48 protein-coding genes, 6 tRNA genes and 3 rRNA genes (2 of these 57 running past the window's edge) are annotated in these 57,671 nt (G+C 46.0%); 19 read left to right on the plus strand and 38 right to left on the minus strand.

Annotated elements, in window-relative coordinates:
• The 3 genes from QFZ77_RS00640 to QFZ77_RS00650 all read right to left on the minus strand — a co-directional run.
• Window positions 1–23, minus strand: a 16S ribosomal RNA gene (locus QFZ77_RS00640) (it extends 1,519 nt beyond the left edge of the window).
• Window positions 24–556: 533 nt separating this feature from the next.
• Window positions 557–946, minus strand: coding sequence for a VOC family protein (locus QFZ77_RS00645; RefSeq protein WP_307434620.1), 390 nt, complete (start codon window positions 944–946; stop codon window positions 557–559).
• A gap of 69 nt (window positions 947–1,015) precedes the next feature.
• Window positions 1,016–1,237 (minus strand): hypothetical protein, encoded by a 222-nt coding sequence (locus QFZ77_RS00650; RefSeq protein ID WP_307434623.1) that lies wholly within the window; start codon window positions 1,235–1,237, stop codon window positions 1,016–1,018.
• A gap of 157 nt (window positions 1,238–1,394) precedes the next feature.
• Between QFZ77_RS00650 and QFZ77_RS00655 the strand changes: the two genes are divergently transcribed.
• The 4 genes from QFZ77_RS00655 (at window position 1,395) to QFZ77_RS00670 (ending at window position 5,263) form a co-directional block, all read left to right on the plus strand.
• Window positions 1,395–1,673: a hypothetical protein gene (locus tag QFZ77_RS00655; protein ID WP_307434626.1), complete on the plus strand. Its 279-nt coding sequence runs from the start codon at window positions 1,395–1,397 to the stop codon at window positions 1,671–1,673.
• A gap of 141 nt (window positions 1,674–1,814) precedes the next feature.
• Window positions 1,815–3,965, plus strand: coding sequence for a 5'-nucleotidase C-terminal domain-containing protein (locus QFZ77_RS00660; RefSeq protein ID WP_307434628.1), 2,151 nt, complete (start codon window positions 1,815–1,817; stop codon window positions 3,963–3,965).
• A 135-nt stretch (window positions 3,966–4,100) separates the two neighbouring features.
• Complete coding sequence (locus QFZ77_RS00665; protein WP_307434631.1) at window positions 4,101–4,430, plus strand: helix-turn-helix domain-containing protein; 330 nt, start codon at window positions 4,101–4,103, stop codon at window positions 4,428–4,430.
• On the plus strand, window positions 4,427–5,263 hold the full coding sequence (locus QFZ77_RS00670) for an IS3 family transposase (protein WP_307434634.1): 837 nt from the start codon (window positions 4,427–4,429) through the stop codon (window positions 5,261–5,263). The genes QFZ77_RS00665 and QFZ77_RS00670 overlap by 4 nt, the downstream gene beginning before the upstream one ends.
• Before the next feature lie 56 nt (window positions 5,264–5,319).
• On the opposite strand, the gene QFZ77_RS00675 is transcribed toward QFZ77_RS00670, so the two are convergent.
• The gene (locus QFZ77_RS00675; protein WP_307434637.1) at window positions 5,320–8,013 is read right to left on the minus strand and encodes a response regulator; all 2,694 of its coding nucleotides are present in this window, start codon (window positions 8,011–8,013) and stop codon (window positions 5,320–5,322) included.
• 166 nt (window positions 8,014–8,179) lie between these two features.
• Here QFZ77_RS00675 and hisC point away from each other — a divergent pair, with 166 nt between their 5' ends.
• Together hisC and mscL are read left to right on the plus strand one after the other, a co-directional pair.
• Window positions 8,180–9,295, plus strand: coding sequence for a histidinol-phosphate transaminase (hisC, locus tag QFZ77_RS00680; RefSeq protein ID WP_307434640.1), 1,116 nt, complete (start codon window positions 8,180–8,182; stop codon window positions 9,293–9,295).
• Window positions 9,296–9,417: 122 nt separating this feature from the next.
• The gene (gene mscL / locus QFZ77_RS00685; RefSeq protein WP_307434642.1) at window positions 9,418–9,888 is read left to right on the plus strand and encodes a large conductance mechanosensitive channel protein MscL; all 471 of its coding nucleotides are present in this window, start codon (window positions 9,418–9,420) and stop codon (window positions 9,886–9,888) included.
• Window positions 9,889–9,911: 23 nt separating this feature from the next.
• Here mscL and QFZ77_RS00690 read toward each other — a convergent pair whose 3' ends face one another.
• The 5 genes from QFZ77_RS00690 to QFZ77_RS00710 form a co-directional block, all read right to left on the minus strand.
• Complete coding sequence (locus QFZ77_RS00690) at window positions 9,912–10,673, minus strand: (S)-benzoin forming benzil reductase (RefSeq protein WP_307434645.1); 762 nt, start codon at window positions 10,671–10,673, stop codon at window positions 9,912–9,914.
• Window positions 10,674–11,507 carry a hypothetical protein gene (locus QFZ77_RS00695; protein WP_307434648.1) on the minus strand — a complete coding sequence of 278 codons (834 nt, stop codon included), beginning with the start codon at window positions 11,505–11,507 and terminating at the stop codon, window positions 10,674–10,676.
• Window positions 11,507–11,710, minus strand: coding sequence for a copper ion binding protein (locus QFZ77_RS00700; protein WP_307434651.1), 204 nt, complete (start codon window positions 11,708–11,710; stop codon window positions 11,507–11,509). Before QFZ77_RS00700 ends, QFZ77_RS00695 begins: the two co-directional genes overlap by 1 nt.
• A gap of 138 nt (window positions 11,711–11,848) precedes the next feature.
• Window positions 11,849–12,895, minus strand: a complete 1,047-nt coding sequence (gene add / locus QFZ77_RS00705; protein ID WP_307434654.1) for an adenosine deaminase — start codon at window positions 12,893–12,895, stop codon at window positions 11,849–11,851.
• Window positions 12,896–13,101: 206 nt separating this feature from the next.
• On the minus strand, window positions 13,102–13,785 hold the full coding sequence (locus QFZ77_RS00710; RefSeq protein WP_307434657.1) for a DNA alkylation repair protein: 684 nt from the start codon (window positions 13,783–13,785) through the stop codon (window positions 13,102–13,104).
• 123 nt (window positions 13,786–13,908) lie between these two features.
• On the opposite strand from QFZ77_RS00710, the gene QFZ77_RS00715 reads away from it, so the two are divergent.
• From QFZ77_RS00715 to QFZ77_RS00730, 4 genes are all read left to right on the plus strand, one after another.
• Window positions 13,909–14,706, plus strand: a complete 798-nt coding sequence (locus QFZ77_RS00715) for a Cof-type HAD-IIB family hydrolase (RefSeq protein WP_307434660.1) — start codon at window positions 13,909–13,911, stop codon at window positions 14,704–14,706.
• Window positions 14,707–14,856: 150 nt separating this feature from the next.
• A complete protein-coding gene (locus tag QFZ77_RS00720) occupies window positions 14,857–16,476 on the plus strand; it encodes a long-chain fatty acid--CoA ligase (protein ID WP_307434664.1) in 1,620 nt (539 codons plus the stop codon).
• Window positions 16,477–16,482: 6 nt separating this feature from the next.
• Window positions 16,483–16,941: an acyl-CoA thioesterase gene (locus tag QFZ77_RS00725; protein WP_307434667.1), complete on the plus strand. Its 459-nt coding sequence runs from the start codon at window positions 16,483–16,485 to the stop codon at window positions 16,939–16,941.
• Between the two features lie 60 nt (window positions 16,942–17,001).
• Window positions 17,002–17,853 carry an SDR family oxidoreductase gene (locus QFZ77_RS00730; protein WP_307434670.1) on the plus strand — a complete coding sequence of 284 codons (852 nt, stop codon included), beginning with the start codon at window positions 17,002–17,004 and terminating at the stop codon, window positions 17,851–17,853.
• 564 nt (window positions 17,854–18,417) lie between these two features.
• Here the strand turns inward: QFZ77_RS00730 and QFZ77_RS00735 are convergent.
• The 6 genes from QFZ77_RS00735 to QFZ77_RS00760 all read right to left on the minus strand — a co-directional run bounded on the left by QFZ77_RS00735 (window position 18,418) and on the right by QFZ77_RS00760 (window position 25,359).
• Window positions 18,418–18,612 (minus strand): hypothetical protein, encoded by a 195-nt coding sequence (locus tag QFZ77_RS00735; protein ID WP_307434673.1) that lies wholly within the window; start codon window positions 18,610–18,612, stop codon window positions 18,418–18,420.
• Between the two features lie 74 nt (window positions 18,613–18,686).
• Window positions 18,687–19,559 (minus strand): carbohydrate ABC transporter permease, encoded by an 873-nt coding sequence (locus QFZ77_RS00740; protein ID WP_307434676.1) that lies wholly within the window; start codon window positions 19,557–19,559, stop codon window positions 18,687–18,689.
• Between the two features lie 28 nt (window positions 19,560–19,587).
• On the minus strand, window positions 19,588–20,463 hold the full coding sequence (locus QFZ77_RS00745; protein ID WP_307434679.1) for a carbohydrate ABC transporter permease: 876 nt from the start codon (window positions 20,461–20,463) through the stop codon (window positions 19,588–19,590).
• A gap of 73 nt (window positions 20,464–20,536) precedes the next feature.
• Window positions 20,537–21,883, minus strand: coding sequence for an extracellular solute-binding protein (locus QFZ77_RS00750; protein ID WP_307434683.1), 1,347 nt, complete (start codon window positions 21,881–21,883; stop codon window positions 20,537–20,539).
• Between the two features lie 123 nt (window positions 21,884–22,006).
• Entirely contained in the window at window positions 22,007–23,566 is a 1,560-nt protein-coding gene (locus tag QFZ77_RS00755) for a response regulator (RefSeq protein ID WP_307434686.1), read from the minus strand.
• Complete coding sequence (locus QFZ77_RS00760) at window positions 23,563–25,359, minus strand: sensor histidine kinase (protein WP_307434690.1); 1,797 nt, start codon at window positions 25,357–25,359, stop codon at window positions 23,563–23,565. Before QFZ77_RS00760 ends, QFZ77_RS00755 begins: the two co-directional genes overlap by 4 nt.
• Before the next feature lie 163 nt (window positions 25,360–25,522).
• Between QFZ77_RS00760 and QFZ77_RS00765 the strand changes: the two genes are divergently transcribed.
• From QFZ77_RS00765 to QFZ77_RS00775, 3 genes are read left to right on the plus strand one after another with little or no spacing between them, the layout of a single operon-like run.
• Window positions 25,523–26,182 (plus strand): helix-turn-helix transcriptional regulator, encoded by a 660-nt coding sequence (locus QFZ77_RS00765; protein WP_307434693.1) that lies wholly within the window; start codon window positions 25,523–25,525, stop codon window positions 26,180–26,182.
• Entirely contained in the window at window positions 26,179–27,294 is a 1,116-nt protein-coding gene (locus tag QFZ77_RS00770) for an alanine racemase (protein ID WP_307434697.1), read from the plus strand. Before QFZ77_RS00765 ends, QFZ77_RS00770 begins: the two co-directional genes overlap by 4 nt.
• 56 nt (window positions 27,295–27,350) lie before the next feature.
• The gene (locus QFZ77_RS00775) at window positions 27,351–27,815 is read left to right on the plus strand and encodes a RidA family protein (protein WP_307434699.1); all 465 of its coding nucleotides are present in this window, start codon (window positions 27,351–27,353) and stop codon (window positions 27,813–27,815) included.
• Window positions 27,816–28,131: 316 nt separating this feature from the next.
• Here the strand turns inward: QFZ77_RS00775 and QFZ77_RS00780 are convergent, their stop codons facing one another.
• The 7 genes from QFZ77_RS00780 to QFZ77_RS00810 form a co-directional block, all read right to left on the minus strand.
• Window positions 28,132–29,862 (minus strand): methyl-accepting chemotaxis protein, encoded by a 1,731-nt coding sequence (locus QFZ77_RS00780; protein WP_307434702.1) that lies wholly within the window; start codon window positions 29,860–29,862, stop codon window positions 28,132–28,134.
• Between the two features lie 127 nt (window positions 29,863–29,989).
• On the minus strand, window positions 29,990–31,021 hold the full coding sequence (gene mglC / locus QFZ77_RS00785; RefSeq protein ID WP_307434704.1) for a galactose/methyl galactoside ABC transporter permease MglC: 1,032 nt from the start codon (window positions 31,019–31,021) through the stop codon (window positions 29,990–29,992).
• Between the two features lie 18 nt (window positions 31,022–31,039).
• Window positions 31,040–32,557, minus strand: coding sequence for a sugar ABC transporter ATP-binding protein (locus QFZ77_RS00790; protein ID WP_307434708.1), 1,518 nt, complete (start codon window positions 32,555–32,557; stop codon window positions 31,040–31,042).
• Window positions 32,558–32,701: 144 nt separating this feature from the next.
• Complete coding sequence (locus QFZ77_RS00795; RefSeq protein ID WP_307434711.1) at window positions 32,702–33,775, minus strand: galactose ABC transporter substrate-binding protein; 1,074 nt, start codon at window positions 33,773–33,775, stop codon at window positions 32,702–32,704.
• Between the two features lie 110 nt (window positions 33,776–33,885).
• Complete coding sequence (locus QFZ77_RS00800) at window positions 33,886–34,866, minus strand: substrate-binding domain-containing protein (RefSeq protein WP_307434714.1); 981 nt, start codon at window positions 34,864–34,866, stop codon at window positions 33,886–33,888.
• 12 nt (window positions 34,867–34,878) lie between these two features.
• Window positions 34,879–36,606 carry a cache domain-containing sensor histidine kinase gene (locus QFZ77_RS00805; protein WP_307449148.1) on the minus strand — a complete coding sequence of 576 codons (1,728 nt, stop codon included), beginning with the start codon at window positions 36,604–36,606 and terminating at the stop codon, window positions 34,879–34,881.
• Between the two features lie 81 nt (window positions 36,607–36,687).
• Window positions 36,688–38,346 (minus strand): response regulator, encoded by a 1,659-nt coding sequence (locus QFZ77_RS00810; RefSeq protein WP_307434718.1) that lies wholly within the window; start codon window positions 38,344–38,346, stop codon window positions 36,688–36,690.
• 250 nt (window positions 38,347–38,596) lie between these two features.
• Between QFZ77_RS00810 and QFZ77_RS00815 the strand changes: the two genes are divergently transcribed.
• From QFZ77_RS00815 to QFZ77_RS00830, 4 genes are all read left to right on the plus strand, one after another.
• On the plus strand, window positions 38,597–39,553 hold the full coding sequence (locus tag QFZ77_RS00815) for an AAA family ATPase (protein ID WP_307434721.1): 957 nt from the start codon (window positions 38,597–38,599) through the stop codon (window positions 39,551–39,553).
• A 3-nt stretch (window positions 39,554–39,556) separates the two neighbouring features.
• Window positions 39,557–40,708, plus strand: a complete 1,152-nt coding sequence (locus QFZ77_RS00820; protein WP_307434724.1) for a DUF58 domain-containing protein — start codon at window positions 39,557–39,559, stop codon at window positions 40,706–40,708.
• Window positions 40,671–42,050 (plus strand): DUF4129 domain-containing protein, encoded by a 1,380-nt coding sequence (locus QFZ77_RS00825; protein ID WP_307434727.1) that lies wholly within the window; start codon window positions 40,671–40,673, stop codon window positions 42,048–42,050. The genes QFZ77_RS00820 and QFZ77_RS00825 overlap by 38 nt, the downstream gene beginning before the upstream one ends.
• A 401-nt stretch (window positions 42,051–42,451) precedes the next feature.
• A complete protein-coding gene (locus QFZ77_RS00830; protein ID WP_156389969.1) occupies window positions 42,452–42,622 on the plus strand; it encodes a hypothetical protein in 171 nt (56 codons plus the stop codon).
• A 101-nt stretch (window positions 42,623–42,723) separates the two neighbouring features.
• Here the strand turns inward: QFZ77_RS00830 and QFZ77_RS00835 are convergent, their stop codons facing one another.
• The gene (locus QFZ77_RS00835) at window positions 42,724–42,990 is read right to left on the minus strand and encodes a zinc ribbon domain-containing protein (protein ID WP_307434733.1); all 267 of its coding nucleotides are present in this window, start codon (window positions 42,988–42,990) and stop codon (window positions 42,724–42,726) included.
• Between the two features lie 182 nt (window positions 42,991–43,172).
• Between QFZ77_RS00835 and hprK the strand changes: the two genes are divergently transcribed.
• Entirely contained in the window at window positions 43,173–44,087 is a 915-nt protein-coding gene (gene hprK, locus QFZ77_RS00840) for an HPr(Ser) kinase/phosphatase (RefSeq protein ID WP_307434736.1), read from the plus strand.
• A gap of 35 nt (window positions 44,088–44,122) precedes the next feature.
• Here hprK and QFZ77_RS00845 read toward each other — a convergent pair whose 3' ends face one another.
• Window positions 44,123–44,602: a hypothetical protein gene (locus QFZ77_RS00845; protein WP_307434740.1), complete on the minus strand. Its 480-nt coding sequence runs from the start codon at window positions 44,600–44,602 to the stop codon at window positions 44,123–44,125.
• Window positions 44,603–44,822: 220 nt separating this feature from the next.
• On the opposite strand from QFZ77_RS00845, the gene QFZ77_RS00850 reads away from it, so the two are divergent.
• The gene (locus QFZ77_RS00850) at window positions 44,823–45,833 is read left to right on the plus strand and encodes a hypothetical protein (protein WP_307434743.1); all 1,011 of its coding nucleotides are present in this window, start codon (window positions 44,823–44,825) and stop codon (window positions 45,831–45,833) included.
• Window positions 45,834–45,989: 156 nt separating this feature from the next.
• Here the strand turns inward: QFZ77_RS00850 and QFZ77_RS00855 are convergent, their stop codons facing one another.
• The 14 genes from QFZ77_RS00855 to QFZ77_RS00920 form a co-directional block, all read right to left on the minus strand.
• Window positions 45,990–47,984 (minus strand): transglycosylase domain-containing protein, encoded by a 1,995-nt coding sequence (locus QFZ77_RS00855; protein WP_307434746.1) that lies wholly within the window; start codon window positions 47,982–47,984, stop codon window positions 45,990–45,992.
• Between the two features lie 153 nt (window positions 47,985–48,137).
• A complete protein-coding gene (locus QFZ77_RS00860) occupies window positions 48,138–49,016 on the minus strand; it encodes an aldo/keto reductase (protein WP_307434749.1) in 879 nt (292 codons plus the stop codon).
• Window positions 49,017–49,166: 150 nt separating this feature from the next.
• Window positions 49,167–50,825, minus strand: coding sequence for a thiamine pyrophosphate-binding protein (locus tag QFZ77_RS00865; protein ID WP_307434753.1), 1,659 nt, complete (start codon window positions 50,823–50,825; stop codon window positions 49,167–49,169).
• Window positions 50,826–50,830: 5 nt separating this feature from the next.
• Window positions 50,831–52,624: a GAF domain-containing sensor histidine kinase gene (locus QFZ77_RS00870; protein WP_307434755.1), complete on the minus strand. Its 1,794-nt coding sequence runs from the start codon at window positions 52,622–52,624 to the stop codon at window positions 50,831–50,833.
• A gap of 27 nt (window positions 52,625–52,651) precedes the next feature.
• Complete coding sequence (locus tag QFZ77_RS00875; RefSeq protein ID WP_307434758.1) at window positions 52,652–53,599, minus strand: diguanylate cyclase; 948 nt, start codon at window positions 53,597–53,599, stop codon at window positions 52,652–52,654.
• On the minus strand, window positions 53,592–54,629 hold the full coding sequence (locus QFZ77_RS00880; protein WP_307434762.1) for an HD-GYP domain-containing protein: 1,038 nt from the start codon (window positions 54,627–54,629) through the stop codon (window positions 53,592–53,594). The genes QFZ77_RS00875 and QFZ77_RS00880 overlap by 8 nt, the downstream gene beginning before the upstream one ends.
• A 728-nt stretch (window positions 54,630–55,357) precedes the next feature.
• Window positions 55,358–55,431 (minus strand) — tRNA-Pro (locus QFZ77_RS00885).
• Window positions 55,432–55,447: 16 nt separating this feature from the next.
• Window positions 55,448–55,524 (minus strand) — tRNA-Arg (locus QFZ77_RS00890).
• Between the two features lie 8 nt (window positions 55,525–55,532).
• Window positions 55,533–55,607 (minus strand) — tRNA-Gly (locus QFZ77_RS00895).
• A gap of 43 nt (window positions 55,608–55,650) precedes the next feature.
• A tRNA-Leu gene (locus QFZ77_RS00900) sits at window positions 55,651–55,730 on the minus strand.
• A gap of 20 nt (window positions 55,731–55,750) precedes the next feature.
• Window positions 55,751–55,823: transfer RNA gene (locus tag QFZ77_RS00905), tRNA-Lys, on the minus strand.
• 7 nt (window positions 55,824–55,830) lie between these two features.
• Window positions 55,831–55,907: transfer RNA gene (locus tag QFZ77_RS00910), tRNA-Met, on the minus strand.
• Between the two features lie 50 nt (window positions 55,908–55,957).
• Window positions 55,958–56,074, minus strand: a 5S ribosomal RNA gene (gene rrf / locus QFZ77_RS00915).
• A 68-nt stretch (window positions 56,075–56,142) separates the two neighbouring features.
• Window positions 56,143–57,671, minus strand: a 23S ribosomal RNA gene (locus QFZ77_RS00920) (it continues 1,392 nt past the right edge of the window).

The raw sequence follows: 57,671 nt of genomic DNA on the forward strand, positions 1-57,671 counted from the left end.
GCCAGGATCAAACTCTCCATAATAGTAAAACTATTTGAAAGCTTAATTGCTCATTTGCGTTGCTAGCGAGATTTTGCAATCTCTTTTTTGAACGATTTCTCGTTCGTGCTTACTCACTCGTTGTTCAGTTTTCAAAGATCAATTTCTTTCGTTCACTGCCGTGTTACCGAAGCAGCGAGAAGTAATATACCACAGCTCGTTCATCAATTGCAAGCACTTTTTTTCTTGTCAATTTCTGTCGCTCTCTGTCGGAAAGCTATAATAACATAGGTTGCTGTTTGAATGCAAGTCCCATTTAATGACTCATGGTGATTTGCCGCTTCAAAGCAACGAGGAATAATGTAACACGTAGAGAAACCAATTACAACCCCTTTGGAAATGTTCCATAATTGCAATTGTTTTGAATTGTTCCTACATAAGAATCTAAACAAAAAGGATGCAGTCCTCTGCATCCATTGAAGCTCATTAGTATTCCATTCTATCTATTGAAGGGAAATTCAAGGGGGAATCTACATCATCTCTAATAAATCGCATTATCTAGCAGATTATTAACGAATCAACGCGTAGATTGAAAGAATTCGATACGCTCTCCGTCTAAACCATTAAAGAAGAAGTATCTGGAGCCATTCGGAAGGGTTGTAATCTCAGCATCCAACTGATCTACTCCCAATCCTTTGATTCTTGTAAATTCCGCTTCAATATCATCCACAGTAAAGGCCAAATGGTGAACTTTGCCCTCTTGCGGTAAACCCGCGTTATAACCCTCTATTAATTCAACTTCAGTTTCATTCATTGCTTCAAAGCCAAGAAAACCGAGTTTGATCACACCATTCGTATGTAACAAGGTACTTTTATGCTTAAGCCCAATCACATCTTCATAGAAACGAATCGACGCTTCTAAGTTCGCTACCATTACACCGACATGCTCCATCTTCAAAACCGCCATCTGTACATAACCTCCTCCATTCATCTCCTTCTATTGTAACGAAAAGAGCATGAGAGGACTAGACCGTCTTTAAGAGATACGGAGCGTTTCCATTTCGCCATCCAGCGAGAAGAGCGTTACTTCTTTATTCGTAATATTGACCAAACCAATCTCATCGAACACTTTTCTCACCTGAGCATTGGATAAATGCTTCATTATCGTTTGGGCCGCTATCTGTAAATGATCCTGATACATAGATTCAAAAAACATAAGAACTTCTTTTTCCCCGACAAGGATTTTTGCGTACATCATCCCATCAACACCCCCAATATCAATGGTTCAATTGTATAATTTGGAATCTAGGAAAGTGTCAGAACTTTATTAGGTTTATGTTAGGTTCATAGATTTCGCCTTAGATATAAAGTCAGTGTATACTAGAGTAAAGTAGATGAGGTGGGAGGGTGCAAATATGAGATTACTAAAGCTTCTTCAAATCTATGAAGTGGATGGGATTACACCCAAGCATCGATCGGAACGATTCGATTTTGATGAAATTCAAGGGCAAACATTTCGTGAAATGAACCCTACTGAGGTTGGGTGCCCAATGATCCTATCAGGCGTCCATCAATACATTCCTTTCAAAACAACTAGAGTTCAAGCAATTGATCGGGACGGATTGGATTTCAGGGTGCTGACACGCAATACCATCTATCATTTTGAAGTTTATACGGAACGCCAAGCCAAGTAACCTTTGGAAGGTTAATGGCTTTTTTTGTTCATTCATATAATAATAATTTCTTTACTTCTCAAAATCTACCATTTCCCCTTATACTAATAGATGGGTTTATTAACCGAGGTTCTATTAATTTGAAGGAGGAATTTTTAACACATGAAAAAAACATTGACCACCCGCCTTACAGCGCTCGCTCTTGTTACTGTTCTAACTAGCTCTTTCGCTAGCAGCCTAGCATTTGCCGAAACAGCAGCACCCACTTCTCCCGTTTCAATGAAATCAGATATGCGTCTTGCCATTGATAACGGCGCTATTGAGGGCTACGGAGATACCGATTACCGTGGTGCAAATGCTGCTACTCGCGCTGAAGTGGTAACAATGATTAACCGTGCTGCCAAGCTGAAAAGTGCAGATCTTGGTTCTGTCACGTTCACGGACCTTGCAAATTGGCAAAAACAAGCGGTTGCGAATGCCGTTGCAGCTAAGCTCATTAGCGGCTTTGCTGACGGTACGTTTCACCCGAATGCTGCCGTTACTCGTCAAGAGCTTGCTGAGTTGATCGTTAAAGTCGTAACTGGCGGCCAACTGCCAAAAGTGAACGAGAATGTGTTGAATTACTTCAAAGATTCCTCATCTATCGCTAAAGAATCCCGACCTTATGTCGCTTATGCCGTCATTAGCGGAATTTTCACACCTACCCTTGACGGAAACTTCAACCCTACTGCGGAAGTAACGCGTGATGAAGCAGCTAAGGCGCTTAAGCCTATTTTATTTAAAGTGGTTGATATTTTAACAACGAACGATATTCACGGTAAAATCGAAGTCGGCTTCGATAAAAAACGCAATCAAGGTCAAGGCGGTATCGAAACACTCGGCGGTATCGTGACCGATTTCCGTGCTGTAAATCCAGGCGGAACGGTCGTTGTTGATGGCGGAGACGCATGGCAAGGTACGCTGATTTCCAATACGACGAATGGTCAATCTGTGATGGACACGATGGCGCAAGTACAATATGATGCCGCGGCTATCGGAAACCACGAGTTCGACTTCGGTCGTGACGTTCTGATCGACAACATTAAGAAAGCTAAATTCCCTATTCTCGGGGCTAATATTATCGATGATAAAACGGGTAAACGCGTTGACTGGACGCAGCCCTATGTAATTGTTGAAAAAGATGGTCTGAAAATCGGTATCATCGGCTTCGCAACTCCACAAACTACAACGACAACGAAATCTACAAACATCGAAGGCCTTTCCTTTGTAAATCCAGTTCCTTTGGCTAAAGAGTTGTCTGCTGAGCTTCGCGCTAAAGGTGTTGACATCATTATGGTTACCTCCCACCTACCAGGTGAGCAAAACCAAAAGTCTGCTGAAATTATTAGTGAGCTTGCTGATCTCGCAAGAGGCACTGGGAATGGTACTCTTGATGCGATTGTTGGTGGTCACTCCCACATGCGTGTTGCCGGTATCGTAAATGGTATTCCTGTTGTTGAGGCTCAAAGCTGGCTATACGCGGTAGGGCACATTCAACTATTTGTAGACAAATCCACAAAGCAAGTCGTATCCTCGAATGCAAGCTTGCTTGAAACATATACGAACCTGACGACAGCTGACGCGAAAATTCACCAAACGGTTGAAGATTATAAAGCCAAAATTTCGGCGAAATCCGGAGAAGTTGAAGTCGTTGTTGCAGAACCGCTAAGTCGTAAATCTTTCCGCTTTGCTGTCAATGGCGGAGTTGATCGCGATGGCGCTTCCCAGTTAGGAAACAGCATCACAGATGCCATGCGTGCTTCTGAGAAATCCGACATTGCCTTCACTAATATTGGCGGCATTCGAGCAGATGTGGACAAAGGTGAGCTGACGTATGGCAAAATGTTTGAAGTGTTCCCTTTCGGCAATTACAATGTTATGGGTACGATGACTGCTGCGCAAATCAAAAAAGCACTCGAAGTAACGGACAAGTATACCAATCTTCCGGCTATTCAATTCTCAGGCTTGAAAGTAGAATGGGACAGCACGAAGCCACTCGGTGAGAAATATTCCAAGATCACCCTAGTAGATGGCACTCCTATCTACGTCGATGGCAAGTTGAATACAGATCGCACGTTCAAAGTAACAACCAATGATTTCATGGCTACTGGCAGTGGCGATGGCTTTACGGTATTTGGTGAAGTGAAGGATTGGAAAGATGGCGCCATCATGCTGGACGCTTGGGTGAATTATGCTAATTCCCTGAAAGCTGCTGGTAAAGAACTATCTGTGCAGGACGATGGTCGCGATGTGCGTTTGGATTTGAAGAAGTAAGCTATCATTAATTATTAATCCCATAAAATAAAAAGGCCTTTGACCGCATCCAAAAAGGATTGAAGTGCACCCTTTAGAATAGACATTGGAAAAACCCTAGGGTTAAACCGATGAAATTCTAGGGGGTGTTTTTTTATGGCTTTGAAAGGGCAAAAGTTTAAGCATTATCCTGAATCACTTAAGATGGAGGCAATTCGTCTTCACACGGTGGAGGGCTGGAGTCAGAGGTCCATTGCTATTCATTTGGGAGTTCAGGATAAAGATCGAATTAAGGTATGGGTGAGGAAGTATCGGGAAGTTGGAGACACCGCATTTAAGGATGGTCGGGGAGATCCAAAACGAACGGAGACCGAACAAGAGCGCGAACTCCGTAGGCTACAATTGGAGGTAGACGTGCTAAAAAAGTGGTTACAAATCTTGAATCAGGAGGTGCATACTGTAAGCACATCGTTGTCGACCAAATGAAGAACAGACAAAGCATAAAAGGATTATGCCAATACCTTGGCATCAGTCGTAGTGGATACTATAGCTATCTGAAAAGAAGCAACCATGATCCTGACGAAGATCTGAAACTGCAAATTACAGCCATATTCGAACGGCGTAACAAGACTGTCGGCTACCGACGCGTACAGGATGAGTTGTACCGCCAGCATGGCCTTGTGGTTAATCACAAGAAGGTATTGCGTTTAATGCAGGAGCTGGGCATTCAGGCTGTTATCCGCCGCAAATATGTTCACCGTACAAGTCAGCAAGCAGCCGTAGAGGATGGCCGAATCGCAGAGAATCTGTTACAACGGAATTTCAATGCAGACGCCCCCAATCTAAAATGGGTAACCGACGTAACCCAGTATCGGGTATTGGATGAAAGAATCTATCTGTCAGCCGTTAAGGATCTCTGGAATAACGAAATCATTGCCTACCATATAAGTAGGAACAACGACAATCCACTTGTTCTAGAGACCTTTAAGAAGGCATTCAAAAAACATAAAGACGTGACTGGATTGATCATTCACAGTGATCAAGGAAGCCAGTACACGTCTCATGCTTATCACGACATGCTGCCACAGGTTGGAGCCCAAATCAGCATGTCACGCCGAGGAAATTGTTATGACAACGCCTCGATAGAAAGCTTCTTCTCTCATCTTAAAGTCGAAGCACTCTATCCCTATGATATACGATCTATTGATGAGGCACAAAGGCGAATCGAGGAATTTATCCAATTTTACAATGAAGATCGTGCTCAACGAAAACTAAACAAGCTGACACCGGTTGAATACCGGCGCCAGCTTGTTGCATAGGGCTTTTTCCAATGTCCACTAAACGGGGTCTTGACCAGATAGGGTCAAAGGTCTTTCTATTTGGTCAGCCATACACGCAACAGGGATAGCAATTGGCTTAAATTAAGCGGTTTGCTAATATAATCGGAAGCTCCTGCTTGCAAGCAAATATCCCTGTCCTGTTTCATAGCCTTGGCTGTCAATGCAATAATCGGTACTTTCTCAAATCGGGTATCTTTCCTAATCATTCGCATGGCTTCGTAGCCATCCATAACGGGCATCATGATATCCATAAGTATGAGATCGATGTCCTGATCTTTCTTCATGATCTCCAAACATTCTTGTCCGTTATGAGCAACACTAACTAGTATGCCTTCTCTCTCAAAAGCATTGCTTAGAGCAAACACATTCCGAACGTCATCGTCGACGACAAGTATTTTTCTTCCACTAAAATTGTTCCTCTCTGCTGGGTCCGCGGCTTTCTTATAGGCATCCCTAAGCAGAAAGTCACTTATCATTGGGGAAGACGCAGCGGCAGCTTCTTTCTGCATGGATTCAGTTTCGTTAAAGACATGCTCCAATGAAGGAACATAAAGCGTGAAGGTACTACCTACTCCCTCTTCGCTTTGCATAATAACCCTACCACCGAGAAGTCGGGCTAATTCACGGCTTATCGATAAACCAAGGCCTGTCCCTCCATATTTACGATTCGTTGTTCCATCCGCCTGGCGAAACGGCTCAAAGATCAATTGCTGTTTCTCAGGAGATATCCCAATCCCTGTATCTTTTACGGATATGACCAGAACTTGTCTTTGTTTAGCCAATGGCAGAAATTCTCTAATCTGCTCCTCGCTACACATACTCAAATTCACCAGAACAGAGCCCTTATGTGTAAATTTAAAGGCATTCGAGAGTAAATTTTTAATAATTTGGCTTAAACGTTGTTCATCCGTATAGAAAATGTCTGGAACCTGTGAATCACGCATGATGCTGAAAGTGAGATTTTGCTGTTCGGCCACCTTTGCAAATTGACTTCGCAATATATCTGGAAGCTCTGATACATTCATTTCACCGACATGAATATCTAATTTACCAGCTTCGACTTTGGATAGATCAAGAATATCGTTAATCAGATGCAGAAGATCATTTCCTGAAGAATGAATAACACGGGCGTACTCTTGCTCTTCTTTCGTCAACGAACCCTGTTTATTTTCTTGCAGCATTTGGGAAAGGATCAACACACTGTTTAATGGGGTACGAAGTTCGTGTGACATATTCGCCAAAAATTCCGATTTATATCGAGAACTTTGCTGCAGCTGAATCGCATGTTCTTCAAAAGATGCCTTAATATTCTCTAGTTCCCGTGACCTTTCTTCGGCATAACGATTCTGTTCCTCCAACTGCTCATTCGTCATGTGCAGTTCTTCTTGTTGTGTTTGAAGTTCTTCCGTCATGATCTGATATTCTTTTAAAAGCCGCTCAACTTCAACACGCGTTTGCACACTATGTACAATTGTACCTAACACTTCGAGAATATCTTCCAGCAGCTCAAGCTGCAGCGGAGTAAATTTATCAAAGGAGGCCAGCTCCATCACAGCAATAACTTCATTGTTATGTAAAATGGGTACGATCAGAACACTTTGAGCCTTCGCCGCTCCGAGTCCAGACGATAGGATAATGTAACTATCTGGTACATTTGTTAGGTGAAACATTCGCTTCTCGATCGCACATTGACCGACTAGTCCTTCACCCAATTGGAATCGATGAACCCCAATGCCATCACTTTCCCCCATGACCGCATAAGAAGCCAACCTAATCATAGAATCCTTACCTTCATAGGAAGAACGAAGATAAAGCAGACCGTAAGAAGCATCAAACAGTTCAGCCGCTTTACTAATAAAGGTTTTCCCGAGTGTCTCCAGGTCCGAAATCCCTTGAAGCATATGAACGACTTCCGTTAATTTTCGCTGCTGCCACTCCATCTCTTCTTGATTCTCAAGCAGAACATTCGTTGCTTCCGCAAGATCTTTCACCTCATCATTCATGGTAACGTGTATACGTTTAGAACGATCTCTCTTCGATGAACTTAAATGCATAATACTTCGTGTTACTTGTTTAATCGTCCCTACGATAGATCGGGAAATTAATAATGCAGCTGCTATTGAAAATATAACAACAAGCGTTAACATGACGAATAAAGACTTGGTAAGCATCTGATTCTGTGCATCTAAGTGAGCCGCTCTTCTCTTGGTAAGTCCCATTTCAACGCTGCGAAAGCGATCCAACTGTGAGCGTATATCATCAATAATCTGCTTCCCAAGTAAAAAATTATAATCAAAATACGTTTCGTTATTAATACTATTTCTCATCGAAGATAGGGAGTTCCCTCCGCTCTGCTGAAGCCATCGCTCGATTGATGCCTTAATGGAAGAAAGATTTTGCTCCTGTATGTTATTATCTCGAGTTAGTTGACTGAGACGACTGTAGGATTCCCTCCATTTCGACTCGCCAAGTTTGTAAGGTTCTAAATAGCTGAGCACACCCGTAAGCAAATAGCCCCGCTGCCCGCTTTCCATATCCATCACATATTTTTCGATACGATTCGTTTCATTATGGACGGCAAAATCATGCTCGATGATATAATTTCTATCTTCCTGCATGGAGATCACTTGATAATTAACTAATACAAATGAAATGGTTAAACAGACAATGATGAACATATACCCAATCATAATCTTGGAACGGATACCAAATCTACTTTTCCTCATCATGCTGCCGTCCTTTCCTTAGTAGAATTCACCTCATTAAATATATTATACTATGTTCCCTAAAAAATGGGATATGGTGATTATATATCCTTTACTACTTTACCGAGTTAATGTATTATTATAGTAACGCATTAAATTAAACTAATTTAATTAAGTAGGAGTGATTATTATGAGTCCAACAATTAAACACATCCGCCCTCGCAGTGTCCTTTCACGCATGAAGCCGTACTCTCCTGGGAAACCCATTTGGGAAGTTCAAAGAGAATTAGGTATCGAAAAGGTCACTAAGCTTGCTTCTAACGAGAATCCAATAGGCCCTTCACCACTGGCATTAGCAGCCATTCAAGCTTATCTGACCGATATCCATCGCTACCCAGACGCCGACACGGTTGATCTTAGGGGGGCAATTGCAGAGAAATTACAGTTTTCTTCGGATGAAGTCCTCGTAACCAATGGGGCCGATGAACTCATTACGCTTATTTCAGAGACATTTTTGGAACCAGGGGATGAGATTATTGTTCCTTCTCCAACTTTTAGCGAATATGAATTCGGGGCTAATTTAATGGGCGCAAGTATCGTGCAAGTACCGCTTCGCGAAGATTACCGTTATGATGTTGACGATATACTCACTGCTGTAACTGAACAAACCAAGCTGCTTTACATTTGCTCACCTAACAATCCAACAGGCACTTATATGAAGAAACAGGATTTACATCGGCTTATGGAGGAGCTCCCTTCCTATGTTCTTGTTATTTTTGACGGGGCCTATAGTCACTTTGTAACGGCGGATGATTATAGTGATGGGTTGGAGCTTGTGCGTATGGGCTACCCCATCGTCGTAACACAAACCTTCTCCAAAATATACGGATTGGCTGGTATTCGTGTTGGGTATGGCATCGCGTCACCAAGTATTTTGCATAGTATCCGTCAGGTCAAAGAACCATTCAATGTGAATGCATTAGCACAAGTTGGCGCTACTGCGGCGATTAATGATGATCAGCATCTTGATGCGACACGGGAGATGAATGCTCGCGGGAGAGAGCAGTTATATGAAAGTTTGCAGGGAATGGGATTGAAATTCACACGCAGTATGAGTAATTTCCTATTGGTTGAGCTTGGACCGGACGCTAAAAACATCTATGAAAAGCTGATGAATAAAGGAATTATTATTCGTTATGGCGGAGCTTGGAACCTCCCTGATCATGTGCGGATTTCAGTTGGGACGTCTGAAGATCATACGGTACTAATCGAGGCGCTTCGCGAAATATTCATTCATCAAGCCTGATTTCATCTCCACAACTCAAAAACGCCTTGAACAGATAAACCGAAACTTACCGCCAATTGTTTGTGTGCAATCAAATATGCTACAATACTAACAATTATTGTCTCATGGGGGTAAACGAAGCGATGCTGAAGGAATTTAAAGATTTTGCTTTCAAAGGGAACATGGTTGACTTGGCTGTTGGGGTTATTATCGGGGGCGCTTTCGGTAAGGTTATTACTTCGATTGTGAATGACATTATCATGCCACCAATTGGGTTATTACTGGGCAGAGTTAACTTCAATGAGTTGTTTATTTCTTTGAATGGCAAACACTATAACACCATTGCAGAAGCTGCTGCAGACAATGGCGCCCCCGTTCTTAAGTATGGGCAATTTATTTCTACTTTTTTAGATTTTTTAATTGTTGCACTTGTTATTTTCCTCGTTATCAAACAGCTTAGCAAGTTCCGCAAGAAAGAAGAGCCGAAAGAAAAAGTGGTATCATCCAAATCTTGCCCGCACTGCTTGTCCGAAATTCCCGTACAAGCTACACGCTGTAAGTTCTGTACTTCAGAGCTGTCATCAGGTACTTCTGTGTCAGGAAGTATTCAATAGGTATTGTAAAAGCCCGAATCGAACTATATCGATTCGGGCTTTTTGGTGCGCAGATCGGCGATCTCGCCTTGCGCGAAAGCGTTTGTATTCAGTAGGTCGAGCAGCTGCTGCGCAGTAGCTTCGGGCGATTGCAGCTCGCCCTGCTCTTTGAGCTGGACGAACCTGCTCACCTGCGGGAAGTCCACTTCTTCAGCAGCGCGGATCTCCCGCTGCATATCCGTGTCAACCACACCCGGCGCGATGGAGTAGATCTCCACCGGGTGCGGTTGGTTCATCTGCTCGACGCCCACGCAGCGCGTCAGCATATCGAGCCCGGCTTTGGCGGTGCAGTAAGCACCCCAGCCGGGGTAGGGCTTCTTCCCCGCGCCCGAGGAGATGATGGCGACCCGCTTCTTAGTCGGCCACGCCTGCGTGAGCCGAATGAAGCTGTTCGTCAGCAGCGCGGGCGCGATGAGATTGACCTGCAGGCTGCGCTGCAGGTCGTCATGGTCTGCTCGGCCGATCGACGTCATCGGCTCGAGCATGCCAGCATTATTGATGAGCGTGATGGAATCCGCTTCATCCACCGTACTGAGGATTCGCTCCATGAGCGAATCCAGGCCTTGCGTGTCCGCCAAGTCGTAAGCGTGGAAGGTAAGTGTACCTTCCGCGCGCAGCGCCTCTTGGCGCAAAGCCTCACTATCGCTGCGGGAAATGCAGTGAATCGCAGCTCCCTGCTGTAGAAGCTGCTGGATGATCGCAGCGCCAAGTCCTTTTGAACCGCCTGTAATAATATACGTTTCCATTTACGGCACCTTTACGACAAACGGAACTGTTATTACTTGACCATCCCGTTGAAATTCGCCCCATATTTTATAGATACCACTCTTCGGAAATGATGTCTTGAATTTGGCTTCTGGCCCTGATGATTTCTCATCTACAGGATGTACATGCAGATACAGGTCCGCCTTCTCATCAAGAATAACGACATGCCCTACTGCACCTAAATAAGGCTGCAAATTGGTTATTGGCGCTTTTGTAGCAGCATCCTTGAAAGTATAAGTCAAATTCAGGTCCATTCCCGCCATGAGATGATCAGCCGCCAGTGATATCTCGATACCATTCACCGCTGCGGTAAGCTTGCTATCGGGCTGAAGGGCTATGGCAGGCGCAGCCTCTCCACCTGCTTTAACGACGTGACTTTTGACTATTTGTGCTTGCCCGCTAGGTTTAAAATCAGCGAAAAGCTTATAGTTACCGCCTGCAGGAAGCGCTGTACGAATCGTGAACAGTCCCTTACCTTGATAGGTCGGGTGTATGTGCTTGTAATAGGAAAGATCTTGGCTAACAAGAATCAGATGCATCTTTTTCTCATGATTTAAGTCAAAATCATCCACTGATTTCCCATCTTTATCAAGGATCTGTATCGTCATCTCAGTCTCTTGGTTGGCTTGAATGGGGTCAGTCGAAAGCTTAAATACTGCCTGAATACCTTCTTTATCCGTCGATTCACCACTGTCATGGCCAAAATGTTCTTGCTCTTTATTTTCTGAATGAGCGGAGTGCTCCGTAGTTGTCGCTTTACCACAAGCACTCAATAAGAGAGCCGCTGTGAGGAGAATTACACCTATTTTCTTCATTATTGCACCACGTTGTAGCCTTGCTCTTCGATCGCATCTTTGATCGCTTCCACGCTAAGCTTACTTTCATCAAACTGTACTTCGACTTCTTTATTAGCCAGATTCACTTTGCCTTCTGCACCCAGCTCCTTCACCGCTTTCTCAACCGAATTCACACAGTGATTGCAGGACATTCCTTCAACTTTCAAAATAATAGTAGACATTTTCAACACTCCTTATAGGTGTAGTTATTTCATTAGGGTTATTTTTAAAGTATACCCCCCCACCCTATATTGTCAAGTCTCATTAAACAAAAAAGAACCCGCTGCCTGATCGCAACGAATTCTTCTCTCATTAGGCTATTAGTTGAGCACGCCCAAACTACTCATTTCCTCTTCCATCTCTCGTCTTAACGACAGCTTATCATGTTCTTCCATAAACGCGGCATCTACGCCATTCATGATCAGCTTAACCAGCTCCGGTGTCGTAAAGCCAAAGCGGTCCGCGAGCACCCGATATTCATTGGTAATGTTCGTACCCGATACGCTGGGGTTATCCGTATTAATCGTTACGACCAGCCCTTGCTCCAAATATTCGCGAATCGGGTAGGCTTCCCAACCAGAAACGGCCTTCGTTTGGATGTTGCTGATCGGACACATTTCGAGCGGGATGCGGCGATCCTTGACCATTTCCAATATGGACCTGTTCTCCTTCAATCTAACACCGTGCCCAATACGAACTGCGCCGAGATTCGTGATGGCTTCAAACACGTTCTTCGCTCCCGCTGCTTCTCCAGCATGGATGGTGACAGGAATACCAAGTCTTCCTGACTCTGCAAAAACCTCCCGGAAACATTCCGGCGGATACGACGCCTCATCACCGGCTAAGTCGACAGCGACTAAGCCTTTCCCTACATACTTAGCAGCCGCTTCGATCACTTCTAGGTTGCTTTCGCAAGAATGATTTCTCATGCAGATCGCAATGACACCGACTCTAACACCGAAATCCCGCTGCCCCCGCTTCATTCCCTCTAACACATGATGAATCGTTTCCTCAACCGTCAAACCGTTGTTCCTATGCAGCTGCGGTGCGAAACGAACTTCCACATATCTACAGTTATGCTCAGCAGACTGTTCGACGACCTCATAGGCGACCCGTTCCAAGGCTTCAGCAGATTGTAAAAACCGTGTAGTAAAGTCAAATTTGCTTAGATATTCAATGAGACTTCCGCACTCCTCACCTACTCGCATATGTGGAATGAGTCCATCTTTATCATACACGGGAAGTTCAATACCTTGCCTACGAGCGAGATCCAGAATCGTCTCTGGCTTCACACTGCCATCCAAGTGCAAGTGAAGATCAACCTTGGGTAATCTCGCTAATAGATCGTTAGCCCACATGTTATTCATCTTCCATCTCTCCTTTTTCTTTCAATTTCGTAACGCGCTTTTAAAGAATTTTAATAACTTTACTCGAATGTCATGATTATGTCAATATACATGACGAAAATTTCGTTTTGTTAATATATGCGTAAGGTATGATGACATTGTGTGAAAATCTGGAAATAAAAAAAGATCCACTCCAGGGTCATTCATCCCCGCTGTGGATCTTCTATTCATTTCTCCTTACGATGAATCACTTTCAATGCTTCCCGTACGCTTAGCGGCGAAAGCTCCGTACTTGCAACGAAAGACTGTACCGCTGCGGCGTCTGTCTTCGAATACTCACGAAGCGCCCAGCCTATTGCTTTGCGGATGAAGAATTCCTTCGAATCGGCCATGCGCCTGATACAGCTAAACAGAAGCGGCACATCCGTCCGTTGTTTATATTTTAGTTGGAACAATATCGCCGTTCTTTGCAGCCACATATGATCCGAAGCTAACCACTTATCCACATAGGATGGAATCAACTCAGGAAACCTCTGCAAGTGAAAGCCGATTAAGTGATCAGCGATCATATCAACGGTGTCCCACCACGATTTTGTCACGACGAAATGCTCCAAGACATCGATATGCTCCCGTTCTGCATCTTTTTGCAGCCCAGTAAGGACCAATAATGCCGTGTAGGCAAACTCGCGCTCCGGCAACTCCCAGAGCTCTTTGGCAACTCTGACCCCGTCCTCACCTTTAGGGAAGCCATGTTCCTTCGTGAATTGCTTAGTCAATGCTACTCGTGCTGGATTTCGGATCCCGAGAAATGGGAAATGATTCTTCATGTAGGCTTCCATACTTGGCGCATTTGCCGTGTCGCGGTGTGCTCTTAGCCAAGCCTCCAGCTTGTCCGTATAAGGGGATGCCATCGGTCTCGTGCCTCCTTTTTAACCTATCAGCTATATGCTTTATTGTAGCAATTCCAAAGTAATTCGGGTATGCTTATAGCAGAATTTTTAATATAGACTACTTATCGGATCGGAGAGAACTACATGACTTACAAACTAGTTGCCGCTGACTTAGATGATACGCTGCTGCGTGATGATCTAACCATCTCACAAGAGACTATTGATGCTATGCACCAGGCTGTTGCCAAAGGCGTAACCGTAACGATTGCAACGGGAAGAAGCTTCCCATCAGCTGCCAAAATCGCCAACCAGATCGGACTCAATGTTCCGATTATCACGTATCAAGGCGCATTAATCAAAAATCTACTTGATGAGGAAATCCTCTACGAGCGTACAGTACCTGTTGAAAGCGCCCGCCTCCTGCTCGATTTCTGCGAAAAGCGCAATCTTCATCTACAGCTTTACCATGGGGATCAGCTTTATGCAGGTGAAGATAACGAAAAGATTAAAGCCTACGTACGTCTTTCTAAGACGCCTTATATCATTGGTGATCTGCGCCAATGGATTGACATCCCGCAGCCTAAGATGCTTATCGTCGATACGCCGGAAGTTTGCGACCAGCTGCGCGAAGAGCTGCTGCCTCTGCTGGGAGACAAGCTGCACATTACGAAGTCCAAACCACACTACTTGGAATTCATGCATAAGGAAGGTACCAAAGGACATGCGATCACTTTCCTTGCTGAGCATATCGGCTGCTCCTTAGATGACGTTATTGCTCTGGGCGATGCTTGGAATGATCGTGAAATGCTGGAAGTCGCTGGACTTGGCGTTGCCATGGACAATGCGCTGCCGCAGCTCAAGGAGCTGGCGAACTACGTGACGAAGAGCAATAACGACGACGGCGTTAGACATGTTATTGAAAAGTTTATTTTGAATACGTAAGAATACGCGAGAGTTAAACCGATTCCATCTGCATGGTTCACATGCGCCGGAGTCGGTTTTTTATTTACAATCGCTTGTTTTTCGGACATATCCTGTCCCTCCGGCTTATATATTACAATAGAATCAGACAATCCCCGGAGGTGTTTCCACATGGAAAATTTCCCATTAACGCTGCGCTCTCTCTTTGAACGTTCACAAACCTTGTTCCCCAAAAAAGAGGTTGTTTCACGTACAAGCACCGACATCCGTCGGTATACGTACGCCGATTTCGGGAGACGTGCGAAGCAGTTATCCAGCTCCCTGCAAGCACTTGGCGTGAAGCCAGGAGATCGGGTTGCGACTTTTGCCTGGAATCACCACTGGCATCTAGAGGCTTATTTCGCCATCCCCTGCATGGAGGCTGTGCTGCACACGGTCAACATCCGCCTCCCCGCTGAGCATATTGCGTATATTCTTAATCATGCGGAAGACCGTTTTCTCTTCGTCGATGAGACCTTACTCCCTATCATAGAGAAAATCCAGGATCAACTTACGACGATAGAAGGCTATATTTTGATGACGGATAAAAAGGAATTGCCGCCTACTTCTTTACATCCAATCTATTTATATGAGAACATGATAGAGGGCGGCGACCCTCAGTATACATACGCTGCGGACATAAATGAAAGCGCTCCCGCAGGCCTCTGTTATACATCTGCGACAACCGGCAATCCCAAGGGCGTGGTGTATTCTCATCGCGGGATCTACCTGCATTCCCTCTCCATTGGTCTGGCGGATACACTAGGACTCTCTGAACGCGACACCGTTCTGCCTATTGTGCCGATGTTTCACGTTAATGCTTGGGGACTTCCATTCGCGTCTGTCTGGTTCGGCAGCAAGCAAGTGCTTCCGGGACCTTCGCCGACACCTGACATCCTGCTTCGTTTGATCGCAGACGAGAAAGTGACGATTGCTGCTGGTGTTCCTACGGTATGGACGGCCGCACTTAAGGTGCAGGAATCACTGCAAGTGGATTTATCATCCCTTCGCGCAGTGGTCTGTGGAGGATCTGCTGCCCCGCGCAGTCTGATTGAAAGCTACGAGCAGCGGCTCAAGGTTCCATTCTATCATGCTTATGGGATGACAGAGACCTGTCCTCTCGTTACCGTTGCCCGCCTCAAAAGCTACCAGGAAGAGACCTCTTACGATGAACAATACGATGCGAGGGCTACTCAGGGCTTGCTTGTGCCTGGGCTTGATATGAAAATCGTTGGACCTCGGGGTGAGGTAGCTTGGGATGGTAAGGAAATGGGCGAAATCCTACTGCGCGGGCCATGGGTAGCTACGGAATACTACAAAGATGCCCGAACACAGGAATCGTTCCAGGACGGGTGGTTCTATAGCGGAGATATCGCGGTTATTGACAGTGAAGGATTTGTGAAGCTGGTGGACAGGGCCAAGGATTTGGTCAAAAGCGGCGGGGAATGGATCTCGTCTCTCGACTTAGAAAATGCATTAATGGCACATCCGAATGTGTTCGAGGCTTGTGTCATCGGTGTGCCGCATCCCAAATGGGATGAACGGCCTCTTGCTTTCGTCGTCCTGAAAGACGCTGCGTTACAAACGGATGACAATAAAGAAGATTTACTCACCTTTTTGGCAAACAAATTCACAAAGTGGTGGATTCCGGACGATGTTGTGTTCCTCAACGAAATACCTAAATCGTCGGTCGGTAAATTTATGAAACGCGAGCTTCGCGAGCAGTATCAAACCTATTTCACAGGAGACTAGATAGCAATGAACAATTTTGAATTAGAGGGCTTCCGCTTTTATACACCAACGAAAGTTCGTTTCTGTGAAACCGATGCGAACGGACACCTGAGTCACCTTTCTTCCGTCATTTACATGGAGCAAGCCCGCTGTGAGTATATGAACGGTTTGGGTTTATTTTTTGCAAATTCGGATGGTAATCTGGCTGATAAAACCTTCTTTCTCGTCAGCCAAAGCGTCGAGTACAAGTCTCAAGCGCATTTTAACGATAACCTCGATATTTATATGAAAGTGAGCCGGATCGGCACTTCATCGATTGAAACTCAGTATGCCATTGTTAAGCGGGAGAATAAACAGCTTGTGAGCTTCGCTACCAGCACTGGCGTTTATGTCGATGTTCATACACAAAAAGGCACCCCGCTTCCAGAAGATTTAGCAAGCCGGATCGAGCAATTCGAAGCTTCGTTCCTAGGGCAGCAGCAATAGAACAGCATTCACAGCATTAATTATTAGCAGCGTAAATTGATGATGGAGGGCGCGATTGGTATGTTCGATTCAACCTTGCTGAAGGATAAAGTCATTCTTATTACAGGTGGCGGTACCGGTCTGGGCCGTGCTATGGGCGAGAAATTTCTGACGTTAGGCGCAAAACTAGCGATTATCAGCCGACGCGAGGAAGTGTTAGCTAAAGCAGCAGCCGAAATGGGCAGTGAAGGCAAAGAAGTATTCTACAAAAGCTGTGACGTGCGTGACCCGCTTCAAGTTGCCGAGATGGTGGCCGCTGTGGATCAGCACTATGGCCGTATTGATGTACTGATTAATAACGCAGCCGGCAACTTCGCCAGCCCGACAGAAAATTTATCTCCGCGCGCAGTGGATGCGGTGCTGGATATCGTCCTTCACGGAACGTTCTACACCACGTTAGAAGTGGGCAAAAGATGGATCGAGCAGGGCGTCGGCGGTACGATGCTGAACATCGTCACCTCTTACGCCTCCACCGGCTCGGCCTTCGTTGTACCGTCGGCTGCGGCCAAGGCCGGCGTGCTTGCGCTGACGCGGTCGCTTGCCGTCGAGTGGGCGCGGCACGGCATCCGGCAAGTCGCCATCGCGCCGGGGCTCTTCCCGACCGACGGCGCGTGGAGCCGACTGGCTCCGACCCCCGAGCTGTCGGAGAAGCTCTTGAACCGCGTGCCGCTGCGGCGGGTCGGTGAGAAGGATGAGCTCGCGAACCTCGCGGCTTATCTGATTTCGGACTACGCCGCCTATATTAACGGCGAAGTGGTCACGATCGACGGCGGCGAATGGCTGCAGGGCGCCGGGCAGTTCAACGATCTGCTCGAGGTGACCGAGGAGCAGTGGGTTGGGCTTGCGGAGATGACGCGCAAGGGCAAGTCATGAGTGGTATGTAGGATCATTTGCTTACTCATTTGCGTAATGTTGTATTTCGTACAACATTACGCACGTTATTACACGTTTTCCGCGTGAATGTTGCAAAAAATACAACAATTCATGCCAAAAAATAGCTTTTTATCACGAAAAAGGATAAATTGTTGCACGTTATGCAACATCTTCTGCTTACCCTAGGAGAACTCAAGTAAATTCTTGTTGTACGAAGTACAACTTGCCTCCTTATTTCCCTACCTGTTTACTCTAAGCTTGTGCTACTTGACTACTAATAACCATTTATATAAGTTTTCACTTTCTACCAAGCTCTCTAATCGGGTTACTAATGGGTTTGCTCCGCTACCATCGAAAATAATATAAACAGGATACTCCACATCGATGCCGTTCTCAATCAGAGTAATGGTTGCCTTTCCAGTTATCCAACTATCATCCGAGTTCACTTAGAATACAAAAAGAGAAATAATTACAATCTTTTTTTCATTAGTATCCTCCAGTATTATTTTTATAAATTTCATAAGAAAACTAGATCGTCTTATTATAGACTCTTTTTTGCATCCTCTAGTTTCCAGAAAGGACCAAATTGCACATGGCCATTACCGCTACTTCTACAGAAAACACTTCATTTTCCTTATTTGCCTTACCGGAAATTTGAATAAAACCTTTGAAATCAAATGCAGCAATTTGTTGTACTTTTGCGATTGATTGTTGATCAAAACTTGAGGGATTGTCATAAACACAAAGAAAAATCGCCACCCTTAGGATCTTTTCGGAGTCCAAGGATGGCGATTTTATTAATTCGCACCATTAATTATTTGTTTTAAAACTCGTTATCCTTTGACTGCACCAGCCGTCATTCCCTTCATAATCTGCTCTTGGAACAATAAGAACACGATAATGGTTGGCAGTACGGCAATGGCAAGTGCAGCCATCGTCAATTCGTAATCGGTCATATACCCCGTAGCAAAAGCAGATAAACTCAGCGGAACTGTCTTAAGCGCAGGCTTGCTAATAAAGACTAGTGCGAACGCAAAATCATTCCAAAATCGTAAAAATCCTAAGATCGCTACCGTAGAGAGAGCTGGCAAGCTAAGCGGAAGCATCATCCGAAAGAAAATGCCCCAATAGCCCGTGCCGTCGATTAACGCCGCTTCTTCAATTTCTTTGGGAATCGTAATTAAATAAGCCGCAATGACGAAGATGGCTAATGGCAGTTCAAAGGCCACATAAGGTAAAATGAGTGCACCGTACGTGTTCAGAAGGCCGATTTTTTTCATAATAATAAAAAGTGGTACGAGTGTGCTATGGATCGGAATGAGCATTCCGAGTAGGAATAAGCCCATTAAAAATGGCTTTAATTTAAATTCAAACCGTGATAAAACAAAGGCTGCCAGTGCTCCAATAACTAAGGTCAGCACGAGCGAGGCCACTGTCACTACGGTAGAGTTCCAGAGCGAGAGACCCATACCCGATACTTTCCATGCTCGAACGATATTGTCCCATTTCCAAACCGTCGGCAGTAAAAAGGGCCGCGAATGAAATTCCTCATTGGACTTTAAAGCACTCATAAATAACCAAATCAACGGGTACAGCGTGACAAGTGCATACAGGGTCAAACAGATGTTGATGACAACGCGCGCCCACCCTCTTCGCTTCTTACCTCCAGCGGGAAAACCCGTCTGCATCGATACAACCTGCTCCATAGATGTCCCTCCTGAGAGAAATTATTTCCTAACGATAGTCTCGTTTCATGAGATATTGGCTGCCAACGATTAAGAACAAACTAAGAATAATAATTGCCGTAGAAATGGCACTGCCAAAACCGAAACGATACACATTGAATGTGCTGTTGTACATATAAGAAGCAAGCAGTTCCGTGGAGTGTGCCGGTCCACCGCCCGTCATGACATAGATGAGATCGAACGCCTTCAAGCTTCCGGATATGCATAGCACGACGGCTACCTTGACTGTATCCCATATCATAGGCAGTGTGACTGCAAACAACTTGCGAACCGGACCCACGCCGTCCAGCTGAGCAGCATCTTCAATCTCCGGTGAAATATTCTGTAGAGCGGCAATAAACATAATCATGTAGGGACCAATATAATTCCAGATGATCGGCACCATGAGCGCGAACATCGATACTTTCGGATCGGAGAGCCAAGATTTCTTCCAGCTTTCAAGCCCGATTCCCTCAAGTAAGAAGTTGAGAATACCGATTTGCGGGTGATAAATGTATCCCCAGATGATCCCGACAACAACCGAAGACAGCACCATGGGCATAAAGACAGAGGCTCGAATGACACGTTGAAATAGCGTACTGCGCATGAGGAGAAGCGCTAATACCATAGCAATCGGTACCTGACCGAAAACGGAAGCTGCAACGATAAGCATGTTATTTTTAAAAGCTTTCCAGAAGATTGGATCTTGGATCACTTCTGCGTAGTTGTCAAACCCGATAAATTTGGCTGCCCCGATACCTTTCCAGTCGAAAAAGCCGTAGTATGCCGACCAGAAAATCGGTACAATGACAAAAAACAGATAGAGTACTAAGGCCGGAAGCAGCCCTATGGTAATGAATCCTCTTATTCTAGCGGATACGGTCATAACTTCCCTCCTTGCTATCTTTTTTTGAAAAAAGGCTCCAGCCGGGCTTTGGCTGGAGTCCTGTGGCCGTACTTTATTTGCCGACGGCTTTCGCTTGCGCGTCTTGAATTTTTTTGGCAATATCCTCAGGCTTGCCGCCCATAAGTAGCTCTTGAAGACCATTGTTCACGACATCGGCACTAGCGGAGCTAAGCTTGCCATCGTAAACTGGCGTTTTCTTGACCGTGTTCATCATTTTGTACACTTCTGCAAACAAGGAAGATACTTTGGTTGTATCCAAATCTACTTTGTAGCTAACGAGCTGGTTGCTTTCCAAAATGGCTTTCTGTGCTTCTGGGCCAGACAAGGCATAGATCAGTTCGTAGGCTGCGGCTTTCTGAGCGCCGGTAACTTTCTTACTCATTCCAAGACCTGTTCCCACTACGCCTGAAAGAGAGCTCGGATCACCTTTGCCGTTAGGCACGGATGGCAGAACGGTAACAGCCATGTTAGCTAATGCTTCTTTGGACGTATTCGACGCTAAGTTCGGTAATGCCCAACCACCATCGATCATCATGGCCGCTTTACCTTGAGCGAACATTTGTTCCATTTGTGTGTTATCAATGCTGTTGAAGCCTTCTTGGAAAGCCCCAGCCTTACCAAGCTGTTGAAGATACATCAAGGCTTGTACGAATTCTGGATCCGTAAATTTGGCGCCATTCTGATCCACTGCTTTCAGGAACCATTCCGTACCTGTCACACGGTCTGCAAGTGAGCTGAGAATGCTGGACTGCGCAACCCATGCTGCTTTGTTACCAAGTGCGATTGGTGTAACATTATTCTTTTTGAACGTATCCACCAGCTTCATGAGATCGTCCCATGTCTTAGGCGGCTGTACATTATATTTGTTAAAGATTTCTTTGTTGTAGTAAAGGATCGAAGTAGGAGATAGAGCCATCGGTGCGCTGTAAGTTTTGCCTGAGATGGTGAAATCATCAAACGACCCTGGCATAAAACCATTCTTCCATTCCGCTTTGCTGTCCAGCAGCTCATTAATCGGCTGAATCAAGTCACCACCGACGAATTCCTTGGTCATGACACCTGGCCACATCACGAATAGATCTGGCATTTCATTAGCGGCTGCTACCGTTTTTAAACGTGGACGGTAACCATCGGGCGGGATTCCCTGTATATCTAACTCGACATTCGGGTGATCTTTCTTGAACTTCTCCATATATTCACGCATCGTTTTGGCGCGAAGATCTTCGCCTGTATAGTTGTGCCAAATCGATAATTTCACTTTCTCAGCTGGTTTGGCTGCATCTGTCGATTTGGGAGATGTGGTACCCGCAGCACCCTCTTTTGTTCCACTTGAACCACAACCGGCTAATAAAGCTAATGACATCGTTGCCGCCAGTGTAACGATCAATGACTTTTTCATTTGTTTGGACCTCCTAAAAGTTTTCGTAGATACATAAGCTCAAGCTCTCTCTATGAACTTTAGTATAGAGGACATATTCAGGAGGGGGTACGGGAGAAACTTCGGCGCAGAGGGGGACATTATTCAGTCTTTATTCCCTTGTCGAAATTCAGACGGCGTTCTTCCCGTATACTTTTTGAACTGCTGCGTAAAGTATTTGATATCTTCATAACCAACTCTTCTAGCAACATCACTGACTTTGGTCTGAGTACCCTGGAGGATATCCACGGCGCGCTTCATCCGTTCCTGAGTGACGAATTCGATATACGTACAGCCTGTCTCCCGCTTGAACACCTCGCTAAAATGATTGGGATTCACATGCACGAATCCAGCCACCTGCTGCAGCGAAATCGGCTGATGCAGATTGTCCCGGATATAGGCAATAGACTTGTGAATATAAGCGTAGCGATTCTGATCCAAGCCTTGATGAAAACGCGTCATCACGGCAGAAAGCACCTTAAAGACTTCATCTTCGGGACGCCCTTCCCCCTCATAGGTAGGCAGTGTGCTAAGAGGAACAGTCCCCTCTTGAGAAGAACTGGCCCGTTCAAGCCATCGATGACCCGCTATGATCATCGACTGCAAATAGCCCTGCACCGTAAGCGGCGTCGCTGCTGCATCTTCCAGCAGAGCTCGCACCTTCTGGTTCACCCAGTGTCTCAGCTCTGTGGCATTGCCGCTCATCAAGATCGCCGTAAGCTCCGCTTCCTCTTTCTCCGTGCAAACCGTACGACCACCGCTGCGCTCCCTGATATTTTCAACCGTAAACAGTCCTTGTGCACCGAGCAGCCCTTGGTAAGCAAAAACTTCTTTCGCCGCACGATAAGATTCCCGAAGGCCTTCGTAATCCTGCGTTACGGTTCCAAGCGCTGCAAAAGCCGAGCATTTGAGCGTTTCGGTAACGCGCTTAAGCGCCTTTGTGAGCCCAGCTGGATCGGTCATCCCGACTTCGTGACGCACTACAAGCAACAAATGGTCCTTCTTCATGAGCGTAACACACGGGAGCAGCTCGAAGAGGATATTCTCTGCGGCTCCTTGCAGAAGCTCCAAGATAGGCGTTTCCCCCCAACCGGACACAGAGATAAGGAGAACTTGCATCGCTGCAGATTCACCTGACTCCGGGTGAACAACTATACCATTCTTGCTAAACCATACTTGCAGCTGCTCTTGAGCTTCGCTATCATCGTTCAAGCCTCGACCCAGCACCCGTTCCAACAACTGATTGCGCAGTGCAGCCTGTTGAAGATTATCCTGTTTGATCGACTCCCATTTATCCATAATGTTCTGCTTCGCTTTCAGCGCAGCTTTAATAATCTCTTCTGGACGACTGGTCTTCAGCAAGTAATCAGTCACACCTTCGCGCAGTGCCTGCTGGGCATAACTGAAGTCATCGTAACCTGTAAGGATAACGATCTCCGTATCCGGCAGCATCGCTTTCACCTCGCGTGCAAGCTCGATTCCATCCATACCTGACATACCAATATCGGTCAGCACAATATGCGGCTTCTCTTCAGGAATGCGCTCTAATGCCTCTTCAGCAGAAGCGGCGGCCGGAAGAAGTTCTAGACCAAGCTCCTTCCAATCAATGACGGTACAAAGACCTGTTCGTATAATAACCTCATCGTCTACAATCAAGATTCTCATGTCGCTAGTTCTCCCGTCCCAAGAGGAATTGAAAATGAAATGCTCGTCCCCACACCCTGCATACTCTCAACAATAAGCCCAGATTCTGCTCCATAATGCAATAACAATCTTCGGTGAACATTGATGAGTCCGTAGCTAGTAACAGCTATCTTCGTTTCTTTAGCGACTTCGCTTAGCATACCTAGTTGACGATTGGCCAAAGCGAGCTGATCTTGAATCTCACGAAGCTTCGTCTCATCCATGCCTATTCCGGTATCTTCAACAACGAATTTCATTTGACTAGCCTGCCGTTCTCCGTGCACATAGACGTGACCCTTCGCTTTTTTCTTCTGGATACCATGAATAAGACTGTTCTCAATCAGAGGCTGTAGAAGCAGCTTCAGCATTGAGGTTTGCACCATCGCGGGATCGATAAAAAATTCAATCTCAAACTGGTCTGGAAAGCGAATAGCTTGTATATAGGCATAATTCTGTGCATGAGAAATTTCCTGCTGAACGGCACAAAACTCCTCGCCCTTATTCAAACTAAATCTTAAGAAATCACTGAGCGCGCCCACCATTTCAGCAATTTGACGATCCTTATTCATCAAGGCAATCCAATGTATCGAGGATAGAGTATTATACAAAAAGTGCGGATTGATCTGCGCCTGCAGAGCCATAATATCCGCTTCCTTTTTCATCGCCTCGTTCAGCTGCACTTGATCCTTCAGTCTACCTATCCGTTCACTCAGCTTATTATAACTGTGGACCAGTAGTCCGACTTCATCGACGCTTTTCACCTCATAAGTAGGAATCGTCTCGTCTGGATTCAGATCCTTCAAATATTTGGTCAGCTTCATCAAAGGCTTCGTTACCCATTGCAAGAAGTAGAGTACCATCCCCATAGCGAGCAGCAGGGCAATTACGATCGTAACAGCTGTCACTGTGAGTACGTAACCATTTTGCTTTTGATAGATCTGTGTAGGGATGAAACCAATTAATTTCCAACCTAATCGAGGAATAGGATTATACAAAACCGTATGCGGTTGTTCCCCTATTCTTACGTTCAGCACACTGCTTGCAGCCGCTAGATCCCCCATTTTCGGAAAAACTTCTCCGACGGTTCGTGCTAACCAACTCGGATCGCCACCCGAAATGATCTGATCATATTGATCTAACAAAAGAACGAATCCACTGCTTTCCCAGCCTGCACCTGTCAAATAACGCTCGATCTCTGCCTGATCGAGCGAAACGGTAAGCGTACCTAACGTCTTGAAAGTACTGACATCACGAATGGGTCTGACTAGTGAAATGACCTTCTTCGGTCCGTCCGATGTTTGAATTTCATACAGCGGAGACCACCATTTTGAAGCTGGCCTGTAAACGGATTCATATTGCTGTGAGAGAGGAAATAATCCCGAGTTGGTTATGGTCGTTGTAGAAAGAGCAGGGTTGCCGTTCTTCGGTGTAATTGTAATGTTGGAGATGTATTTTTTGGAATATGATAAATTCCATAGGGTGCCCACGATAAGTGAATAGCTGTTGACGTCCCCTTCTTCGTTATCGAGATACGTTTGAATATCCTTTTGCCCGATCAGAAACACCGACATATTCTCAACGTCTTGAATAACAAAATCAAGCTTATCTGACATTTGCTTCAGTGTGTTCATCCCCGCCTGCTTCGCCTTATCCTCCGTCACCGATGTTGCGATGCTATAGGACACGATCCCCATGGAAAGCAACGGTAATACAACTGCGAATAAAATAAGCAAAGACAGTTTACGTTTCAGGGATTTGGCAAACCAGCGTCTCATGGGTGATCCCTCCTTCGGTCTTACAGTGATCTTTTTTACATAGTACCATGAGCATCGGCAGAAAATCATACTTTTTTTTAGTTCAACAAACTTTTTGTTTGACATTAAATATGTTTGTGTTACCATTTTTCTCAGAATAACCTTACAAGGGGAGATGACAGACATGGAATCAATTCAAGATGAATTCGGGTTTTTGACTGAACTTGTGACAGGACTTGCCGCTCAATTCGGAGACAACTGTGAAGTCGTGCTGCATGACTTGACAGGTCCTTACGACAGCTCCATCGTCGCGATTGCGAATGGTCACATCACAGGACGTAAAGTCGGAGATCCCGGAACGAATCTGGGTCTGGAGCTGCTGCGGGGAAATCATGTAAACGATAACAAGTTTAACTACTTAACACAAACCAAAGATGGTCGCATTCTGCGCTCCAGTTCGATGTATATGAAAAATAAAGCAGGTACTATCATTGGCTCGCTGTGTATTAATTACGATATTACTGAGCTGATGATCGCGGAGAAAACGCTGCAGACGCTTATACGTCCTGGGGAACAAACAGAAGTAAAGGAATCGTTCGTTACAAGTGTAAGCGATCTGCTCGATGCCCTTATTCAAGAAGCACAAGAGCAAGTTGGCAAACCCGTGGCGGTCATGACCAAGGAAGATAAAATGCGCATGATTCAACTTCTGGATGCGAAAGGTGCTTTTCTTATTAAAAAAGGTGGCGAGAAGATTTGTACCTATTTGAATATCTCAAAGTATACCCTTTATAGCCACTTAGAAGAAGGCAAAAGTGCCGTGAAAGAGAGTGTGGAAGGATGATGAAAACGTTGGAGAATTTGGAGACACCTTCCCTGCTTATTGACACAGAACGCATGGATCGAAATATTCAAGCAATGGCTGATGTCATCAGCAAACATCATGTGAAGCTGCGTCCGCATGCGAAAACGCATAAGCTCCCTTCCGTCGCACTCCAACAAATTAAGGCTGGCGCTGTCGGAATCACGGTAGCAAAAGTGTCCGAAGCTGAGGTTATGGCGGCGGGTGGCGTTAACAATATTTTCATCGCTTACCCACTTGTAACCGCAAGCAAGATTGAAAGAGCGATTCGCTTAAGCGAGCAAATCGAGCTGATCGTCGGCGTCGATAGCTTAGCAGGCGCTCAACAATTAGAGCAGTGCGCTAGCCGACTTGGCCACTCGCTGCAAGTCCGGCTAGAAATCGATACCGGCTTTCGCAGAACCGGCGTACTCTACGAGCAGGCCTCAGCGCTCGCCGCGGAGATCGCCCGCATGCCGCATTTGCGGCTGACCGGCATCTACACGTTTCGCGGCTCCCTGCTTGCAGGCAAGCCAACTCTCGACGTGGCTGCAGCCGGTCAAGAAGAAGGCACCCTGATGGCGCAGCTGGCCGAGCGTCTTAGAGCGCAGGGCATCGCTATCACGGACGTTAGCGTCGGATCCACACCGACGGCCGCTTCCGCCGCTGCGGTAGAAGGCGTGACGGAGGTCCGCCCAGGCACCTACGTGTACTACGATCGGATGCAAGCCCGCTTAGGCCTTTGCGGCATCGAAGACTGCGCAGGCAGCGTACTCGTCACCGTCGTTAGCCGCCCGTCGGCGGATCTCGCGATCATCGATGGCGGCAGCAAAACATTCGCTACCGATGTGCAGCCGGGCACAGACCCGCTTCAGCTGCGGGGGTTCGGCCACATCATGAACCTAGAGGATGCGCTTCTCATTCGCTTATCAGAAGAGCATGGCATGCTTGATCTTGGGCCTCTCGCCCAGGCGACCAACATACAGGTAGGCGACAAGCTGCGTATTATTCCTAATCACATTTGCAGCACCGTCAACCTGCATAATCAGGTTTTTATGCAGCGCGGTGATGCGTATGAGCCGCTTCCGGTGCTTGCACGAGGTATGTTGGAGTAAGCAATCAGGCAGCATTACTGCCGATTTAATCACCATTCGACTTGGAGGTCAACATTATGTCTCAAATTGAACAACGTCTACAAGACCTAGGTATCACGCTTCCCGCATCCCCGGAACCGCGATTCACTTATATTCCTTGCAATCAAACAGGGAATCTCATTTATTTATCCGGTCAGGATTGCCGTATTAACGGTGAACTTATGTACGAAGGCAAACTTGGCCGCGAAGTAACGATCGAGCAAGGTCAAGCAGCAGCCCGTCAAACCATTATCAATTGCTTAGCGGTTATGAAGGGCTATCTTGGAGACTTGGATCGTGTTGTCAAAATCGTGAAAATGCTCGGTTTCGTCAATAGCGCTCCGGGCTTTGGTGATCAGCCCTATGTCATCAACGGCGCTTCTGACTTGTTAGTGGCTGTGTTCGGCGAGCAAGGCAAACATGCTCGTTCAGCGATTGGTACGAGTGATCTGCCTTTTCACACACCGGTGGAAATTGAACTTATCGTAGAAGTGCGTGATTAAGCACTATAATAAAAAGAACCTGGCCGATGGCCAGGTTCTTTTCTGCCTACGTTTGAGTATAGGGAACGAACTTCTCTTTGCTATCACTCACTCGAATAGATACCAATCCTCCATCTTCTCGTATGTAAAGATGAAATATATAGTTACAGACACGATTCCACATCCCCTCGCATCTATAACGATGAAAAATATCTTTACAGCTTGTGCAACGGAATCTTCTCGAAACCACACCCCATTCTCACGAGCTAAGAGGAACGAGGATTCGTTATTTCGCCGTTTCACGTCCTAAGAGCCTTATTGGAGTCAGCTATACTCCTCACACGCGGAATCTTCCGATTAAGGTCTGCAAATCAGCCGCCATGCTGTTCAGTACTGTCGCCGAGGAGACGATCTCCTCCATGCTTGCGTACTGACCCTCGATGTTGGAAGAAACATTTCTTGCTCCCGCAGCGGTCTGTCCGGCTACTTCATCAATCGCGCGAATCACATCCACGGCTGCGCGTGTTTTCTCGGAAATAGCGGCCGAACTTCCTGCCACTTCCTCGATCTGCCTCGCAACTTCGTCCATCGCATCGCGAATACGTTTGAAGGTATCTCGCGCTACGCCGACCACCTCAAGTCCCGTCTGCACCTCTCGGCTCCCAGCCTCGGTGGAACTGACAACCTCTCTTGTTTCATCCTGAATACTGGAAACAAGATGAGCGACTTCTTCCGCCGCTGCTCCCGTCTGCATAGATAACTTGCGGACCTCGTCGGCGACGACCGCAAAGCCTTTACCAGCGGCTCCGGCGCGTGCCGCTTCAATGGAGGCATTGAGCGCGAGCATGTTCGTCTGCCGCGCAATACCTGCAATCATCGCGTTCGCATGGACGATTTGTTCAGACCGTTGACCGAGCCTCTGTACCGATTCAGCAAGTTCCTTCATCTTTTGATAGATAGCATTCATCTGCTTTATCGCTGTCTCGACAGCCGCATTGCCCTCCCCAGCCTCTTGCTGTGCGAGGAAAGACTGATGATTAGCCGACTGCGTGACGCTTGCAATCTGAATGACGGCTGCTGACATTTCCTCCATGATAGAGACTCCCAAGTGCACACTGCGTACTTGTGCATCCGTACCCATCGAAATGTCCTGGACGGTGTATGTAATTCGTTCCGAAGACTCGCTAACTTGCTCAGAATTGCTGCTGAGCGCTTCCGATGCAGCAGCGACGTGCTGGGCACTGCTGCCTACCTGACTAATTAAGCGATGAAGATTGGCTTTCATTTGATTAAAAGCGGTAGCCAAATGTCGTAATTCATCCCTATTCTTCACGTTAATGTCATCAACCGTTAAATCGCATGCTGCGATTCGTTCGGCTGCTTGTACCATAGAACGTATGGGATTAACAATCATGCGGGACAGCAAGAGGCCGATGGCCAAGGCGAAAAGAAAGGCTGCTACACTGACCCAGATCAACGTTTGAACGGTCGATACAACCACATCATGATTGCGGGCAGAAGCTTCCTCCTGGACGTTCCTTTCCAACTCTTCAATCTTCGCGGCAGCCTGTGTCAATGTTTCCGTTGTCGGAATAGCCCACTGCATCGCTTCCGCTTTGGCTAGAGCAACATTCCCTTTGTCGGCGTATTCCGTCACTTTCTTCACTAGACGAGCAAATGTCATGTTCGAGTCTGCCATGGATTGGATAGCACTTTGCTCGTCCTCGTTCTTCGAAACCTCTCCCATCTGTGTAATGATCGAAGAAAGTGTTCCGTTCATTTCCGTCAAAAGCTTCTCTTTGTCCTTCGTTGGGTCTAAAACGTATCCGAACAGCATACTGTTCTGTATTTGCGTTTTCTCTTTAATCTCAGAAACATTTCGAAGAATAGTGACATTATCATTCAGGAGCTTGGAATAGGAGCTATCCACTTTATTCAAGTATGTATACGACATGCCGCTGGTTACTGCAACGAGTAAAGATACAATAATAAATGTGCCTACAATCTTACTTCTCAAAGAAACTGAAAATAGTCTCTTTCTCCAGCTAGTCGAATTATGATTTGCCATGAGTATGCCCTCCTAAAACGTCAGTAATCGCTTTCATTTCATACAGGATAACAGGCTGTCGTTAAATTGCGACAGCCTGTTTCACTTTATTACCTATAACCAAATGGAGCGTCATGGTGTTTAATTATTATTTCGAATTCATGTATTTACGCATATCGAAGGCAACAGCCGCTACGATAATCACACCTTTAATAATCAACTGCCAGTAAGGACTAATTCCGATAAACGTCAAACCATAGTTGATAACGCTGAAAATTAATACCCCTGCAAGAACACCAGGTACAGTCCCGATACCACCGGAAGTGGATACACCGCCGACGACGCAAGCTGCGATCGCATCTAGCTCGTACATATTCCCGTAGTTATTCGTTGCGCCACCTGTTCTTGCTGCTTCCAACACCCCTGCTAGACCATATAAAGCGCCAGCAATCGCGTAAATGTAGATGAGGTAACGGTTTACGTTAATACCTGAAACGACTGCCGCGTGAATGTTGCCGCCGATGGCGTACATATATTTCCCCAGCTTCGTTTTGTTGAACACAATCCAAACGATGATAGATACGACAATGGCAATAATGACAATGTAAGGAATGGAATAAGTAGAACCGGTTCCGATCGCGCCTGTCCCCAGCTGACTGAAATCTGGTCTCAATCCGCCAATTGGCTGTGACTGATTCGGTTTCATATCAAAGTACAAGGAGTTAGCTCCGTAGACAGCTACCATCGTACCCAAAGTTGCGATGAACGGTGGAACCTTGAATTTTGCAACAATGATCCCATTGATCAGACCTACCAATAGACCGGCTGCAATCGCAAGAAGGATCGGTACGATCAATGGCAGCTCTGGCAAATTCGGGAAAAATCTTCTTCCATACTCCTGCGTTTGCAGCATGGAAGCGGAGATAACGGCGGTCAAGCCGACGATACGTCCAGTCGAAAGGTCCGTTCCCCCTGTGATCAAGATGAATGCCGCACCCAAGGCGATAATGACGCGCGTGGATGACTGCAGTAAAATATCACGAAGGATATTTACGGATAAAAAGCGTGGATCATATATCGCGATACCGATAACTAACACGACTAACACGATGTAAATTGCATATTTGGTCACGAACCCACTAATGTCTCTGGATTTCAATGTTTCTGTCTTCGTACTCATGGTTCTTGGCCCCCTCCATTATGCCATATGCTGTGCAGCAAGGCGCATGATCTCTTCTTCAGTTGCTTTATTTCCTTCTACAATGCCTGTAAGGCGTCCTTCACACATGACCATGATTCGGTCTGACATCCCTAACAGTTCGGGCATTTCAGAAGAGATCATGATAATACTTTTCCCCTGCTTCGCAAGGTCAGCGATGATGGAGTAAATTTCGAATTTAGCACCTACGTCAATTCCCCGTGTCGGTTCATCAAGCAGAAGTACGTCCGGTTCTGTGAGCAGCCATCTGGCAAGCAGCACCTTTTGTTGGTTACCACCTGACAGGTTCTTGATCAGTGCGTGCATATTCGGCGTCTTCACCCGAAGCATTTCGATACTCCGTTCGACTTCTACTTTACGTTTAGCTTCGTTAATGAAGCCTAGTGGATTCATATATCGGCCCAAATTCGCAATCACGGTGTTCTCAAGAACGGATAATACGGGGAAAATACCCGTTACGCGACGCTCTTCCGTGAGCAAAGCGATTTTCTGCTTAATGGCATCAATCGGCGACTTGAGCTTCACTTGCTTGCCATGCATGGAAATGCTGCCGGAAGCAACTCCTCTCATCCCGAACAAAGCTTCAATCAACTCTGTCCGCTGAGCACCAACAAGACCGCCGACTCCAAGAATCTCTCCCTTACGTAGATCAAAGGATACATTCTTAAATGATCTTGGAATGACTGAAGTCAGTCCTTCGACTTTCATTAATACACCGTTCGGCACATTGCTGCGCTCAGGGAAACGCTCCTTCAGATCTCGTCCGACCATCTTCGAAATAATCATGTCGGTCGTTAACTCCGATGATGCCCACGTACCGATCTTGGTACCGTCGCGCATAATCGTCACTTCATCTGAAATTTCGAGAATTTCTTCCATTTTATGTGAAATATAGATGATCGAAACGCCACGACTTCTCAGGTCGCGAATGATGCGAAACAGCTGCTCAACTTCGTTACCCGTTAGTGAAGAAGTCGGCTCATCCATAACAATAACTTTCGAATTGAATGACACAGCCTTGGCAATTTCAATGGATTGTACCTTAGAAACAGATAACGTCCCTACCAGGGTATCCGGCTTAATATCCATCTGAAGCTGTTTGAACAAACTCTCTGTATCTTTACGCATCTTCTTGTGATCCACTAATTTCAAAGGTCCGATCCCTTTTAGCGGAAATCTGCCAAGCCAAATATTCTCCATTACGTTACGATGAGGAACCGGATGAAGCTCTTGATGGATCATAGAAATGCCGCTTGCTAAAGCATCTTTCGAACTTTGAATGGAAACGACTTCGCCATTCAATTTGATTTCTCCACCATCCGGCTTATAAATACCGAACAAGCATTTCATCAGCGTCGATTTGCCCGCACCGTTCTCTCCCATCAGCGCATGCACGCTTCCCGGGCGAACTTTGAGGGTAACGTTATCCAGCGCTTTGACGCCGGGGAATTCTTTGGAGATTTGATTCATTTCCAATAAATAGTCATGTACAGTCATGGTAACTCCCCCTACAGCTCACGATAATCCCCACAAAGTGAAGGCTTTCTTCGTTGTCTCTTTACCTTTGCATGGGTTCCCAAATAAGGAAGGCAAGAGCGCCCGCGTATGATACATCGCTGCTCTTGCCCGCTTCTATTCGGATTACTTCGCTTCGTTCATGTTAGCTTTTGTAATCTTTTTGTAGGAAATCCATACATATTTACCGTCTGTTACATCGTAGCCAGTTGTTTCTTTGCTAGGTGTTTTGCCGTTAGCCAGTGCTGCTGCTACATTCGTTGTTGCTGCACCTTGGTTTTTCGCATCGTTCAGAACCGTTCCGAGCAATGTGCCATCGCTAAGCGCTTGAAGAGCAGGAGCTGTGGCATCTACGCCTACAACCGGTAAAAATTTATTATCTTTGAAATAGCCTTTTGCTTTCAAAGCTTCGATAGCGCCAAGAGCCATATCATCGTTGTTCGCAAGAACAGCTTCGATTTTGCTTTCGCTGGAAGCTAGGAATGCTGCCATTTTTTCTTGACCTTTAACGCGGTCCCACATAGCTGTATCTTCCGCTACTTTTTCTACACCCAGACCAGCGTCTGTGATCGCTTGGATGGAGAACTTCGTGCGAAGCTCAGCATCTTGATGTCCTGGCTCGCCTTTCAGCATAACGTATTGGATTTTACCGTCTTTGTTTTTATCCGCTTCTGGGTGAGCTTTGAAATAGTCAACCAGCAGTTGGCCTTCCATCGTACCGGATTGCTCTGCTTTAGCGCCTACGTAGTAAACTTTATCCCATTTCTTCATGTCGTCAGCAAGTGGCTCACGGTTCAAGAAAACAACTGGAACGTTTGCAGCTTTTGCTTTGTCGATGATAACGCCTGCCGCTGTACGGTCAACTGCATTAATCGCTAGAGCGTTTACTTTTTTCGTGATGAAAAGATCGACTTTATCATTTTGTGTTGGTTGTGAGTTCTGGCTATCAACGATTTCAACTGTTGCTTTATCTTTAGCAGCATCAGAGATCGCGGCACGAACACCAGACATGAATGTATCGTCAAATTTGTAGATAGCTACACCAATTGTTGGTTTTTTTGCTGTGTCTGCTGCTTTTGGAGTTGCTGCTGCACCTGTAGTTGCTGCTGGAGCTGGTGAAGGTGTTGCTGCTTTATTGCCACAGCCTGCCACGGTTGCAACCAATGCGCCTGCTACTGCAAGAGTAATCAATTTTTTCAAGGTAAGACCCTCCCTAAAAGGTGTGTTGTTTATTATTTACATTCCCTACTATACTGGATCAAAACACCAAAACAAATGCAATATCCTCATGTGTTCTATCAAAATTCTCATCACTTTATAAAAGGGAACAGCAGCTTCTGATTATCCGACCAGAACATATTACCCAGGTCAATGGCTTTAATCCCTGTATCCACGCGGCTGGGCACCTTCTTCCCATTCGAAGCTTCAACCGCGTTCTTTACACCCAAATACCCGATACTGAATGGGTTCTGAATGATCGTCGCTTGGATGACACCCTCTTGCAGCAGCTCCAGCTCTTCGGAGGTACTATCAAATGTGATGATTTTCACTTTGTCCTGCAGGTTCATACTCTGAATCGCATGCGCAACGCCAATGGACGAGATTTCATTCAGAGCAACAATCCCGTCTAATTGGGGATGCTTCTCCATCATGTTACGGGTTAGCTGCGCAGCAAGCTCATAGTCAGTCATACTGTAAACCTTATCAATCACCTTAACACCAGGATATTTGGATAATTCCTCCAAAAGACCTTGTTCCCGAAGCTCTGTATTGCGCTCTCCTTGCATAAAGCTAACAATAGCAATATCACCGCTTGTCCCAGCCAGCTTGATGAGCTGTTTGCCAGCCAATTGTCCAGCCTCATAATTATTAGCCCCGATGAAGCTCTTGGCTTTGCGTGTCTCCACTTCAGAGTCGATCGTGATGACAGGAATTCCTCGTATTGACGCATCATTCACAACCTCGGATAATTGCTTATAACTGTTAGGAGCCAACACAATGGCGTCCGGTCCACTGTTGATTGATTGCTCCATTAAAGCGATTTGCCCCTTCACATCCGCTTCATCGCCTGGTGCACGGAAATCCAGCGTAACATCAAACTCCTTCGCGGCCACCTCGGCGCCGATCTTCACCGTCTTCCAGTAATCTCCATTTTGACTTCGGAGTACAACCTCCAAATGTTTCTTCTGCTCGGTTGGTGTAGTCTCCGTTTGTTTGGAACAGGAGGACATGGAGATGACGGCTACCAGGACGGCAAATAGAAGCGGTCTTACTTTCATTGTTTTATCCATGGCTTCTCCTTCCTATTCATCTTCAAGAAATAAAGGAATCCAAATCTTGACGGTAGTTCCTTCTTCCAGCTCACTTTCAACCTTGACCCCATACTCCGAACCGAAATATAACTGGATGCGCTCATGCACATTTCGCAGCCCTACCCCAGACCCTTTTTCACTTTTCACATGACCGGTCAGGATGTTTTTGAGCGTTTCTTCCGACATTCCGACACCGTTATCCCGAATCTCGAATAGGATCTTCTCATTGATCTTGCTGACCGAAATGTGAATGAGGCCTTCGTCCACCATATATTCAATGCCATGATAAAGTGCATTTTCCACAAAAGGTTGTAAAATCAATTTCAACGTCTTGTAGGGCAGCACCTCATCATCCACCTGAATCTCGTAATCGAACTTATCTTTATACCGCATCTTCTGGATGATCAAATAATTCCGAATGTGCTCGATCTCTTCCCCGATGGTAATAATATTCTTACCTTTGCTCAGCGAAATCCTGAAAAACTTAGACAACGACGTGATGGTTTTGACGACGTCTTCATTCTTCCCATTACCCACCATGCGAACAACGGAATTGAGTGTATTGTACAAAAAATGCGGATTAATCTGAGACTGCAGTACCTCCAGCTCATTCTTCCGCTTCGTCTCCTGCTCATGGATACTTTGATCCATCAGCTCACGAACCCGCGAGACCATCAGATTGAATCTCCGCGAAAGCTGCTCCACTTCATCAGCGCCCCGAACATGAATATAGGTGTCAAAATGGCCCTTTTCGACCATTTCCATCGACTTCTTAAGTCGCTTAATAGGCTGCGAAATGCGCGCAGACATGAATGACGAGATCAACAAAATGAAAACAAGGACAATCACGAGAAGCCAAATCATGAACGTACTGATTTCCTTGCGTGTTGTAACCATTTCATCCATGTAAGAGACGCCAATAATTTTCCAACCGATGTTATTAACCGTCCTGACCACATTAAGCCGCGACTCACCATCGCTGACATCCATGTATTTTCCATACGAGAATTTGAGCGCTTGCTCCACATTTTCATACTTCAAACCAATATAAATAAGCTGCTGCTGCGGGTGATAGACAATGTTACCGGCAGAGTCGTCGATGATGTAAACATAGCCTTTTTTGCCAAGAGAAACCGTGCGGAACACGTCATCCAATGTCTTGAAATTAACATCAACGAGCAGCACAGCCTCCACCCATTTCCCATCCTTTTGAATGGAAACCCCTTTGCTCATGGAAACGACCCATTTGTATGGATCCTTGAACAGATTCTGTATATGCGGCAGGGAAAAAGTGAGATGGTTCGGATTATCCAGCGCAGACTTAAACCACGACTGCTCAAGAAGTCGCGTATTTTTGCGCATCTCGGTCGTGGGAATGCCGGTTACTAGTCCGCCATCTGCTGTAAAAAGATGAATGGAGACGATATCCTCGCGCGTACTCGCGATCGTTTCCAACTGCTCGAGCAGCTTGTCCGTTGGAATGCCATGGCTTTTGGCGATTTTTGCATCGACCACCTCGAAGGTATCCGCCATGCCTTTAATATAGTGTTCCAAGTTAAACTGTACCTGCTCGATCACCTGCTGCGTATTCAGAAAAGCACTCTCTTCTGCGGTTCTAGAAAATTTATTATAAAGCACCAGTGAGACGATCAACATAACGATCACCGTAATCAAAATAAACGACATCGTAATCGTAAATTGAATGCTTTTCACTCTCATCGTGTCCAGCAATACGTTATACAAAGCCTCGAATAGTGTTCTCACTTTACGTTTCAAGCTTTACCACCCACCCCTTTAACCCTAAAGCCCTTTGGAACTGTTATTTCGGTACTCTTTTGGGGAAACCCCGACATTTTTACGGAACGAAAAGCTGAAATAATTGGCATCGGCATAGCCAACCTTCTCCGCGATCTCCAGAGCCTTCATATCCGTTGAACGCAAGAGCTCTTTGGCCTCTTCCATACGAATATGGTTCAAATAGTTCACGAAGGTCATTTTCGTCTCTTTCTTGAAAATACTGCTGAAATACCCCGCGCTAATATGCAGGTGGCCGCACACTTTATTAATCGTGATATCACCTTCGTGATAGTGGCTCTTCGTATAATCCTTGGCCATTTCGACCAGATTTTTGTACGTATATTGACGATCCGTCGCGATATGATTCATCATGCTGGCACATAATTCGGCAAGCCAATGCTTGGCTTCTTCCAAGGATGTGAATTTATTTATCTCTGTAAAAGGAATAAAATGATCGCCAAATACCTCATCGACGTTAAGGTTCGAGTCCTTGGCCGCTTTCAGGATACAAGTCAATATTTCGAGTAAATAAATTTGGTAGTCCTTAACGGAAACACCGCCCTCTAACCCTTGAAAAAGCTCGTCCATCGTCTCCCGAATCTCCTGGCTCGTCCCGACCTTAATGCAGCGCGTCAAGGCATGCTCCTTCACATCATCAAAACGAATCTTCTCCACGTTCCGCTTCTCCACATCATCAATGTAGATCATGCGATTGTTGCCTAAGATAAGCCGGTAATCCAGCGCCAACACGGCATCTTCATACGAATAGCTAATCTTGGTTACATCTTTCATAACGGTTCCAATCCCAACTGTCAGCGTAAACTTCAAATATTTTTCTACGTTCTGCCGTACTTCTTCCAGCACCTTCATCGTTTCTTGAAGCGCAGCTCCTCTGTCTGTGCTCTCCCTCGCAGCTAGTACAACCACTTGATCGTTATGCATAAAAACAAGGCCAAGACGCCGTTTATCGGCAATCTCCTCGGTAATATTGAGCAGGGCAAAATATTTCAGCGCCTGATCCTCGGAATATTTCAAAGAAACGGACTTCGCCAACTCACTGCGATTCTCCAAATCCTCTTCATGAATGAGCACCCCATCGATGCTCAGGACTGCTACAACATAGCTATTCCCACTGAGCTCAATCCCATAGTTCGCGGCCTTCTCGTACACTTCATCGCGCGGGAGTTTCCGGTTCATCAGGGTCGCCAGGAAATTTTCCTTAAGCACAGGCATGCTCTTGCGGTAATGCTCCTTCAGCAGCTGGACATTTTCCCGATGGGACACTTCTTCCTGAATCTGCTCCTTCACCTTCAGCAAAGCATTGATCAGCTCTTGCGCGGAAAAAGGCTTCAGTACATATTCATCAATATGAAGCTTAATCGCCCTTTGGGCATATTCGAACTCATCATGCCCCGTAAGGATGATGAGCTTAATCGTTGGGAAGCGCTCACGGACCGCTTCTGCCAACTGAAGCCCATTCATGAACGGCATCTGAATATCCGTCACAACCACGTCCGGCTGCAGACGCTCAACCATTTCCAGCGCTTCCCTTCCATTCTCCGCCTTCTCTACAACTTCAAAGCCAATAGCTTCCCAATTTATCTCACGGACGACACCTTCCCGCACGTCCTCTTCGTCATCCACTAATAGCAGCTTGTACATGTCCGTCCTCCTAAAGCTGTTCGTATAAAAAGCTTACTTCGTAAGCGCTTCTCGTAAGCGTATTCTTAATAAACATCATTGTACTAACTGCCTATGGAATAAACAACTGGTTGATGCTCTCACTCAGGAAATAATGGTAAAAATCACCTTTCGTCTGTTAAAATTAAGTGAGATAAGACAATTGTCGTAAAACTGCTTACAAGACAGGAATTACAATAAAACTGCTCACACAAACAAGGAGGAGACCCCATTGGATTTCGCACAAATAGGACGAATCGCTTCACTTATTAAAGCAAACGTAGGTAAAGTCATTGTTGGCAAAGACGATACCGTCGAGCTTATGGTCATTGCCCTCATTGCTTCCGGGCATGTGCTGCTTGAGGATGTTCCCGGTACAGGGAAAACGCAGCTAGCCAAAGCGCTGGCCCGCTCCCTCGACGGCACTATGAAGCGCATCCAGTTCACACCCGACTTGCTTCCGTCAGATGTAAGCGGCATCAATTTCTTCAACCAGAAGCTGGGCGAATTCGAATTCCGCCCAGGGCCGTTATTCGCTCACATCGTGCTTGCCGATGAGATTAACCGCGCGACGCCGCGCACGCAGTCCAGCTTGCTGGAAAGCATGGAGGAACGCCAGGTGAGCATCGACGGTGAAACGCGCATGCTCGAAGCTCCGTTCCTCGTCATTGCCACGCAGAACCCTGTCGAGAATCAGGGGACATTTCCCCTCCCGGAAGCGCAGCTCGACCGCTTCCTGATGAAGCTCTCGCTGGGCTATCCGTCCGCAGCCGAACAGGTCCAGATCTTGAAGCGCTACCAGCAGCATGATCCACTAGATCAGCTGCTGCCGGTCGTAGGCCGTGCTGAGCTGCTCGAAGCTCAGCACTTGTTCAAGCAGGTGCGCGTCAGCGACGAGCTGCTGCAGTACATCGTGCAGCTCGCGGAGGCGACGCGCGCGCATGCGGATGCCGCGCTTGGCGTCAGCCCGCGCGGTGTTCGCGCCTTGATGAAGTCGGCGCAGGTCTACGCGGCGCTTCGCGGCCGCGACTACGTGCTGCCAGACGACATCAAAGCGCTGGTTAAGCCCGTCTGGGCGCATCGCATCCTGCTGCGCACGCGATCGCGCCAACAAGACCAGCAGGTGCATGCCCTGCTGGTCAGTATCCTTGCAGCTACCCCCGTTCCTACGGAAGTGAAGCTGGGGTAGCTAATGAGCATTAGCTGGATTCTCATCATCACTGTCGCTCTGTTCTTCCTCCAGCACCTGCTATTTGCCCGCTGGGGGTTTCGCGGGCTTCGCATTGAGCGAACCTTCAGTACGACACATTGCCATGCCGGGGACGACATTGTCATGATCGAAACGATCGTTAATCGCAAGCTAGCACCGATTCCTTGGCTTCGCTTGGAATCAACAATTCATGCGGGGCTCCACTTTGCGAAGATGAGCAATCTCGCAGTGAGCAGCGGAGCTCTTTTCCAGAATCATCGCAGTCTGTTTAGCCTTATGCCTTATACAAGAATAGTCCGACGCCACGGAGTACACTGTGCGAAACGAGGTTGGTATAAGCTCGAAACGGTGGCCGCTTCAATGGGAGATTTGGTTGGTGTGCAAGCTGCTTCTTCGATCCACCGTATGCAGTTGGAGCTCCTTGTTTACCCTCGCTTGGTAAGCAGAGATGACATCCCTCTCCTTTCCAGCCGATGGCAAGGGGATATAACCGTTAAACGCTGGATCATGCCAGATCCGTTCCTCGTTTCCGGCGCACGGGAATATCGCTTTGGTGATACGATGAACAGCATCCACTGGAAGGCGACAGCACGCAGCCAGCGACTTCAAGTATATAATCGAGATTTCACTGCTGACCCTAGGCTGCTCTTGGCCGTAAATACGCAAATAACGGAAACGATGTGGGATGCTGTGACCGATCCCGAACTCATTGAGAAAGCTCTCTCGTACGCAGCTACACTTGCTGAATATGCCGTGAGCCAAGGTATTCCTGTTGGTTTCGGCTACAACGGCTCTCTGCAGGGTCAGCCTGGAGTTCCTGTGTACCTCGCCCCCGAAGGTGGTTGGCCGCACTTGGAACATCTTTTCGAAACGATGGCTAAACTTGCCATCTCTTGCTCTCGCTCCTTCGATGACTTCCTCGATCATGGAATCGAGCAGGAAGGGACCGCGATGGACATCATCCTGCTGACATCCTTCGTGTCTAAGGGGATCGAAGAAAGTATTGTGCGGCTTGAATCGTTAGGACATTCTGTATTTATCATCCCCTTGCAACACGACCTTCTTGAGCTGAACGGAGAGGAGGTAGGTGATTCCGATGTTAACGCCCATTCAAACGCCTTCTCAACGAGCTAATCTTAATTTTCTTGTGAGAGAATTCTGCTTAACGATCTTGTACAGTTTACTCGAACTCATTATCTTCTTTCCGATTATAGTTCTAATCCAGGTCTATGTGTCTGAGACCTTACTCTGGATGACTTGCTTACAGTTTTTGCTCTGTTATGTGTTTGGCTGTTTCTTTGGACGTATAAAATGGCTAACTCGTACTCTCTACGAGTTAATGCTTTGTGCGGGAGCAAGTTTAACGATTGCTTACCTCCTACAAGGCAACAACTGGCATGGCTGGACCTGCGCAGCCATCGGGTTAATACTTGCATATCGCGGAATTCGCTGCACCAAGGATGGATGGCTCTCGCTCTTCCCTGCGAGCATATTTGTTACCGCAGGTTTGGTTTATTTCGTAGGTGTCCCCATTATGGGACGGTTGGCTCTTTTCCATCCGTATATAGGTTGGATGAATGGATTCGGGTTCTGTTCGTTGGTCATTTTTTTCTTAGCAACGAATCGCGCTCAGCTCCTTAGCGCCACGTTAGCAGGCAATGAACGTGCTGCAGCATCGTCACTATCTGAGTCAGTGAAGCGCTCAAGCCGCATTTGGTTAATTACATTAATTGCTTGTATAGCAGCTGTTGCCTACTTTCAGCAATTGCAAAAAGGAATAGGCACTCTTTTTCGTGCTTCGATCGCTTGGCTGCTGCGTCTTTTTCAGTCCGAGCCATCATCTGATAAGCTGCCCGAACCAAGCCCTGCAGCACAACCACAGCCGTTTCCGCCTCCTGCTCTCAGAGGGGAACCAAGCTGGTTTGACATGCTGCTTCACTATGCCCAGGTTATTTTCGGCTATCTCATAGTTATCGCTCTTATCCTTTGCGCCATCTATATCATCATTGCCAAGCTAACACCAGCTCTGGTCTCGCTTATCCGGCGCTTGATGAACCGTTCATTTAGCAGCAAAAAAGGCGAGGGAACCGAAGGATTCACAGATGAAAAAGAGAATCTTCTAGCGTGGAAAGAACTACCGCGTATGTGGTGGCAGCAAACGATGAAGAGTTGGTCAAGGGGGAAGGCCAATGAGCCAAAATGGTCACATTTGTCGAACAATCAGGAACGCATCCGTTTCCTTTATCGTGTTTTGATCCAGCAAGCAACTGAGGCGGGGTATACTTATAATAAAGCCCATACCCCAAATGAAACAGAACAGGAGTTGTCAAACCAATATCAGCTATCCAACCAAGCCGTTCATGCCATCACATCAGCTTATAACCAAGCACGATATAGAGATGACGTTGTATCTGATTTAGAGCTTGATCAAGTACTGCAAACTCTTGACCCTCTCATTCGCAATCAATTGAAATGAACACCTTATTCCCAAGCTGTAAGCATGTTTTTCATCACTAAGGTGATGAATCACAGCAATCCCATTACAATAACGATGAAAAACATCGTCTCAAATTAACAAGCTCACGCCGTTTCGCCATCACGTATTTTCCTATCAACGCCTCGGCCCCGCTAGCACAAATAAAGGGCCAGCTTACTCACCCAATTCCGATTCACCTATGCAAAACCATAAAGAAGCTGCGCAGCAAACAACTGCACAGCCTCTACCTTTTATACTTATGCACCGCTTATGACTATTTATCCGACTGTTTAAATCCCACTCCGTATCCCAGCATTCACATTCAAAAAAATCAGTCACATTTTTGCACACGGCTGCATATACATAATTGTTTGAATACATTCGACTGAGGTGGTTTTGAGATGTTAGCATTAAAAACCGGTTGTGAAAAAGAAGAAGTCGTTCACACATTATGTGAAATGGGATTGGATCAAATCGCAAAATGGATCATGGTATTACCTGAAGACAGGTGGGAAAGCATGTTTCTCTCAACATGGCCAACACTTGCTAAAAAATGCGGCTTCAATAGATAAGCTGCTTTTCTTTTACATAAACATACGAAAGACCATGTTGGCATTCGCTCTATGCAATCCTTGCATAGAGCCTTTTTTGTCATCATGGCTGTCAAACTCTATTATTTGTTTGGTGACCATCTTTTTAATTTATGAATATTTCGTGTAAAGAGGCCTGTAAGAAACCGCGGAAAACCAAACTCAACCAGCTTCTGCTTCACCCGATCCTTCATCTGATCAGCGGTTAAATCAGGCATTGTGAATTCACCGTTTTGGTAGCAATGACTGCAGTATACCTTGCTCTTCACGCCAGACTTCTCTGTTCCTCCGCCTTGCTCATCACGAGCGAGCGGCATGCCGCAGCTTTGACAGTTTTTATTGGTGTCCATGTTTTTTACTCCTCCTAAAAGCTTCTCCTATTATCATACCAACAAAGCATTCAATTGCAATGAGAAGCTGACTATTATCTATTCAAGCGCTTTCAGAGCAGGATAGCAGCTACCCGCAAGCGAATCTACTAGAGATAGATTGTCAATTTCATTAGAATAGTAAAACTTTAAGGAGGACTGTTGTGAAGCCCGTCACAGTGAAAGATTTGGTTGAGCGTTTCTCGCTCGAAGTACTTGCCGGACATTCGGAACTGCACCGCCCGATTACCAAAACAAAGGCACATCGCCCTGGACTTGAATTTGTCGGCTATTTTGAATATTTTCCGCAAGCGCATGTTCAGTTGTTAGGCAGGAAAGAAATTACCTATTTACACAGTCTCAGCGAGAACGAAAGAAATCTTCATATCGGTAATATTGTCAAATATCATCCGCCTTGTTTCGTCGTGACGAGAGACCAAGAAGGCTTGAAATATTTAACCAAATATTGTGAAGAGGAGAAAATCCCACTCCTTCGTACGGCTGCCCATACGAGTAAATTTCAAGACTTAGTTGATTTATACTTAAGTAAATCGCTCGCTCAGGAGATTGCCGTTCACGGTGTTTGCGTCAATGTCTCGGGGATTGGTATTCTGCTTCGAGGCAAGTCTGGGGTTGGCAAGAGTGAAACCGCCCACACCTTAATTCACAGAGGGCATCGCCTCGTTGCCGATGATGTCGTCGTACTGAAGAAAATTAGCCCCGAGACCCTGCTCGGTACCCACAATGGGAAAACGAAGGAATTCCTGGCGCTTCGCAGCATTGGACTGATTAACGTCTCGCGGCTTTATGGCCGCAAAGCTTTCCAAGACGAAACGCGGATCGTGCTAGACATTGAGCTTACGAAGTGGCAGGAGCATGCGCTCAACAACGATTTGGAGCTGGAACCCTGTTTCACCGAGTATATGGATATTAAAATTCCACATATTGAAATCCAACTACAGCCAGGACGTGATGTTGCCGGACTCGTTGAAGCCGCGGCCAACAACTGGTATTTGCGTCAGCAGGGGTACCGTGCTGCCGAGGAATTCATGCAGCGTCTGCAAAATGACACCGATTAAAAGAAGCCGCCCCATCCTAGGATGAGGCGGCTTACTTATTTAGCTTTTTCTCTTTTCGTCAACCAAGTCGGGGAAGTGATCCTGACTGTAATATCATCGCTTTCACCGTGATTCATATTTTTCCAGGCTCGCTCTTGCCACAGCTCATACGGATACAGAATAAACGAAAGTCCCAACATGATGAGAAATATGTGATAGTGCTTCACACTGACAAGATCAGCTATGCCAAGCTTTTCCTCAATCCGATGAAACACAAAGGCATAAAAGGCATCTAACAACACATTAGCAACAACATATAACCAAAACCGCCCAAATGTAAAGTGAAAGACCCACATCGTTCCGACAAGAAAAACCCCATAGGCAAAGGCTGTATTTGTCACATGGCCCCATGGAACGATGGTATCTTTTAATATCCACAACTTATATGTATAGCCAATCTCATACACGATCGTGACCAAAAGAGCTGAGAAAATACAGACAGGCATATACCTGTAAATACTTTTCTTCTTCATCAAAAATAAAGATAACCAGGGCAGCACAAATCCTGACCAAAGCAGCAATTTATTTAATATGTGACAACCTCCCCTGCGGTTTAGTTGATTTTACCATTTCCTTATTTTGTCCATCTTATGCATGGTTTAGGCTCGGTCAGCTCTGTTTTTGGCTTTTCGACGATACGGGGTACCGTCCCAAAACAACCTTTCGAATCGAAAGCTGTTAGTGGAGGTGCTTCTTATGCGCAAAAGATTAACAATCACGATACTATCTATTACCCTAGCCGTTTTGATGCTTTGTGGGTGGACGGCCTATGCGGCAACTTCACCTAATACATCGACTTCGACTTCCGTCCTGGGGACATTCAAAACCATCGCTTCGGATGCTGTCACTGTAAACACAAGTACTGGTGATCAAACCATTCCATTAGCCAAATCCGTATGGGTTTACCGTAATGATCAAAAGGCTCAACTGGCTGATTTAAAGCCTGGGGATCAGATCGAATTAATCGTCAATAGCAAGCAGCAGGCTGCCTATGTGAAGGCGACCTCAGCTGGTGCCGGGGTACCCGTGACTGAAGCCGCTCCAGCGACAACAGTAACCCCTGAGCCTACGTCGACACCAGCTGCGTCAGGATCAAGCCAACAACCTACAACAGTTGTGCCAAATGAACCTGTAACTAGCACGCAACCCCCTTCCCAGCAGAATAATGAGATTTATCCTAACTTGGAGGACATCGACCTGAAGGTGGATGGCAAGCATTTCAAACTGCACATTAAACAAACCAAGGGTGCGAATGGCATCTTATATGATCTGAATATTAAGCCTGAAAATAGCGGTACGATTCATCTCAAAGGGGATCAAGCCGCCGCATGGATCAAAATGCTGCTTGCTTCCGTCGACCTCAAATCTTCAAATGCTGAGCAGGCGTTAACACAGCTGCTTGCCGAGCATTATAACTTGGACGCAACTAAACTAAATATCCATATGAAAACGAAATGGGAGCAAGTACAAGCACCCAATACGCTAAAAGAGCAGGGTTCCCATGAAGTTGAAAACGCACAAAAAGATGAAGATGATGATGAAGATAAAAACAAAGATAAAGACAAAGACGACAAAGTTAAGTACAAAGAAAACGTTAAAAGCATCAGCAATAATAACAACAAAGAAAATAACAACGCTAAATCCAAAGCGCACGGTAACAATGAACATTCAGGAAAAGACGATGATCACAAAAAGAGTGACAAGTAGAACCGTTGCAGCCACAATGATGACTGACTCATAAAACTGAAGTCCGAGTTTTGTGCAAAATGATGCACTTTTTACAGGTTCTCACAACGTAGAAGGCCCGCCATCACAATAAATGCCGCCGATATCCAATAAGGATGTCGACGGCTTTTTGCTGCTTTATCTTTTCTTCCCCTTGCCCTGTCCGTGCTCACGTTCTTTTTTGTCTTCCTTATCGTCCTTGTCTGACTCTTCAGATGAGTTCGAATCCTTAGCAGTTTGAGCCTCTGCCCCCACAATCGGCATATCAAAAGGAACAATAGGCGTCTGAGCCAAGGCCCGACTCATCATCTCGCGAAATAAAACAGCAGGAACAGCACCGCCGGATGTCGTCAAGTAGTGCTCTTTATCCGTACGGTCATAACCGACCCACACAGCAGCCGTTAGCTCTGGTGTGTAACCAACGAACCACGCATCTTTAGCACTTCCGCTGCCTAAGCCTTCGAATTCCTTCGTTTGCGGCAGCTGCGTTGTGCCAGATTTACCAGCAACGGGGCGATTCATAGCAGCGTTCCTGCCTGTTCCCTGCGCAACAGCCACTTGCAGCATTGTAGTCATCGCATAAGCTGTTTCCGGCTGCATCACGGGAGCCCCCTTCGGGTTTGCCCCAACGAGCACATGACCACTGCTCGTCTCGATCTTCGTGATGGTATGCGCTTGATGCAGAACCCCCTTGGCGGCGAAGGCGCTGAATGCTTGCGCCATCAGTAGGGGTGACACCCCTTCTGAGAGTCCGCCAAGTGCGATGCCAAGCTGACGATCCTGAGCGGGTAAATTAATGCCCAGTGATTTAGCAAATTGGAGTCCACGATCAATCCCTATCTCGTGAAGCAGCCACACGGCTGGCACGTTCCAAGATGAAACAACAGCCTCTTGCATCGTCACCTGTCCTCTCGTTTGGTGATCCCAATCTTGTGGCTGGTAGCCTTCGATGTTTAATGGACCATCATATAAGAGGGAAGATGGTTTATAGCCTTTCTCCAACGCGGGTCCATAGACAACAATCGGCTTAAAAGATGACCCCGGCTGTCTCTTCAACTGCGTTGCACGACTGAACCCACGGAAGACGCCTTCTCCTCGTCCTCCAGCTAAGGCGCGAATCCCACCGGTTCGCTGATCTACGATTGCAGCGCCACTTTGAATGAGCTGATCTGGCTTGCTTTCCGGAAATAGACTTTCGTCTTTAAAAACATCCGCAACTGCATTCTGCACCGAGGGATCAAGCTCCGTCGTGATTCGCAAGCCACCCGTCAATAACTGTTCTTCTGTAAACCCATACTCATGAACAGCTTCATTAATGACCGCATCCACATAAGCCGGATAACGTCCCTTCAGCTCATTGCCTTTATCAGATTTAACGACACCTAACGGTGAAGCTTTGGCTTTCTCGTAGTCCTGCGCAGTGATCTTACCTTCATCACGCATCAGTACAAGCACAGTATTCCTTCGCTCGAGTGCCTGACCTTCATCCTTAAATGGTGAGTACCGGCTAGGAGCCTTAGGAAGAGCGGCAAGAACGGCTGCCTCAGACAAGGTTAGATCCTTCACATTTTTATTGAAATACGTTCTAGCCGCTCCCTGTACCCCCCAGCTCCCTTCCCCGAAATAAATGCTGTTTAAATACATCTCCAGAATTTCATTTTTACTGTAGGTTGTATCTATTTTAATCGCATAGGCGGCTTCTCTTAGCTTTCGGCCCAGTGTTTTGTCCGCATTGAGAAACAGATTACGAGCCAGCTGCTGTGTGATCGTACTGGCTCCCTCCGAATAGCTGCCTCGCAGCACATCACGAGCGACTGCACGGAAGATGGATCTCATATCAATACCCGTATGCTCATAGAATCTTCTATCTTCTACAGATACAACCGCATCTGTCAGTGCCTTCGGCAATTGTGAAAACTGAACAGGCTCAATTTTTGAAGCAGATAACTGCGAAGCCGGTTTACCGTTCTTATCCAGCACAAGTGTTGACTCCGGCAGCGGCTGGCTTAACTTTGATACATCAAGTCCACGAATGTAGGAATAACAAGCCACGAATACAATCACACAACCCATCAGTACAATAACGCTGCAAATTTGCCAAAACCTTTTTTTCTTCCAAAATGCTTTAAACATCTTACCTTCCTCCTTACGTACGCTTATATATATTCGCAGGATTCCTGCAGTTAGCGACGCATGAGGAAAAGGAACTCTTACCAATTTAAACGACGTATAAAGCCCCCCAGTACATAAACAACTGAAGGGCCCATAATTTAGAAAATATAATTTTTAAGCGATTGAGGTCGGCGCTCCGAAAATACTGGTGTAACCGCTGATGCTGCCTAGGATACGCTCCGCTTCCTCATCGTTCATGGAACCATATCGTTCCACGGCATCGACGATTTTAGGAAACAAATGAATGTCTCCTGCACTTGCGAATCCGCAAATACCAGGGAACGATAACACAAAATGCACACAAGCATCTATAATCTGCTGCTGGTCAAAAGGTTCATACCATGTCGCATAAGGGCGCTTCTCCTCTTCTCCCCATGGAGCCTTAGCAATCGCTTTGATGACCCTGATAGCTGCATTTTGCTTATTGGCTTCTTCCATGAGTGCATCGAAAGCTTCCCGATACTTCTGCAAACTATACATATAATAATTGAGCGGCAGGAGCACGGTTGCGAAAGGAAATCGATGTAACGCTTCCAAATGTACACTCGGAGCATCATGCCCATGTCCAGTTATGCCAATCTCCTTAATAATTCCTTCAGCTTGCGCTTCCAAGGCTGCCTCCAAAGCACCGCCCTTTTCTGTGCAGCGGTCTAACTCCTCGATAGAGCCTACCGCGTGCAGTTGAAGTAAGTCTACCGAATCAACCCGCATCCGTTCCAGAGAGCGATAAATTTCTTCTTTCGCTTCCTTCTTCGTTCTTTGCCCTGTTTTCGTAGCTAGAAAAATATCCTTGCGAATTTGACTGATCATAGGACCCATGCGTACTTCGGCATCCCCATAACTGGCTGCGGTATCAAAATGGTTAACCCCATGCTGCAAGGCAAAAGAGATGGATGCATCCGCTTCCTCTTGCGTCACATTGCCGAGACTTGCTGCACCAAACATAACGACTGAGCTTTCGTAATTCAAACGACCTATTGCTCGTTTCAACATGAATGAAGTGCTCCTTCCTTATTGTTCTTACTCTTCCTCACCATATCATTTACTGGGCTAAGAATACAGTTCTTCGCTTAACTAGATACAAAAAAAGCTTTTGGATACAAACATCCAAAAACTTTTTACTCCTACATCAATGTATGCCAATTAATACGTTGCCCCTTGCAAGAACTTAACTCGTTCACCCATTGGAGGAATTTCGTTGCCTTCCACAATGACTTCAACAACCACAGGACCCCCATGAGAAAGCCACTCATGCACATTTTCTTTCTGTAGTTGATCCAGAGATCTAACCTCGGCATGACGCAAGCCAAGCGATTGGGCAACACCTGCAATACTAACCCGCTCTTGTGAGAAGTCTTCCAGGCACCTTTTGTACTGCAGCATGTGACCATGATAAACCATCCCGAGACGGGCATTGTTAATGACGACAAATAGGATCGGAAGATTGTATTCCTTAGCGGTTAGCACTTCGAGACCATGCATGAAGAAACAGCCATCGCCTGTAATACAGATTGTTGGTCGAGTCGGTTCCGCTAATTGTGCTCCTAATGAACCTCCGATTCCAGAGCCCATGCCTCCGAAATTGATATCAATATCGAACTCTTGTCCGCTCTCGATCAATAAGTTTTGGATCGAATAGGTCATGAATTCACCGATATCTAGGAAGAATCGAGCATTCTTCGGTGCTGTTGCACTGAGACGACGGATCGCCGACAACGTATTCCATTTCTCTTCGCCTTGTTCGGAAGCTGCCGCTGCTTCGCTTAGCCCTTGGAATGCCTCGCTTGCATATGATTGATCTTGTCCATCAGCCGAAAGCTGATCTAATAATTCCGCAATGACAAGCTTTATTTCACCATGTACAGGATACTGGGTTTCAAAGCACTTTCCTAGCTCACTTTGATCGTAATCGATGTGAATGAGCTCTCTACCCGCAACCAATCGCGGTTCCCAGTTGCTTGTTGCTAGCTCGCCTAAGCTTGAACCGATGATCAGCAGTACCTCATGATCATTACCGTTTAAGTATTCACTCGCTTTGATATTTGCTGATAAGCCATATATCCCTAAGGAAAGCGAATGATTTTCGGGAAAGGCCCCTTTGCCGCGAGGCGTCGTTGCCACTTTCCACTCAAGTGTTTCAGCCAACTGTACGATACTTTCAGAGGATGATTTAGCGCCATTACCCAGCAGAATCGCTCCACGTAGACCAGCTGCTTTGATCCGGTTAGCCGCCGCCTGAGCTGCTGCCAAATCCATCGTTGGCGGCTGTTCTGGAGGTAACACAGGAAGCTCTCTTACGCCAATGTCCGTCATTTGAATATCAATGGGAATCGCCAAATGCACAGGACCTGGCACGCCGCTTATCGCTTTGTGATAGGCCTCTGCCAGAATCTCTGGCAGTTGATTAGGGTCTAGAACCGTTCGGCTCATCTTCGTAATCGATGCAAAGATTGGCTCAGCATAAAGCTCTTGCGCGCCCCCCTTGCCCATTTTACCAGATGGCACCGAGCCTGTGATGAATATAACAGGAAGCTTCTGCTTCCAAGCATTCGCAGCCGGAGTCACGAGGTTCGTCGCTCCCGGTCCGCTAGATGCCACGCAAATCGATGGAAGTCCGGTAATTCTCGTATAAGCACCTGCCATGTAGCCGGAGCTGTTTTCATGCTTAGCTACAATCGGCTTAAGCTCAGGAATGTCCAAAAGGGCGTCATAGATCGCATTGATTGAGCCTGCTGGAATACCGAACACATATCGCACACCTTGCTGCACTAAAAATCTCAATCCTACTTCAATCGCCCGCATATTGGTTACTCCTCTCCTTTAGGTAAAGTAAATTTGAATACCGAACCTTGACCTTCCGTGCTCTCAAACCAAATCCGACCGCCATGCAGTTCGATAAGCTGTTTTGAAATCGCAAGACCTAAGCCTGTCCCATTAATTTGATTATTGGCTTGATAAAATTTCGTGAAAATGTTTTTCTGCTTCTCGTAAGGGATACCGATACCGCTATCATGTACTTCAACCGTAAGTACCGTTTCTTCGAAAATCGTTTTAATGGTAATCACACCCATAGGAGGTGTAAATTTAATCGCATTGGAAAGTAAGTTCAGTAGAATCTGAAGAATGCGTTGTTTATCGACGCTTACAATCGTATCCGTTTCTGCATCTGATTCAACAACCAGAATCAGTTTCTTCTTATTAATCAGTGACTGTACGATAGTAACAGATTCCTTGATGATTTCTTTGAAATCAGCTTCGGTATACACCAATTCAAATTTACCATTTTCCATTTTAGCGAAATCCAGCAATTCATTCACTTGATCCAGTAAACGCTCGATCGACTTGGATGCAATATCCAGTAAATCCTTCTGCGAATCGTTGAGACCACCGAGAATTCCTTTGCTAAGGATATCTACAGATCCTTTAACCGCTGTAATCGGCGTACGCAGCTCATGCGAAAGTGTCGCGATGAAATCACTTTTCAACTCATTTAGATGCTCTAGCTCTCGTACTAGACCCTCAAGCTTGAAGTTAGCATGCTGCAGCTCTATGGAACGTTCATTGACAGAGTGATCCAATGTTTCCGTATGCTGGGCATTCGATAGCGCGGTAGCTGTAGCATCAGAAATCGATTGGCAGAATTCCAATATGCTCGCTTCATACTTCCTAGGCTTCCCAATAGATGGAATCGCAACGACACCGTAAACGGATCCTTTGGCCACGAGCGGGAATACCATTATGCTCCGGATATCAAAAGAGACGAACGCTTTATGATTAGGCCGCGGATCCGCATACACATCCTCGATTGCCGCTGATTTCTTCTGAGTAATGACTTCATACAAAAGGCGGTCATTTTCAATGGTTAACTTGACTTCTCTATGCTTAACCTTCCATTCGTCAACCGTTACATTCACAGAAGACAATTGATAGGGCTCAATGGTATGCTCTTTTTCATTATATAGATGAATACCGATATCCTTAGACCCACTGGCTTTGCGCATGTAGTGGAAAAAAGTGTTCAGAACATCTTTGACCGACAATGACTCCGATAAAGCTTTCGTAGCGTCAAGAAGAAGCTGCTGCTTCTCCATCAGAAGCTGCCGTTGTTCGAACATACGGATATTGCGAATCGCCACACTTGCCATGTTAACAAAAGCTTCTGTAACTTCCATCTGCTCCTGGGTAATATTCATCGGTTTTCCGAAATCGTGGACGAAGACAAGACCAAACACGTCATTTTCTACAATGACGGGAATCCCGAGAATAGATTTAATTTTTAATAGTTGTCTCTTGGATTGATCCAATCTCAGATCAATACTCGTATCCGAGATATAATCGCTAGCTTGGTTGCGTAAAATATCCCTAACAAACTCATCTTCTCTGGGATCTATGAGCAGCTCCGTTATATCCACAGGCAATTTATTGCCTTTATATCCTTGAAAAGTACCATCCGGCTGTTTCAAGAAAAAACCAACAAGATCCGCTTGAGTAATCTCTCCTGCGATCGCGTCAACGAAGACTTGCAGGATTTCAGACATTTCAAACTGAGAATTAATGACCTTCGTCATTTGAAATAACTTTTGAAAACTTTTCAATTCCATGACCATGCGCCACCCATTCCCCTTTTATTAGCGAATCTTTATTTGATGTCTTCCGTTATTCTTGGCCCCAAGAAGTGCAGAATCAGCTTGCATAATGATTTGATCGAACGAGCTAGGGTCGAAATTATTCGTCAACCCTATGCTTACTGAAAATTCCTGTGATTTATGCGGTGCCAGGCTAACCTTTAAACCGTCGACAGCCTTAATAATGCTGTCTGCAATCTCTACACAATTCGCTTCACTTTGGAGTAAGACCAAGTACTCGTCCCCGCCGTACCGAAAGGCTAGATCATGCTCGCAAGAAATTTTCGAAGATATGATCGTTGCTACTTCCCTCAAGACTTGATCCCCAACCAAATGACCATAGTTATCATTAATGTCCTTAAAATAATCCATATCGACCATCATAGCGGCTTGAAATTGCTTGGTTCCCTCTTTGATCATCCGAATGGTAATATCCAAGTAGGCTCGATTATATAAACCAGTTAATGCGTCCACATACACCAATTTGGCTAATTGTTTATTGTCTTTCTTCAAGTTTTTAACCTTCGCTTTTTGGTGGAGGGCAATTTCAACCTTTCGTTCCAGCACATCCAGATCGAATGGCTTGGTCAAATAATCAATGGCTCCTAATCGTAGTCCTTGTAAAATATCTTCCTTCTGTGCATTTGCAGATAAGAAAATAATCGGAATATCAAAGTCACTTTCGGCTATTAATTGTTTGCATATTTCAAATCCAGTCACTTCAGGCATCATCACATCAAGTAAAATAAGATCAGGTGCCGTCTCTTTGACCATGGAGAAAGCCTCTTTACCATCCTCAACCGTGATGATTTCATAATGTAACGAATTTAAAAATATACGGAGTATATTTAAATTATGGGGTTCGTCATCGACGATAAGAATGCGACATTTCATTAATCTATCCCAGCTTTCATTACTAAAATAGTTGCATGTTGATAAGTTATTATCCATTCATTTGCATTTGCTCATCGATGATACTTAAGAAAATTCGCACCAATTCTTTATCAAACTGCTTGCCCGCGTGAATAAGAAGTTGTTCCCTGACTTCATGCACGTGCAGCGAATCTCGGTATACTCTCGTAGAAGTCATCGCATCAAATGCATCTGCAATACTTACAATGCGTACAAGCAAGGGAATCTCTTCACCTTGCAGATTGTCCGGATATCCTCTCCCATCCATACGTTCATGATGCCATTTTACAATAGGCAGCAGGTGCTCAACATCCGGCAAATCTTTGAGCAACTCATAGCCAATTACAGGATGCTGGCGAATGACGTTAAATTCTTCATCTGATAACCGTTCAGGTTTCATTAAAATATGATCGGGAATTGCTATTTTACCAATGTCATGCAAAAGAGCCCCTAACTTCAGTCGTTCCAGTTCGTCCTCACTTACCCCCGCTTTCGCTCCAAGCAAAGTAGAGTAGAAAGCGACATTATAACAGTGATCGACCGTGAAGCTATCTTTAACCCTCAACGTATTAAAAAGATTCTCGTAAGCTTTCTGTTTCAGCACTTGTCTCCGAAATTGAATCTTTTTAATCAATTGTTCCATATGCAGTTTAATGAGGTTGCATAGATGCAATTGATCCTCCGTAAGTTGAATATCAGAAGGAAATGAGAATAATAAAGCCCCGTAAGAAGGTCCATGCTTTATATGAAAACCGTATATACATTCATACTTGCTCATTATAAGATAATTTTTGATATGTCCTTCTGCCTTATGTACAGACAAACGTATACCATCGGGATTTCGGAAAAAAAACTGCGTTTGGAGCACAATTTGTTGTAACTGTTCCATGACTGCGGTACTAATATTAACCGAATAAGATGCTGGGGTGCTCTGATGTTTCTCGTCTATAAGAAAGAGAGAGATATGTTCGCAGCCAATTGTTTTCTTGGCGATATCACTCAATTGTCCGATCGATTCGAAGATGGAATCAGAATTTATCACATTTTTAAAAAACAATGAATTCTGCATAGATGTACCTCTTATTCTTCTCAAATAAACTTCCCCAACTATTGAATTAGTACTAGTTCTTCTTAATAAGGAGATTCTCCTCTATTATAAATAAAAATTTCCATTATTCTAATATTTTTTTACTCATATCGCTATATAATTACTCACTTTTTGTTAATTTCTTGGATTATTCTCTCGATTTCTGTCAGATAACTTGCGTATATCCTGCACCAAAAACAAAAAGGCCAGCCCACTTCTAATGAAATAGGCTGACCTTTTCTAGTTCTAAAGATCTAGTTAACTGAAATAATAGGTTCAATAAGTGATAACAAGAGCTGTGTGTCCTCTTACCATTTTGGGAGAAGGGATTATTCGGATTGTAGAGAGTTAATAGAATCTGCTCAATGTCGATTACTGTAGTTTCCATAAAGTATTCGTGCTTAAGCGCATTTTGTACCTGATAAGAAGAATAATTGTCATAGATATATACCTGTGATCCGTAAGGAGTCAAGTGGTTATTATAGTCCATTGTATAGATGGATATAAAATTTGCTCCTTGTGGACCCATCCGCCGAGGAAACCACCTATCAAAGGGCCCACTATCATACCAAATTGGCTCCCAACCCCTAGCTAAAACGCAGTAGACCGAAAGCAATCAAGTTATGATTAATCAAATCAGTTAACTGTATGAAAACACAAAAAAGCATAATCTAGCAGTGATTTCACTGCTAGATTATGCTCTACTATGATCGGGACGACACGATTTGAACATGCGACCCCCTGCTCCCAAAGCAGGTGCTCTACCAAGCTGAGCTACGTCCCGATGCGTTTTATGAAAATGGCGCGCCCTGAGAGATTCGAACTCCCGACCTTTTGATTCGTAGTCAAATACTCTATCCAGCTGAGCTAAGGGCGCATAATAAATGGAGCGGAAGACGGGGATCGAACCCGCGACCCTCGCCTTGGCAAGGCGATGCTCTACCGCTGAGCCACTTCCGCATAGGGATCCCCAAGCCGTATAGTACGACTTGGGGATGATTGATGCGCGTAGAGGGACTTGAACCCCCACGGTCGCCCGCTAGATCCTAAGTCTAGTGCGTCTGCCAATTCCGCCATACGCGCATGCTGTAAATAAGGCAAAGTGAGTCATGTAGGATTCGAACCTACGACACCCTGATTAAAAGTCAGGTGCTCTACCAACTGAGCTAATGACTCGCATCATTGGTTGCGGGGGCAGGATTTGAACCTGCGGCCTTCGGGTTATGAGCCCGACGAGCTACCGGGCTGCTCCACCCCGCGTCATAGTTAGATGTGATCCCTACATTGGTACTAATACCCTTGCGGGTACTGCTTGGCAACGTTCTACTCTCCCAGAACCCTGCGGTTCAAGTACCATCGACGCTGGAGGGCTTAACGGTCGTGTTCGAGATGGGAACGCGTGGGTCCCCTCCGCCATCATCACCAAACAGTCAAAGCGTGGTTTGCGCCTTGAAAACTAGATACGAAACTTACGTAAAGTGAACATTTTAGGGTTTTGGTTAAGCCCTCGACCGATTAGTATTCGTCAGCTGCATGCATTACTGCACTTCCACCTCGAACCTATCAACCTCGTCGTCTACAAGGGGTCTTACATACTGGGAAATCTCATCTTGAGGGGGGCTTCGCGCTTAGATGCTTTCAGCGCTTATCCCCTCCGTACATAGCTACCCAGCGATGCCTCTGGCGAGACAACTGGTACACCAGCGGTACGTCCATCCCGGTCCTCTCGTACTAAGGACAGCTCCTCTCAAATTTCCTACGCCCGCGACAGATAGGGACCGAACTGTCTCACGACGTTCTGAACCCAGCTCGCGTACCGCTTTAATGGGCGAACAGCCCAACCCTTGGGACCTACTTCAGCCCCAGGATGCGATGAGCCGACATCGAGGTGCCAAACCTCCCCGTCGATGTGGACTCTTGGGGGAGATAAGCCTGTTATCCCCAGGGTAGCTTTTATCCGTTGAGCGATGGCCCTTCCATTCGGTACCACCGGATCACTAAGTCCGACTTTCGTCCCTGCTCGACTTGTAGGTCTCGCAGTCAAGCTCCCTTATGCCTTTGCACTCTGCGAATGATTTCCAACCATTCTGAGGGAACCTTTAAACGCCTCCGTTACATTTTAGGAGGCGACCGCCCCAGTCAAACTGCCCACCTGACACTGTCCCCATACCGGATCACGGTACTAGGTTAGAACTCCGATACGATCAGGGTGGTATCCCAACGATGCCTCCACCCAAGCTGGCGCTCAGGCTTCAAAGGCTCCCACCTATCCTGTACAGATCGTACCAAAGTCCAATATCAAGCTGCAGTAAAGCTCCATGGGGTCTTTCCGTCTTGTCGCGGGTAACCTGCATCTTCACAGGTATTAAAATTTCACCGGATCTCTCGTTGAGACAGCGCCCAAGTCGTTACGCCATTCGTGCGGGTCAGAATTTACCTGACAAGGAATTTCGCTACCTTAGGACCGTTATAGTTACGGCCGCCGTTTACTGGGGCTTCAATTCATAGCTTCGGAACCGAGGTCCCTAACCACTCCTCTTAACCTTCCAGCACCGGGCAGGCGTCAGCCCGTATACTTCGCCTTGCGGCTTCGCACAGACCTGTGTTTTTGCTAAACAGTCGCTTGGGCCTTTTCACTGCGGCCCCCTCGGGCTATTCACCCTACCGAGGCACCCCTTCTCCCGAAGTTACGGGGTCATTTTGCCGAGTTCCTTAACGAGAGTTCTTCCGCGCGCCTTAGAATTCTCTTCTCACCCACCTGTGTCGGTTTGCGGTACGGGCACCTTCGCCTGGCTAGAAGCTTTTCTTGGCAGTGTGAACTCATGACCTTCGGTACTTTAAATTTCCCTCCCCATCACAGCCCAGCCTTAACGATGTGCGGATTTGCCTACACATCAGCCTCACTGCTTGGACGAGCATCCATCAGCTCGCGTCACTATCCTTCTGCGTCACTCCATTGCTCATAACGGCTACGGTGGTACAGGAATTTCCACCTGTTGTCCATCGACTACGCCTTTCGGCCTC

Origin of the sequence: Paenibacillus sp. V4I3, from assembly GCF_030817215.1 — a bacterium.
GTDB lineage: Bacteria > Bacillota > Bacilli > Paenibacillales > NBRC-103111 > Paenibacillus_E.

Bases quoted from the DNA above. Each gene is read 5' to 3' on its own strand.
- mscL (WP_307434642.1), top strand. From the start codon at position 9,418: ATGCTGAAGGAATTTAAAGATTTTGCTTTCAAAGGGAACATGGTTGAC.
- QFZ77_RS00765 (WP_307434693.1), top strand. From the start codon at position 25,523: ATGGAATCAATTCAAGATGAATTCGGGTTTTTGACTGAACTTGTGACA.
- QFZ77_RS00860 (WP_307434749.1), bottom strand. From the start codon at position 49,016: ATGTTGAAACGAGCAATAGGTCGTTTGAATTACGAAAGCTCAGTCGTT.
- QFZ77_RS00655 (WP_307434626.1), top strand. From the start codon at position 1,395: ATGAGATTACTAAAGCTTCTTCAAATCTATGAAGTGGATGGGATTACA.
- QFZ77_RS00780 (WP_307434702.1), bottom strand. From the start codon at position 29,862: ATGGCAAATCATAATTCGACTAGCTGGAGAAAGAGACTATTTTCAGTT.
- QFZ77_RS00825 (WP_307434727.1), top strand. From the start codon at position 40,671: ATGTTAACGCCCATTCAAACGCCTTCTCAACGAGCTAATCTTAATTTT.
- QFZ77_RS00855 (WP_307434746.1), bottom strand. From the start codon at position 47,984: ATGTTTAAAGCATTTTGGAAGAAAAAAAGGTTTTGGCAAATTTGCAGC.
- QFZ77_RS00665 (WP_307434631.1), top strand. From the start codon at position 4,101: ATGGCTTTGAAAGGGCAAAAGTTTAAGCATTATCCTGAATCACTTAAG.
- QFZ77_RS00800 (WP_307434714.1), bottom strand. From the start codon at position 34,866: ATGGATAAAACAATGAAAGTAAGACCGCTTCTATTTGCCGTCCTGGTA.
- QFZ77_RS00835 (WP_307434733.1), bottom strand. From the start codon at position 42,990: ATGGACACCAATAAAAACTGTCAAAGCTGCGGCATGCCGCTCGCTCGT.
- QFZ77_RS00790 (WP_307434708.1), bottom strand. From the start codon at position 32,557: ATGACTGTACATGACTATTTATTGGAAATGAATCAAATCTCCAAAGAA.
- QFZ77_RS00745 (WP_307434679.1), bottom strand. From the start codon at position 20,463: ATGACCGTATCCGCTAGAATAAGAGGATTCATTACCATAGGGCTGCTT.
- QFZ77_RS00760 (WP_307434690.1), bottom strand. From the start codon at position 25,359: ATGAGACGCTGGTTTGCCAAATCCCTGAAACGTAAACTGTCTTTGCTT.
- QFZ77_RS00805 (WP_307449148.1), bottom strand. From the start codon at position 36,606: ATGAGAGTGAAAAGCATTCAATTTACGATTACGATGTCGTTTATTTTG.
- QFZ77_RS00850 (WP_307434743.1), top strand. From the start codon at position 44,823: ATGCGCAAAAGATTAACAATCACGATACTATCTATTACCCTAGCCGTT.
- QFZ77_RS00740 (WP_307434676.1), bottom strand. From the start codon at position 19,559: ATGGAGCAGGTTGTATCGATGCAGACGGGTTTTCCCGCTGGAGGTAAG.
- QFZ77_RS00730 (WP_307434670.1), top strand. From the start codon at position 17,002: ATGTTCGATTCAACCTTGCTGAAGGATAAAGTCATTCTTATTACAGGT.
- QFZ77_RS00700 (WP_307434651.1), bottom strand. From the start codon at position 11,710: ATGTCTACTATTATTTTGAAAGTTGAAGGAATGTCCTGCAATCACTGT.
- QFZ77_RS00875 (WP_307434758.1), bottom strand. From the start codon at position 53,599: ATGGATAATAACTTATCAACATGCAACTATTTTAGTAATGAAAGCTGG.
- QFZ77_RS00710 (WP_307434657.1), bottom strand. From the start codon at position 13,785: ATGGCATCCCCTTATACGGACAAGCTGGAGGCTTGGCTAAGAGCACAC.
- QFZ77_RS00870 (WP_307434755.1), bottom strand. From the start codon at position 52,624: ATGGAATTGAAAAGTTTTCAAAAGTTATTTCAAATGACGAAGGTCATT.
- QFZ77_RS00725 (WP_307434667.1), top strand. From the start codon at position 16,483: ATGAACAATTTTGAATTAGAGGGCTTCCGCTTTTATACACCAACGAAA.
- QFZ77_RS00690 (WP_307434645.1), bottom strand. From the start codon at position 10,673: ATGGAAACGTATATTATTACAGGCGGTTCAAAAGGACTTGGCGCTGCG.
- QFZ77_RS00720 (WP_307434664.1), top strand. From the start codon at position 14,857: ATGGAAAATTTCCCATTAACGCTGCGCTCTCTCTTTGAACGTTCACAA.
- QFZ77_RS00750 (WP_307434683.1), bottom strand. From the start codon at position 21,883: ATGAAAAAGTCATTGATCGTTACACTGGCGGCAACGATGTCATTAGCT.
- QFZ77_RS00865 (WP_307434753.1), bottom strand. From the start codon at position 50,825: ATGCGGGCGATTGAAGTAGGATTGAGATTTTTAGTGCAGCAAGGTGTG.
- QFZ77_RS00880 (WP_307434762.1), bottom strand. From the start codon at position 54,629: ATGCAGAATTCATTGTTTTTTAAAAATGTGATAAATTCTGATTCCATC.
- QFZ77_RS00695 (WP_307434648.1), bottom strand. From the start codon at position 11,507: ATGAAGAAAATAGGTGTAATTCTCCTCACAGCGGCTCTCTTATTGAGT.
- mglC (WP_307434704.1), bottom strand. From the start codon at position 31,021: ATGAGTACGAAGACAGAAACATTGAAATCCAGAGACATTAGTGGGTTC.
- QFZ77_RS00830 (WP_156389969.1), top strand. From the start codon at position 42,452: ATGTTAGCATTAAAAACCGGTTGTGAAAAAGAAGAAGTCGTTCACACA.
- QFZ77_RS00770 (WP_307434697.1), top strand. From the start codon at position 26,179: ATGATGAAAACGTTGGAGAATTTGGAGACACCTTCCCTGCTTATTGAC.
- QFZ77_RS00820 (WP_307434724.1), top strand. From the start codon at position 39,557: ATGAGCATTAGCTGGATTCTCATCATCACTGTCGCTCTGTTCTTCCTC.
- QFZ77_RS00715 (WP_307434660.1), top strand. From the start codon at position 13,909: ATGACTTACAAACTAGTTGCCGCTGACTTAGATGATACGCTGCTGCGT.
- hisC (WP_307434640.1), top strand. From the start codon at position 8,180: ATGAGTCCAACAATTAAACACATCCGCCCTCGCAGTGTCCTTTCACGC.
- QFZ77_RS00645 (WP_307434620.1), bottom strand. From the start codon at position 946: ATGGCGGTTTTGAAGATGGAGCATGTCGGTGTAATGGTAGCGAACTTA.
- QFZ77_RS00660 (WP_307434628.1), top strand. From the start codon at position 1,815: ATGAAAAAAACATTGACCACCCGCCTTACAGCGCTCGCTCTTGTTACT.
- QFZ77_RS00670 (WP_307434634.1), top strand. From the start codon at position 4,427: ATGAAGAACAGACAAAGCATAAAAGGATTATGCCAATACCTTGGCATC.
- QFZ77_RS00810 (WP_307434718.1), bottom strand. From the start codon at position 38,346: ATGTACAAGCTGCTATTAGTGGATGACGAAGAGGACGTGCGGGAAGGT.
- add (WP_307434654.1), bottom strand. From the start codon at position 12,895: ATGAATAACATGTGGGCTAACGATCTATTAGCGAGATTACCCAAGGTT.
- QFZ77_RS00675 (WP_307434637.1), bottom strand. From the start codon at position 8,013: ATGATGAGGAAAAGTAGATTTGGTATCCGTTCCAAGATTATGATTGGG.
- QFZ77_RS00775 (WP_307434699.1), top strand. From the start codon at position 27,351: ATGTCTCAAATTGAACAACGTCTACAAGACCTAGGTATCACGCTTCCC.
- QFZ77_RS00650 (WP_307434623.1), bottom strand. From the start codon at position 1,237: ATGATGTACGCAAAAATCCTTGTCGGGGAAAAAGAAGTTCTTATGTTT.
- QFZ77_RS00755 (WP_307434686.1), bottom strand. From the start codon at position 23,566: ATGAGAATCTTGATTGTAGACGATGAGGTTATTATACGAACAGGTCTT.